This is a genomic window from Ureibacillus sp. GCM10028918 (assembly GCF_042666115.1).
Taxonomy (GTDB): Bacteria; Bacillota; Bacilli; order Bacillales_A; family Planococcaceae; genus Ureibacillus.
Genome location: NZ_JBHTFK010000039.1, coordinates 57,303 through 105,773 on the forward strand (window position 1 = coordinate 57,303; position 48,471 = coordinate 105,773).

The 48,471-nt window shown below is 38.1% G+C and carries 40 protein-coding genes and 1 riboswitch (1 of these 41 cut by a window edge); of the genes, 10 read left to right on the forward strand and 30 right to left on the reverse strand.

Features of this window, described 5'->3' with window-relative positions; translation table 11 throughout:
- From ACFQU5_RS18445 to cysC, 4 genes are all read left to right on the forward strand, one after another.
- Positions 1 to 684, forward strand: the 3' portion of a protein-coding gene (locus tag ACFQU5_RS18445) for a phosphoadenylyl-sulfate reductase (RefSeq protein ID WP_390291254.1). It extends 18 nt beyond the left edge of the window; the window shows 684 of its 702 coding nt (coding positions 19–702); the start codon falls outside the window, past its left edge; it ends in the stop codon at positions 682 to 684.
- Complete coding sequence (locus ACFQU5_RS18450; protein WP_390291257.1) at positions 666 to 893, forward strand: hypothetical protein; 228 nt, start codon at positions 666 to 668, stop codon at positions 891 to 893. The genes ACFQU5_RS18445 and ACFQU5_RS18450 overlap by 19 nt, the downstream gene beginning before the upstream one ends.
- Before the next feature lie 284 nt (positions 894 to 1,177).
- Positions 1,178 to 2,317 carry a sulfate adenylyltransferase gene (gene sat / locus ACFQU5_RS18455; protein ID WP_390291259.1) on the forward strand — a complete coding sequence of 380 codons (1,140 nt, stop codon included), beginning with the start codon at positions 1,178 to 1,180 and terminating at the stop codon, positions 2,315 to 2,317.
- 17 nt (positions 2,318 to 2,334) lie between these two features.
- Positions 2,335 to 2,931 (forward strand): adenylyl-sulfate kinase, encoded by a 597-nt coding sequence (gene cysC / locus ACFQU5_RS18460; RefSeq protein ID WP_390291261.1) that lies wholly within the window; start codon positions 2,335 to 2,337, stop codon positions 2,929 to 2,931.
- 65 nt (positions 2,932 to 2,996) lie between these two features.
- On the opposite strand, the gene ACFQU5_RS18465 is transcribed toward cysC, so the two are convergent.
- Positions 2,997 to 5,582 carry a polynucleotide kinase-phosphatase gene (locus tag ACFQU5_RS18465; protein WP_390291264.1) on the reverse strand — a complete coding sequence of 862 codons (2,586 nt, stop codon included), beginning with the start codon at positions 5,580 to 5,582 and terminating at the stop codon, positions 2,997 to 2,999.
- Positions 5,583 to 5,585: 3 nt separating this feature from the next.
- Positions 5,586 to 6,935, reverse strand: coding sequence for a 3' terminal RNA ribose 2'-O-methyltransferase Hen1 (locus ACFQU5_RS18470; RefSeq protein ID WP_390291267.1), 1,350 nt, complete (start codon positions 6,933 to 6,935; stop codon positions 5,586 to 5,588).
- 324 nt (positions 6,936 to 7,259) lie between these two features.
- Here ACFQU5_RS18470 and ACFQU5_RS18475 point away from each other — a divergent pair, with 324 nt between their 5' ends.
- The gene (locus tag ACFQU5_RS18475) at positions 7,260 to 7,649 is read left to right on the forward strand and encodes a hypothetical protein (protein WP_390291270.1); all 390 of its coding nucleotides are present in this window, start codon (positions 7,260 to 7,262) and stop codon (positions 7,647 to 7,649) included.
- A 186-nt stretch (positions 7,650 to 7,835) separates the two neighbouring features.
- Here the strand turns inward: ACFQU5_RS18475 and sufB are convergent, their stop codons facing one another.
- From sufB to gltB, 7 genes are all read right to left on the reverse strand, one after another.
- Entirely contained in the window at positions 7,836 to 9,233 is a 1,398-nt protein-coding gene (gene sufB / locus ACFQU5_RS18480; protein ID WP_390291273.1) for a Fe-S cluster assembly protein SufB, read from the reverse strand.
- A 24-nt stretch (positions 9,234 to 9,257) separates the two neighbouring features.
- Entirely contained in the window at positions 9,258 to 9,695 is a 438-nt protein-coding gene (gene sufU / locus ACFQU5_RS18485; RefSeq protein ID WP_390291276.1) for a Fe-S cluster assembly sulfur transfer protein SufU, read from the reverse strand.
- The gene (locus ACFQU5_RS18490; RefSeq protein ID WP_390291279.1) at positions 9,685 to 10,908 is read right to left on the reverse strand and encodes a cysteine desulfurase; all 1,224 of its coding nucleotides are present in this window, start codon (positions 10,906 to 10,908) and stop codon (positions 9,685 to 9,687) included. The genes sufU and ACFQU5_RS18490 overlap by 11 nt, the downstream gene beginning before the upstream one ends.
- Entirely contained in the window at positions 10,908 to 12,215 is a 1,308-nt protein-coding gene (sufD, locus tag ACFQU5_RS18495) for a Fe-S cluster assembly protein SufD (RefSeq protein ID WP_390291282.1), read from the reverse strand. Before sufD ends, ACFQU5_RS18490 begins: the two co-directional genes overlap by 1 nt.
- Before the next feature lie 18 nt (positions 12,216 to 12,233).
- Positions 12,234 to 13,016, reverse strand: a complete 783-nt coding sequence (gene sufC / locus ACFQU5_RS18500; protein WP_390291285.1) for a Fe-S cluster assembly ATPase SufC — start codon at positions 13,014 to 13,016, stop codon at positions 12,234 to 12,236.
- A 486-nt stretch (positions 13,017 to 13,502) separates the two neighbouring features.
- Complete coding sequence (locus tag ACFQU5_RS18505) at positions 13,503 to 14,981, reverse strand: glutamate synthase subunit beta (protein WP_390291288.1); 1,479 nt, start codon at positions 14,979 to 14,981, stop codon at positions 13,503 to 13,505.
- A 14-nt stretch (positions 14,982 to 14,995) separates the two neighbouring features.
- Positions 14,996 to 19,516 (reverse strand): glutamate synthase large subunit, encoded by a 4,521-nt coding sequence (gene gltB / locus ACFQU5_RS18510; RefSeq protein WP_390291290.1) that lies wholly within the window; start codon positions 19,514 to 19,516, stop codon positions 14,996 to 14,998.
- Positions 19,517 to 19,635: 119 nt separating this feature from the next.
- Here gltB and gltC point away from each other — a divergent pair, with 119 nt between their 5' ends.
- Complete coding sequence (gene gltC / locus ACFQU5_RS18515) at positions 19,636 to 20,538, forward strand: glutamate biosynthesis transcriptional regulator GltC (protein ID WP_390291293.1); 903 nt, start codon at positions 19,636 to 19,638, stop codon at positions 20,536 to 20,538.
- A gap of 736 nt (positions 20,539 to 21,274) precedes the next feature.
- Here gltC and ACFQU5_RS18520 read toward each other — a convergent pair.
- From ACFQU5_RS18520 to ACFQU5_RS18565, 10 genes are all read right to left on the reverse strand, one after another.
- Positions 21,275 to 22,144, reverse strand: coding sequence for a MetQ/NlpA family ABC transporter substrate-binding protein (locus tag ACFQU5_RS18520; RefSeq protein ID WP_390291296.1), 870 nt, complete (start codon positions 22,142 to 22,144; stop codon positions 21,275 to 21,277).
- An 87-nt stretch (positions 22,145 to 22,231) separates the two neighbouring features.
- Positions 22,232 to 22,900 carry a methionine ABC transporter permease gene (locus tag ACFQU5_RS18525; RefSeq protein WP_390291299.1) on the reverse strand — a complete coding sequence of 223 codons (669 nt, stop codon included), beginning with the start codon at positions 22,898 to 22,900 and terminating at the stop codon, positions 22,232 to 22,234.
- On the reverse strand, positions 22,893 to 23,918 hold the full coding sequence (locus ACFQU5_RS18530; RefSeq protein WP_390291302.1) for a methionine ABC transporter ATP-binding protein: 1,026 nt from the start codon (positions 23,916 to 23,918) through the stop codon (positions 22,893 to 22,895). The genes ACFQU5_RS18525 and ACFQU5_RS18530 overlap by 8 nt, the downstream gene beginning before the upstream one ends.
- A 186-nt stretch (positions 23,919 to 24,104) precedes the next feature.
- A riboswitch (SAM riboswitch) is annotated at positions 24,105 to 24,211 on the reverse strand.
- A gap of 61 nt (positions 24,212 to 24,272) precedes the next feature.
- Positions 24,273 to 24,572, reverse strand: coding sequence for a thioredoxin family protein (locus ACFQU5_RS18535; protein ID WP_390291305.1), 300 nt, complete (start codon positions 24,570 to 24,572; stop codon positions 24,273 to 24,275).
- Positions 24,573 to 24,612: 40 nt separating this feature from the next.
- Complete coding sequence (locus ACFQU5_RS18540; RefSeq protein WP_390291308.1) at positions 24,613 to 24,975, reverse strand: toprim domain-containing protein; 363 nt, start codon at positions 24,973 to 24,975, stop codon at positions 24,613 to 24,615.
- Between the two features lie 232 nt (positions 24,976 to 25,207).
- The gene (gcvH, locus tag ACFQU5_RS18545) at positions 25,208 to 25,588 is read right to left on the reverse strand and encodes a glycine cleavage system protein GcvH (RefSeq protein ID WP_390291311.1); all 381 of its coding nucleotides are present in this window, start codon (positions 25,586 to 25,588) and stop codon (positions 25,208 to 25,210) included.
- An 81-nt stretch (positions 25,589 to 25,669) separates the two neighbouring features.
- Positions 25,670 to 26,026 carry an arsenate reductase family protein gene (locus ACFQU5_RS18550; protein WP_390291314.1) on the reverse strand — a complete coding sequence of 119 codons (357 nt, stop codon included), beginning with the start codon at positions 26,024 to 26,026 and terminating at the stop codon, positions 25,670 to 25,672.
- A 321-nt stretch (positions 26,027 to 26,347) separates the two neighbouring features.
- The gene (locus ACFQU5_RS18555) at positions 26,348 to 28,129 is read right to left on the reverse strand and encodes an acyl-CoA dehydrogenase family protein (protein ID WP_390291317.1); all 1,782 of its coding nucleotides are present in this window, start codon (positions 28,127 to 28,129) and stop codon (positions 26,348 to 26,350) included.
- 161 nt (positions 28,130 to 28,290) lie between these two features.
- The gene (locus ACFQU5_RS18560) at positions 28,291 to 29,463 is read right to left on the reverse strand and encodes an acetyl-CoA C-acetyltransferase (protein ID WP_390291319.1); all 1,173 of its coding nucleotides are present in this window, start codon (positions 29,461 to 29,463) and stop codon (positions 28,291 to 28,293) included.
- A gap of 80 nt (positions 29,464 to 29,543) precedes the next feature.
- Positions 29,544 to 31,928: a 3-hydroxyacyl-CoA dehydrogenase/enoyl-CoA hydratase family protein gene (locus tag ACFQU5_RS18565; RefSeq protein ID WP_390291321.1), complete on the reverse strand. Its 2,385-nt coding sequence runs from the start codon at positions 31,926 to 31,928 to the stop codon at positions 29,544 to 29,546.
- Between the two features lie 280 nt (positions 31,929 to 32,208).
- On the opposite strand from ACFQU5_RS18565, the gene ACFQU5_RS18570 reads away from it, so the two are divergent.
- Together ACFQU5_RS18570 and ACFQU5_RS18575 are read left to right on the forward strand one after the other, a co-directional pair.
- Entirely contained in the window at positions 32,209 to 32,526 is a 318-nt protein-coding gene (locus ACFQU5_RS18570; protein WP_390291324.1) for a thioredoxin family protein, read from the forward strand.
- A gap of 114 nt (positions 32,527 to 32,640) precedes the next feature.
- Positions 32,641 to 32,844, forward strand: a complete 204-nt coding sequence (locus ACFQU5_RS18575) for a tautomerase family protein (RefSeq protein ID WP_390291327.1) — start codon at positions 32,641 to 32,643, stop codon at positions 32,842 to 32,844.
- A gap of 385 nt (positions 32,845 to 33,229) precedes the next feature.
- Here the strand turns inward: ACFQU5_RS18575 and ACFQU5_RS18580 are convergent, their stop codons facing one another.
- On the reverse strand, positions 33,230 to 33,940 hold the full coding sequence (locus tag ACFQU5_RS18580) for a YjjG family noncanonical pyrimidine nucleotidase (protein ID WP_390291330.1): 711 nt from the start codon (positions 33,938 to 33,940) through the stop codon (positions 33,230 to 33,232).
- A 122-nt stretch (positions 33,941 to 34,062) separates the two neighbouring features.
- Between ACFQU5_RS18580 and ACFQU5_RS18585 the strand changes: the two genes are divergently transcribed.
- Positions 34,063 to 34,575, forward strand: coding sequence for a C39 family peptidase (locus ACFQU5_RS18585; protein WP_390291333.1), 513 nt, complete (start codon positions 34,063 to 34,065; stop codon positions 34,573 to 34,575).
- Between the two features lie 27 nt (positions 34,576 to 34,602).
- Here the strand turns inward: ACFQU5_RS18585 and ACFQU5_RS18590 are convergent, their stop codons facing one another.
- From ACFQU5_RS18590 to ACFQU5_RS18610, 5 genes are all read right to left on the reverse strand, one after another.
- Complete coding sequence (locus tag ACFQU5_RS18590; RefSeq protein WP_390291336.1) at positions 34,603 to 35,490, reverse strand: 5'-3' exonuclease; 888 nt, start codon at positions 35,488 to 35,490, stop codon at positions 34,603 to 34,605.
- A 130-nt stretch (positions 35,491 to 35,620) separates the two neighbouring features.
- On the reverse strand, positions 35,621 to 36,364 hold the full coding sequence (locus tag ACFQU5_RS18595) for a hypothetical protein (protein WP_390291339.1): 744 nt from the start codon (positions 36,362 to 36,364) through the stop codon (positions 35,621 to 35,623).
- A 522-nt stretch (positions 36,365 to 36,886) separates the two neighbouring features.
- On the reverse strand, positions 36,887 to 38,875 hold the full coding sequence (locus tag ACFQU5_RS18600; protein WP_390291341.1) for an ABC1 kinase family protein: 1,989 nt from the start codon (positions 38,873 to 38,875) through the stop codon (positions 36,887 to 36,889).
- A gap of 31 nt (positions 38,876 to 38,906) precedes the next feature.
- Positions 38,907 to 39,353, reverse strand: coding sequence for an SACOL1771 family peroxiredoxin (locus ACFQU5_RS18605; RefSeq protein ID WP_390291344.1), 447 nt, complete (start codon positions 39,351 to 39,353; stop codon positions 38,907 to 38,909).
- Between the two features lie 162 nt (positions 39,354 to 39,515).
- A complete protein-coding gene (locus tag ACFQU5_RS18610; RefSeq protein ID WP_390291347.1) occupies positions 39,516 to 40,289 on the reverse strand; it encodes a metallophosphoesterase in 774 nt (257 codons plus the stop codon).
- A gap of 408 nt (positions 40,290 to 40,697) precedes the next feature.
- On the opposite strand from ACFQU5_RS18610, the gene ACFQU5_RS18615 reads away from it, so the two are divergent.
- On the forward strand, positions 40,698 to 40,898 hold the full coding sequence (locus tag ACFQU5_RS18615; RefSeq protein ID WP_036201146.1) for a cold-shock protein: 201 nt from the start codon (positions 40,698 to 40,700) through the stop codon (positions 40,896 to 40,898).
- A 44-nt stretch (positions 40,899 to 40,942) separates the two neighbouring features.
- Here ACFQU5_RS18615 and ACFQU5_RS18620 read toward each other — a convergent pair whose 3' ends face one another.
- The 5 genes from ACFQU5_RS18620 to ACFQU5_RS18640 all read right to left on the reverse strand — a co-directional run bounded on the left by ACFQU5_RS18620 (position 40,943) and on the right by ACFQU5_RS18640 (position 48,148).
- Positions 40,943 to 42,520 carry a putative bifunctional diguanylate cyclase/phosphodiesterase gene (locus tag ACFQU5_RS18620; RefSeq protein WP_390291351.1) on the reverse strand — a complete coding sequence of 526 codons (1,578 nt, stop codon included), beginning with the start codon at positions 42,518 to 42,520 and terminating at the stop codon, positions 40,943 to 40,945.
- Between the two features lie 139 nt (positions 42,521 to 42,659).
- Entirely contained in the window at positions 42,660 to 43,550 is an 891-nt protein-coding gene (locus tag ACFQU5_RS18625; protein WP_390291354.1) for a helix-turn-helix domain-containing protein, read from the reverse strand.
- Between the two features lie 996 nt (positions 43,551 to 44,546).
- On the reverse strand, positions 44,547 to 45,599 hold the full coding sequence (locus ACFQU5_RS18630; RefSeq protein WP_390291357.1) for an NAD(P)/FAD-dependent oxidoreductase: 1,053 nt from the start codon (positions 45,597 to 45,599) through the stop codon (positions 44,547 to 44,549).
- A 319-nt stretch (positions 45,600 to 45,918) separates the two neighbouring features.
- Complete coding sequence (locus ACFQU5_RS18635; RefSeq protein WP_390291360.1) at positions 45,919 to 46,317, reverse strand: acyl-CoA thioesterase; 399 nt, start codon at positions 46,315 to 46,317, stop codon at positions 45,919 to 45,921.
- Between the two features lie 214 nt (positions 46,318 to 46,531).
- Positions 46,532 to 48,148, reverse strand: coding sequence for a thiamine pyrophosphate-binding protein (locus ACFQU5_RS18640; RefSeq protein WP_390291363.1), 1,617 nt, complete (start codon positions 48,146 to 48,148; stop codon positions 46,532 to 46,534).
- Positions 48,149 to 48,471 lie beyond the last annotated feature (323 nt).

Sequence of the window (48,471 nt, forward strand, 5' to 3'; positions counted from 1 at the left end):
TGGAGCGATACATCGTTTCAATTTGAAGTAGATGATGTCTATAAGGGTGCTTTAAACGTTTTACAATGGGCTTACTCTCACTATGGTGATGAAGTAGTGTATGCATGCAGCTTTGGTATTGAAGGAATCGTGTTAATCGATTTAATCTCTAAAGTAAAACCAAACGCGAAAATAATCTTTTTAGATACAGATGTACATTTTAAAGAAACCTACGAAACAATTGAAAAAGTAAAACAAAACTATCCTGACCTTCAAATAGAACTAAAAAAACCTGTCCTTACTTTAGAGGAGCAAGCTCAGCAATTTGGCGAAGAGCTTTGGAAAACAAATCCAAACAAATGCTGTGACATTCGAAAACTGACACCACTTCGAGAAACTTTAAGTGGTTCGAAGGCCTGGATTTCCGGATTACGCCGTGATCAATCCGAAACTCGACAAAATACCGAGTTTATCAATAAAGATAATAAATTTGAATCAGTCAAAATTTGTCCTTTGATACATTGGACATGGAAAGATGTTTGGCGTTATGTTAGCAAACATAATTTAACGTACAACCCCCTTCACGACACAGGATATCCAAGTATTGGCTGCTTACATTGTACAAAACCTGCCTTTACAATGGATGATTTGCGTTCAGGGAGATGGTCAGGTTCAAATAAAACTGAATGTGGTTTACACGATTAAACAGAAAAGCGGAAGGTGCTCGCCAAGCTCCGACAACAACTGGAAGAATCGACAAAAGGACGCTTTTTGTCCTTGCAGGCGATTCTGAAGTTGTAGAGGAGCTAGCACCTGCAGCTAGACACAGAAAAGCGGAGGGTGCTCGCCAAGCTCCGACAACAATTGGAAGAATTGGCAAAAGGACGCTCTTTGTCCTTGCAGGCGATTCCTAATTGCGCGAGGAGCTAGCACCTGCAGCTAGACATAGAAAGCGGAAGGTGCTCGCCAAGCTCCGGGTCGACGAAAGCACAACACACGCGAGCATCGTCGACATGAATCACATCATGTGAGCCCCAACAATTGGAAGAATTGGCGAAAGGACGCTGTTTGTCTTGCAGGCGATTCCTAATTGCGCGAGGAGCTAGCACCTGCAGCTAGACATAGACCTACTTTCAAAAAAGTTAATATCATTTGTAATCTTATAATTTTTGAAAACTAGATTAGGAGGAAATAACAGATGAGCTTACAACCACACGGAGGAAAATTGGTACAAAGTTTCAATCCAAATGAATCATATGAAAACTTAACAAAGGAAATTCAGCTTGATGCGATTGCATTAAGTGACCTTGAACTAATCGGTATTGGTGCATATAGCCCAATCGATGGGTTTTTAGCAAAAGAAGATTATGAAAATGTTGTTAGAAATATGCGCCTAGCTTCTGGTACCGTATGGAGCATTCCAATTGCTCTTCCTGTTACCGAAGAAGTTTCAGCAACTTTAGTAATTGGTGAAAAAGTAAAGTTAACATACAATGGTGATGTATATGGACTGATTGAGGTTAACGATATTTACACACCTGACAAACAGGTTGAAGCTCGTTTAATTTATGGAACAGATGACTTAAACCACCCTGGTGTTAAAAAGCTATTTGAACGCCCATCTGTTTATGTTGGCGGGAAAACCACTTTAATCAAAAAATCAGAGAAGCAATTTCCTGCATACAGCTTTGAACCAAGTGAAACTAGAGCAATTTTTGCTGAAAAGGGCTGGAAAACAATCGTTGGTTTCCAAACAAGAAACCCCGTTCATCGCGCTCATGAATTCATCCAAAAAGTTGCATTGGAAACAGTGGACGGTCTATTTTTAAACCCTTTAGTTGGTGAAACAAAATCGGATGATATTTCAGCTGAAATCCGTATGGAAAGCTATGAAGTTCTACTTGATCAATACTATCCAAAAGAACGTGTTCATTTAGGTGTGTTCCTAGCTGCAATGCGCTATGCTGGTCCAAGGGAAGCTATTTTCCATGCACTTGTTCGTAAAAATTATGGATGCACACACTTTATCGTGGGTCGGGACCATGCAGGTGTTGGCGATTACTACGGCACATATGATGCGCAAGTTATCTTTGAAAACTTTACGCCTGATGAAATTGGCATTACACCATTAAAATTCGAGCATAGCTTCTATTGCACTAATTGCGAAGGCATGGCTACAACAAAAACATGCCCGCATGATGCTTCTTCCCGTATCATTTTATCGGGTACAAAGGTACGCGAAATGCTTAGAAATGGTGAAATCCCTCCAAGCACATTCAGCAGAAAAGAAGTGATCGAAGTTTTAATTCGTGGTCTACGAAAAGAAGTTCATTCATAATAAAAGAGGTGTAAAATTTGAGTTCAAATATTGTATGGCATGATGCCTCCATCAGTAAATCGGAAAGAAGAGAAAAAAATGACCATCATAGCTTCATCCTTTGGTTTACCGGCTTATCTGCTTCCGGAAAATCCTCTATCGCTAACGCATTAGCAAGAGAGCTATTTGAAAGAGGCAATCAAACCTTCGTATTAGACGGAGATAATATTCGGCACGGCTTAAACAAAGACTTAGGTTTTGATGAGGACTCCCGTAAAGAAAATATCCGCAGAATCGGTGAAGTTTCCAAGCTTTTCGTTGAGAGCGGTCAAATTGTCTTAACAGCCTTTATCTCACCTTATCAAGAAGATCGAGATACAGTTCGTGCATTAGTTGAGGATGGAGAGTTTATCGAAGTCTTCGTAAAATGCTCTGTTGAAGAATGTGAACGAAGAGATCCAAAAGGTCTTTACAAAAAAGCCCGCAATGAAGAAATTAAAAACTTCACCGGAATTAGTGCACCGTATGAAGCACCGGTAAATCCGGAAATTGTTGTAGATAGTGAGAATTTCTCTGTTGAAGAATGCGCACAACAACTGATTCAAATCTTAGTAGAAAAAGAATATATCAAATAAAAAATGAGCTGTTCAATCGTCCACCAAAGACAAATTGAACAGCTTTTTTTCCTGGTCATTTCACCCTATAACCTTGGATCAACCGGGTCCGACTCCATGGCAAGGGTGCCGAGTACACATTCATGAATCCTTTCGATGAACTCACCATTTACAAGCCTTTGAACGCCCTCAACACCTAATGAAAACTCTTTTAAGGCAAGCTTTTGTTTCTTGCCAATATTGCGATTTTTTAATCTAGACAGATTTTCTGGCTGTAAGTAATCCATACCATATATGATATTTAGATATTTTCTTCCTCTAACCTTTATAGCAGGTTGAATCAGCCTACCTTTTGACTTTGCAATATATGTCTCCGGCTTAATGACAATACCTTCATGTCCATCACTTGTCATCTCGTCCCACCATTTGATAACCTTTTCTTCACTTGCTGTATCATCAATCACCATGTATTCCGTTTCAACAAAGAGATTGTCCATTAGCGCGAATTCCTTGTTCATCTTCATATGCCAAGTATGTGGTTTATCAAAGAAGGTTTCATTACTATGAGCGAGTACGTGGAAAGGAGCAATTTGAATTTGATCAATCTCGTTGATTTCCCAGCAGTACTTTTGAAATACTTCCTTGAAAATATGAGCGTTTGAAAGCATTTCATCATATTCTTTGAGCCATTTAACTAAATTTTCATTGCTGCTTTCTGCACTTTCAATCTTATCCTTAAGTAAGCTTCGATCTAAGATGGCATTTTCAGATACATGTGCATACTGACTGCTAATAAGTTCTTTCGCTTTCAGATTCCATGGCATGATTTCCGCATCTACAAGAAGGAAATCTGTATCATATTTATTGAAATAATCACTATTGCTTAAGCTTTTATTGATTCTTGATAGTATTTTCCCTTCTGTTTCAATATCGAAGAACCTTCTGCCAGTACGTGTATAAATTACACCTAGGGTTTCACGGCCAACGTATTTTCGACCCGCCTCTTGATCTTTAAATAAATACAAGATTCCTCTACTACCCATATGCTTTTTCTCGGCAACCATCCGTTCAATTCCCATACTTCTGTAGTAACCAATCGCTTCTCTTGGATGTTCCAGATATGTTTCTAAAGGAGAAGGTTTTGGCGTAGGGCTCATCGTTGGTGGAATATAAACCAGCTCCTCAATCGGAACCGTATAGTGAGACACCGTATCGATTGAGGCAAGCGCATACTCTTTAGGGATTTTAATATCTCCCAGCGCATCTGTTAATACCGAAAACCCATTGATGAATTTAGCAATGTTCGGAGGATTCAACCGCTTCTTTTTCAACTCTATAAGAGGGTTATTTTTTCCTTCCGAGTAATCCTTGTTAGCTTGAACGGCCACAAACTCTTTCTCCGGATAACGGAAAGCTGTCAACTCTCCTCCGAAAACGACGCCTTGGTCGACATTAATTGTATTGTTGATAACAAGTGGTTTCGGCTTCGGGTCATGCCCCCAAACAATTAATGTACTTGTTTTATGATGAATCGTCCAATCCTTACGAATCGGTCTGCCCGTTTCATCAAGGCCTGCCTGATCACCATATCTGCAGAAATCGCTGATGTCATCAGATTGTTTGCCAATAAACTCATCTTTCATTCCAGCATGGGTACAAACCAATGTAGGAATCCCATGCTTTGTGAATATATAATGAGAAGGAGCTTTTAGAAGAAAATTCTTTAACTCTTGTTTTAATTGATCGATATTCTCTCTATCTTCATATTGCTCAAACTCCTGGGCAACAAGTTCGTCTCCGTGATTTAGGGTGACACTTTTGCCCTCTAACCAACGAGCAATTTTCCATCCATGGTTGCTGTCGATCATGAAAGCTAGATTCTCTTTCACATGACGCAAGAAGAATTTCATCGTTTTCAATGACTCTGGACCACGGCTCATAATATCCCCAAGCGATAAGAATTTTCTCCCCTTAGGATGAACGTAATAATCTTTCGCATTTTTCTCATAACCCAATTTTTCAAGAAGCTGAATCATTTCATCATAACAGCCATGGATATCACCGATAATATCGATACCATTCTCAACATCCAGATAAAGCGGATTACTATTTCTCCTAATCACTTCAACATCGGTTGTATCAGTGACAAAATAGGTGGCTAAATAACCTTCTTTCTTTATAAATCGTTTCTCTCTTTTAAATACCTGATACTGCTGCTTAATTCGTTTACTTCCTCGGGGATTTTCACGGTTTTTATCCCGCTCCAGTAAAACCTCTTGATCCACATCCAACACAAGAGACATTACAGGTACGTGATGTTTTTTACCAAGTTCTATATACCTTTTTCGGTCATCAGGATATAAATGAGTGGCGTCTATAAAAGTTATTTTATTAAGCCTGCATCTCGCCTCGATTGTTGCTTCCATTAAGGAAAAGGCTTCAGCGGATATTTTTTGATATTCATCATATAAACTTTCTGATACGTCTTTCCATCTATGAGCCCAATCTATAAACTCTACATCGCCAACTCGCACTCTATATTCATCTGAGCTAACAATTTCTGAAGGAAGTATTTGATCTTTTTCAATTAGTTGCTGCAGGAAGGTGGATTTTCCACTATTAGATGGTCCCACTAGCAAGACGATCCCAGCGTAAGGTAAGACAAACTCCATCTTTTAAACCTCCTTTCTCGTAAATAAAGCCATTTGTGTAGGAGTGCCATAAATTTCGTGTTCTTCACCAATTCCTTCAAACGTGATGTCGTAGTTACTGTGTTCATCTTGTCTCTGACACCATTTGTAAAATTCATCTCTACTCCATTCAAATCGATGATCCGGATGTCGGTATCCTTCATCCATTCCATATACTGCGTTATATTCTTGATTTGGCGTGGTCATTAGTAGCACCCTTGGCCGGTAATCCTGCAAGATTGTTCGCATGATTTTAGGTAGACGTTCTTCATCGATATGTTCGATGACCTCACAAAGAATAATAATATCCTTGTTTTTTAATCGTTCATCATAGTAAAAGAGTGAGCCCATTATTTGTTTCGGCATGTTGAAATGCTCACCCTTTTCTACCTTTTCAAAGCGTTTAAGAGCTTTAAGGGTTTCCGATTCTGAAGGTTCAACCGCTAGAATTTCTTTTACTCCACTTACAAAACCTAATTTTTCGGATAGCTTTCCTTCACCTGAACCAAAGTCCACTATACTCTCTTTAAAATTTAATTGATCAATTTTACTGATTATCTTTTCGTAGCGGAGGTCATTTAGTTTAACCTTGGGTATTGTTTCATTTTTAATGTCAGAGTCGGTTTGCTTTTCTACCATGTTGTAAAGCTCTTCAAATCGCAGAGCTTGTCGCAATATGAACTCTCTTTGGGGATGTTTGTCCAGCCAGCCCTCACCGTATCGCTCAATTTTCTCGACTTCTTTTTCGTCGATATAATAATGCTTATAATTGTCCAAGACCGGGATTAATACAAATAGCTGTCGAAGACCCATCTGAAGTGTCGTCATGCCTTTGATCGTGATGTATCTCGCCGTACTAACTGGTTTAAAATTCATGCGATAATCAATTTCACCGTAAGCGATATCTATCTCATAACCTAAAGGCTCAAATAACCCGTGGAGCTCTTGGTCGGATAGATGAGAAGCAACCGGTCCAAAGCTAAATTGGAGTGAAAACGGATGATCCACCCAGGATTCATACTCTTCCTTTGGCTTTCCGTTCAGTGCGGTTCCCAGCGCAGTTCTTAAAAATGTACAGAAGATACTACTCACGACAAATTCCCGGTCGTTTATATAGGAAGTAATATCATAAGTTTGAGAATTATTCCTCGAAAGCTCAATTGGGTCGGGTGTAACAAAAAAAGTAACTTCCACTTCCTCATCAGTAAACTCACTAAAAAACATTCTTACTAAGTGGCCACTTACACTTCTCTCGTAAAGGTTATTCGGATTTTTCGCCAATAAATATGAAAGTACTTTCACATCCTGGCCAGCCCCTCTTATCGTTAATTGCATAGCAAGTAATCCCTACTTTCAAATTGAATATTCCAATTTTCTCCAATATAACATAAGGTGTATATATAGTTCTATTATTTAGAGATGTACGGTTATTTCTGTTGTTGAACTAAAATAAACCTATTAGCATTTATCTGATATTTTTTGAAGTATTTGGACGTTCCTGAGGAAGCGTTTTGACTAGTGTAACCTTGACCCATTCTAAAATATGCTATTATTTTAAACTGGAAATTTTAGATTGTAGGTTAGCTCCATACTTTCGAGGGTAATCTATAAACAGTCCCTATTTATGGATTTCTTTAGAAGAAGGAGGAAAATATTATAATGTGGAAAAAATCTTTTTTTGCTCTAATCCTAGGAAGTGCATTCTTAGCAGGGTGTAATGCAGACAACGCCCAAAACGACGATAATGTAAACGAAAATGGTGAAGAAATCATTGACAACCAACAAGATGCCGCTGAAGATGAAAATGATTTGCAAGAAGGTGTAAATGGTCTTAAAGAAGGTGTAAATGATAATTTAGAGAACGACTCATATGATAACAATATAAATGGTAATGATACTAACAACGCAACTGATGGCTCAGGCGGTAAAGGCGAAGATGCCTATAATGATGCAAACCGTGGTACTGAGGGTCAAGAATTTAATAGTGAAAATGGCACAGATAATACAGAAGATGATTACGATGAAGAAAATGAAAACGGGACTAAGTAAAATAACCGTATTATTGAAAAGGATAATTAAAAATAGCTTTGTTCAAGATTTTTTGAAAAAGTTTGTATCGTATCACACTTGGGACATTTCAGTGTATCATTCCTGAAATGTCTCTTTATTATTTAAGTTAAAAAAACGAGCGCAAATGCACTCGTTTTTTTGTAACAGGAAACTATTCAATATTATTTAACCAATTGAACCTTCCATTTCAAACTTGATTAGGCGGTTCATTTCTACTGCGTATTCCATTGGTAATTCTTTTGTGAATGGTTCAATGAAGCCCATTACAATCATTTCTGTTGCTTCACCTTCAGAGATACCACGGCTCATTAAGTAGAATAATTGTTCCTCAGACACTTTAGATACTTTTGCTTCGTGCTCTAAAGATACGTTATCATTTAAGATTTCGTTGTAAGGAATTGTATCAGATGTTGATTCATTATCTAAGATTAAAGTATCACATTCGATGTTTGAACGAGCACCAGTTGCTTTTTTACCAAAGCGAACGATCCCACGGTAAGTTACTTTACCGCCTTGTTTAGAAATCGATTTAGATACGATTGTTGAAGATGTATTTGGTGCTAAGTGAATCATTTTGGCACCTGCATCTTGGTGTTGCCCTTTACCTGCGATTGCGATAGAAAGTGTCATACCACGAGCACCTTCACCTTTTAAAATACATGCAGGGTATTTCATTGTTAATTTCGAACCGATGTTGCCGTCAATCCATTCCATCGTACCGTTTTCTTCAACAACCGTACGTTTTGTAACTAGGTTATACACGTTGTTCGCCCAGTTTTGGATTGTTGTATAACGGCAGTATGCATCTTTTTTAACAATGATTTCTACTACTGCTGAGTGAAGTGAGTTTGTTGTATACACAGGAGCTGTACATCCTTCAACGTAGTGTACACTTGAACCTTCATCAACAATGATTAATGTACGCTCGAATTGACCCATGTTTTCAGAGTTAATACGGAAGTACGCTTGAAGTGGTGTGTCTAATTTGATGCCAGGTGGTACATAGATGAAAGATCCACCAGACCAAACAGCTGAGTTAAGTGCAGAAAATTTGTTGTCTGACGCTGGAATTACTGTACCCCAATATTGTTTGAAGATATCTTCGTTTTCACGTAATGCAGAATCTGTATCTTTGAACACAATCCCTAAATCTTCAAGATCTTTTTTCATGTTGTGGTAAACTACTTCCGATTCATACTGAGCAGATACACCCGCTAAGTATTTTTGTTCAGCTTCAGGAATACCTAATTTGTCAAATGTCGCCTTGATTTCTTCAGGTACTTCATCCCAAGATTTTTGAGTAGCTTCAGATGGTTTTACATAGTAAGTAATTTCATCGAAGTTTAAAGCTGAAAGGTCGCCACCCCATTGCGGCATTGGTTTTGAGTAGAAAATTTCCAACGCTTTTAAGCGATAGTTTAACATCCACTCTGGTTCGTCTTTCATTTTTGAAATTTCACGTACGATTTCTTCAGTTAATCCACGTTTTGAACGGAAAACTGATACGTCTTTATCATGGAAGCCGTATTTGTAATCGCCGATATCAGGCATTTTTTTTGCCATTTTATTCTCCTCCGTTCAAACTTGTTATCTTTGTTCGCTTACGCCTTTTTCCATTGCTTTCCAAGCCAATGTGGCGCATTTAATGCGGGCTGGGAATTTTGAAACACCTTGCAGTGCTTCAACATCACCTAAATCATATTTATCTGGATAGTCTTCCCCTAGCATCATATTGGAAAAAATTTGAGCTAGTTCAAGGGCTTCATCTAATTTCTTACCTTTAATGACCTCTGTCATCATGGATGCAGAAGACATTGAAATTGAACATCCTTCACCATCAAATTTAGCATCTTCTACAATACCATCATTCATCTTTAATGTTAAATGAATTCGGTCTCCACATGTAGGGTTATTCATATCGATTGTAACGCTGTCACCTTCGAGAGAACCTTTGTTGCGTGGTTTTTTATAATGATCCATAATGACTGAGCGATATAGCTGATCTAAATTATTATTAAAAGACATCGTTAAAATACTCCTTCGCTATGCGCAAACCTTCAACAAGTCGATCAACATCTTCTTTTGTATTATACATATAGAAGCTTGCTCGTGCTGTTGCCGTACATTGCAACCATTTCATTAACGGCTGGGCACAATGATGGCCTGCACGTACAGCAATACCGTTCATATCCAATACAGTTGCTAAATCATGAGGATGTACACCGTCAATGTTGAACGTTATAAGTCCGCATCGTTTTTGTGGGTCACGAGGTCCATAAATCGATACACCTTCAATTTTATCCATCTCATTTAAAGCATATTCTACTAGGCTATGTTCGTGTTCTGCAATCTTTTCCAATCCAATTTCATTTAGGAAATCAATGGCAGCTCCTAAACCGATAGCCCCTGCGATGTTCGGTGTACCGCCTTCAAATTTCCAAGGCAGTTCCTTCCAAGTAGAATCATATAAATCTACAAAATCTATCATTTCTCCACCAAATTCAATTGGTTCCATGTCTTCTAAAAGGGCCTGTTTGCCGTATAGTACACCAGTACCTGTTGGACCACACATTTTATGACCAGAGAAAGCTAAAAAATCACAATCTAAATCTTGAACATCGATTGGCATATGTGGTGCAGCTTGAGCAGCATCCACGACAATGATTGCTCCTGCTTCGTGTGCAATTTCAGTGATTTCTTTAATTGGGTTAATCGTTCCCAGTACGTTTGAAGCCATTGTAATAGCTACAATTTTTGTTTTATCTGTAATCGTATTACGAACGGTTTCAAGTGTGATCGTGCCATCTTGCTCAAGATCAAAATACTTTAAAACAGCACCTTTTTCTTTTGCAAGTTGTTGCCATGGGATTAGGTTGGAATGATGCTCCATATATGAAATGACAATTTCATCGCCTTCATTTACATTCATACGTCCGTAAGCACCCGCAACAGTATTGATAGAAGTCGTTGTCCCGCGTGTATAGATAATTTCTTTTGTAGATTTCGCATTAATGAACTTGCGAATTTTTTCGCGAGCTCCTTCATATGAATCAGTCGCACGATTTCCAAGTGTATGCACACCGCGATGTACGTTCGAATTATCTAACTCGTAGTAACTTTTTACAGCTTCTAATACTTGTATTGGCTTTTGGGATGTAGCCGCACTGTCAAGGTAAACGAGCGGATGCCCGTTTACTTCTTGATTAAGCACAGGAAATTGTTTGCGAATTTCATTCATTAGCGAACTTTCCCTTCAATAACTTTCGTTAATTGATTTTTAACGCTTTCGATAGGAAGACTAGTTACTACAGGTGCAAGGAAGCCGTGAATTACTAGACGTTCTGCCTCAGCTTTTGAAAGACCGCGGCTCATTAAGTAATAAAGTTGAATTGGATCCACACGACCAACAGAGGCTGCGTGTCCTGCCATTACATCATCTTCATCAATTAAAAGAATAGGGTTTGCATCCCCACGAGCACCTTCTGAAAGCATTAATACACGTGATTCTTGAACTGCGTTTGATTTGCTGGCACCATGTTCGATTTTGCCGATACCATTGAAAATAGTTTGAGCAGAATCTTTCATGACACCATGTTTTAAGATAAAGCCTTCTGAATTTTTACCCCAGTGGCGAATTTCAGTAGTGAAGTTTTGCTTTTGTTCCTCGCGTCCTACTACTACAATTTTCGTATTTGCAAGTGAACCATCACCCATTAAATGTGTGATACTTTCAGAAATTGTATCGGAATCATTCATTAAACCTAATGCCCAATCAACCTTTGCATCGCGTTTAATGTGGCCGCGACGGTTTACATAAGTAGTAAATCCTTTTGCAAGAACATCTACTGAACCGTAAGTAACTTGTGCATTGTCCAATGCAATTACTTCTTCGATTAAGTTAGCTTGTCCATTTGATTGTTCAACAGTTGATACGTAAGTTTGCACATATGTTACTGCTGAATTAGCATCTGCCACTACTAGTACGTGGTTGAATAATGAAGCATCCTCGTTGTCGTTCAGGAATACCACTTGCAATGGTTTTTCAACAACAACATTTTTTGGAACATATAAGAATACCCCACCGTTTACTAATGCGGCATGGTAAGCCGTTAATTTATGCTCATCAACTTTTACAGCTTCTGTCATAAAGTATTTTTGAACTAAATCACTATGTTCACGAACTGCCGTTAAAATATCCGTGAAAATAACACCTTGTTCTTTTAACTCATCAGAGATTTTGATAAAAGCCGGTGTGTTGTTACGTTGAATATAAAGGTTTTCTTGACCTTCAATGTCAATGATTTCTTTCACTTCTGCAGAAAGTTCATCCAGAGAGCTAAATGGTGCACTTTCTACTGTATGTTGAGGGAACTCAGTGAAGTTCCACTTTGTAATATTTGTTTTGTCTGGTGTTGGCATTGGAAGCTCAGTAGCTTTTTCAATTGCTTCTGCACGCAATGAACCGAACCAAGCTGGTTCATTATTGCTTTGTGAGAACGAGCGTACTTCTGTAGCTGACAACGCCAATTTAGTTTCAACTGTCATGTTTTTCGTCCTCTCTCTTTATGCTTCTTCTGTTACCGCGTCTGTATCTTCAATTCCTAATTCTTGTTTAATCCAGTCATAACCTTCTGCTTCTAGGCGTTGCGCTAATTCTGGACCACCTGATTTTACAACGCGACCTTGCATCATAACGTGTACATGGTCAGGCGTGATGTAGTTTAATAAACGTTGGTAGTGAGTGATTGCGATACAGCCAAATCCTTCACCGCGCATTTCGTTGATACCTTTAGCAACTACTTTTAAAGCATCGATATCTAAACCAGAGTCGATTTCATCTAAAATCGCAAACTTAGGTTTAATCATCATTAATTGCAGGATTTCATTACGTTTCTTTTCCCCACCAGAGAAGCCTTCGTTTAAGTAACGTTGAGCCATTTCTTGGTCCATTTCCAGGAAATCCATTGTTTTATCTAATTCACGGATGAATTTCATTAATGAAATCTCATCGCCTTCTTCGCGACGAGCATTAATAGCCGAGCGAATGAAATCTGCATTTGTAACACCTGAAATTTCAGATGGGTATTGCATAGCTAGGAATAGACCAGCTTGAGCACGCTCATCAACTTCCATTTCAAGTACATTTTCACCATCTATTTCAATTGTACCTTGAGTTACTTCATATTTAGGATGTCCCATAATAGCAGAAGCCAATGTAGATTTACCAGTACCGTTAGGACCCATGATTGCGTGAACTTCGTTTGTATTAATAGTAAGGTTTAAACCTTTTAAAATCTCTTTATCTTCGATTGAAACGTGAAGATCTTTTATTACTAAAGTTGACATTATATTACCTCCGTAGTTGTGCTTTGAATGGTAGGACCATTTCTAATTTATTATCATTCTAATCTTAACCGAAATCCTGAAACCATGCAAAACATTTATTTCACAAACAATAGATTTCAACCAAATCCATTAAAATATTGGGGTTTTACTCATTTTTATAATTTTTTAGGAAAGTAAGTGAGAGGAAAAGTTGGAGAATTCATTTTCAATAAATCTAATCTAATTGAGAAATCATTTCAATGATCATATTCGACAAGATCATTTCAAATTCGTGATTAACGTTCGCAAATAGTTTACCATTTTATATTCCCTTCTTATACATTACCAGAAAAAATAATAATTAAAAAACATTGTTCTTAGTATAGAAAAACTTGCCAATTGTTCCAGCCTCAGTTCCACTAATATAAAAGTAGAAATTTTATTTTTCTTGCCTTACAAATAAAAAGTGGTTCCCGAGTTTTTTTACAACTCGGAAACCACATTCATTTATGCATTCACTTTAACATTTAAAAATTCATCAACACTTGCTGCTACAGCGCGGCCCTCTTTAATTGCCCATACTACTAAACTTTGACCGCGTCTTGCATCCCCTGCTGTAAACACCCCAGGTACATTTGTTTCAAAGTCTTTAATAGATGCACGGATTTTATTGTTCGAGATTGTCACACCAAATTGTTCTGGCAGCGATTTTTCTACCCCTTCAAAACCGATGGCAACAAATACAGCTTGTGCCGGCCACACTTTTTCAGTGCCTGGAATCTCTTTAAAGAAGTAGAAACCATCGTCGCCTAAAATTTTCTCCATTTGGATTGTATGAAGTTCTTTTACGCGACCCATTTTATCTTTCACGATTTCCTTTGTTTGAATGCAATATTCACGAGGATCTCGACCTTTTGCTGCCGCCACTTCTTCATATGCATAATCAAGATTGAACACATTTGGATCTTGTGGCCATGGGCGATCTTCTTGTCTTGCTTTAGGAAGCTCCGGATGTTTGCCAAATTGATGTACCGAGCGAGCCTTTTGACGAATAGCTGTTGCTACACAGTCTGCTCCCGTATCTCCGCCACCAATGACAATAACATCTTTGCCCGCAACATCTAAAGCTTTTTTATCCTTGAAATTAGAATCCAACAAGCTTTGTGTTACGCCTGTTAAGTAATCCATTGCCAAGTGTACTCCATGAGCATCACTGCCTTCTAAATGTAGAACACGTTGCTTTTGAGCACCGATACATAGAATAACTGCATCATGTTGTGCTTGTAATTCTTGTGCAGTGATATCTTTACCGATTTCCGTACTTAAGACAAAATCGATTCCTTCTTGTCGAAGTATGTTTACACGTCGTTCAATCACTTCTTTTTCAAGCTTCATGTTCGGTATGCCGTACATTAATAGACCACCTGGACGATCAGCGCGTTCATATACAGTTACACTATGACCAAGCTGATTTAGTTCGTCAGCAGCAGCTAATCCAGCCGGACCTGAACCAATGACAGCAATCTTTTTACCTGTGCGAGTTTGTGGAATACGTGGAAGTATCCAGTTATTTTCAAAACCTTTATCAATAATAGAACGTTCAATTGATTTAATGGCTACTGCTGGATCTGTAATTCCTAATGTACAAGATCCCTCACAAGGCGCTGGACATACGCGCCCCGTGAATTCTGGGAAGTTATTCGTCATATGCAGACGATCTAATGCTTCCTTCCATTTTCCCTTGTAGACCAAGTCATTCCATTCTGGAATCACATTCTGAATTGGACAACCTGCAGCTGCACCACGAATTTCTACTCCCATATGGCAAAACGGTGTGCCACAATCCATACATCTTGCACCTTGCTCTTGTAATGATTCATCTGACAGCCTAGTAGCGTATTCATTCCAATTCGAAATACGCTCTAGTGGAGGCTGTTCTTTCGTCTTTGCTCGTTTATATTCCATAAATCCTGTTGGTTTCCCCATTCTAGAACCCCCTCTTATTTGGAAATCGCTAATTCTTTAGCGCCAGTTGCTTCTACAAATGCTTGCATTGCAGCCGTTTCTTCTGTTAAACCAAGGAATTTGTGATAACTGATTTTATCAATCATCGCTTTATAATCCGTTGGCACAACTTTCACAACTTTACGTACAAATTGATCCCATTTCGCCAGAACATCTAATGCAATTGTACTTTCAGTATGTTCTAGGTGTTTGATAATCATAGAGCGAACCGCTTCGATTTCGTTCTTGTCCTCTAATCGTTCAAACTCGATCATTTCTGTATTACATGTATCTTTGAATTTCGCTTCATTTGTTGGTAATACATAGGCAATACCGCCACTCATACCAGCTGCGAAGTTTTTCCCTACATCACCCAAAATCACTACACGTCCACCAGTCATATACTCACAACCATGGTCACCAATACCCTCAACAACAACATTGGCACCACTGTTACGTACCGCAAAGCGTTCACCTGCGCGACCATTGATATACGCTGTACCGCTTGTAGCTCCGTATAGACAAACGTTACCGGCTATTACGTTTTTCTCTTGCTCCCCTTTAATCGGTGCAATCGCTACTAATTTACCCCCGGATAAACCTTTACCAAAGTAGTCATTCACGTCACCCACGCATGATAGCGACATGCCTTTTGGTACGAATGCACCAAAGCTTTGACCTGCATGCCCTGTAAAGTTGAGCTTGATTGTTTCATCTTTTAATCCGTTTTCTCCGTACTTTTTCGAAATTTCACTTCCGATAATTGTACCGACAACTCGGTCTGTATTTTTGATTGAGTATTCGAGTTCAATTGATTCTTTTTCCTTGATGCTCTTTTCTACTTTCGGTAGAAGCTCACGAAGGTCAAACGTTTCTTCAATGCGAAGATCCTGGTTTGTTTGTTTCGTGCGAGCGCCTTGAACTTGGTAAAGCAGTGCCGATAAATCAAGCTGCCCTGCTTTCCAGTGCGACTCAGCACGTTGACTAATTTGCAGAACATCCGTGCGTCCTACCATTTCTTCAACAGTACGGAATCCTAATTTTGCCATGTACTCGCGCATTTCTTCTGCTACAAAGTGCATGTAGTTGACGATATGGTCCGCATTCCCCATAAATTTGGCGCGCAATTCCGGATTTTGTGTAGCTACCCCTACCGGACATGTATCTAAATGGCATGCACGCATCATGATACATCCAAGTACGATTAAAGGAGCAGTCGCAAATCCATATTCCTCTGCTCCAAGTAAAGCCGCCATCACAACATCTTTACCAGTCATTAACTTTCCATCTGTCTCTAATGTTACACGCTCTCGCAGACCATTCAGCATTAATGTTTGGTGTGCTTCAGCCAATCCAAGTTCCCATGGTAATCCAGTGTGCTTGATCGATGTTTTCGGTGATGCACCAGTTCCGCCATCATAACCAGAGATTACAATGACATCTGCGCCACCTTTTGCAACACCCGCTGCAATCGTTCCGACACCAGCTTTTGCTACTAATTTTACAGAAATGCGAGCATCACGGTTTGCATTTTTCAAATCGTAAATAAGCTCCGCCAAGTCTTCAATCGAGTAAATATCATGGTGCGGTGGTGGTGAAATTAGCCCAACACCTGGAGTAGAACCACGAACATCTGCAACCCATGGGTAAACTTTGTTACCTGGCAGCTGACCACCTTCACCCGGTTTTGCTCCTTGAGCCATCTTGATTTGCAGTTCTTTTGCATTTACTAAATAATGAGATTTCACACCAAAACGTCCAGATGCAATCTGCTTAATCGCACTACTTCGGTTATCTCCGTTTTCATCGACTTCAAAACGAGCTGGATCTTCTCCACCTTCACCAGAATTCGAACGTCCTCCGATACGGTTCATTGCAATTGCCAATGTCTCATGTGCTTCTTTAGAGATTGAACCGAACGACATTGCACCTGTCTTGAATCGTTTAACGATTGAATCAACGGATTCTACATCTTCAAGTGGTATTGATTGGTTAGTAGAATTGAATTCAAACATGTTGCGTAAGAACCCAATTTGTTCTTCGTTTGCCATTTCAGCATACATTCTATATAAACCATAGTCATTTCTTCTAGTAGCCGTTTGCAGCGTATGAATCGTCTTTGGATTGAATGCATGGTGCTCGCCATCTGCACGCCACTGGAAGTCACTTCCCGATTCCAATAGCTTATTCTTAGAATCTAGTGCAAGCTGGTGACGACGTTTTGCTTCTTCACCAATTGTTTCTAGGTCAATACCATCAATTTGAGAAGCTGTACCTGTAAAGTAGCGATCCACCACTTCTTTACTGATACCAACTGCCTCAAAAATCTGAGCACCGCGATAAGATTGAACAGTGGAAATACCCATTTTGGACATTACTTTTACAACACCATCAGCGATTCCCTTGCGATACTTTTTCACAGCATCTGGGTAGCTGATTGTTAAATGACCTGCATCGATTGCTTCTTGAATTGAAGCAAAAGCTAGATACGGATTGATAGCATCTGCACCAAATCCAACTAAAGCGGCAAAATGATGTACTTCGCGTGCTTCTCCACTATTGGCGATAATACTTACAAGAGTACGTTTACCAGTACGTACTAAATAATGATGTAAACTACTAACAGCAAGCAATACTGGGATAGTTGGTGTGTTTACACCATCTAATTCATCAGACAGCACTAATAGAGAAATTCCTTTATCGATCGCAGCATCCGCTTCATTGAATAGACGTTGCAATTCGTCTTCTAATGAATTCTTATATTGAAGCGTAAGTACTGCATGTTGGAAATGCTTATTGTCAAAACTTGTAATTTCCTTCAACTCTCCATCAGTTAAAATAGGAGTTTCCAAGAAAATACGGCGGGCATTATCAGCATTTGGATGCAATAAATTGCCTTCTGCGCCAAGCAAAGTCATCGTCGAAGTTACAATATGCTCACGAATTGAATCAATCGGAGGGTTTGTAACTTGGGCAAATAGTTGTTTAAAGTAATTGAATAAAGATTGTGGACGATCTGATAGCACTGCTAACGGTGTATCATTCCCCATTGAACCAATCGGGTCTTTTCCGCTTTCTGCAACTGGTACGATATACTTTTGAATGTCTTCAAATGTATAGCCAAAGGATTTTTGGCGTACGGCTAACTCGTCGACTTCTTTTGGCTTTTCTTCTTCGGCTTCAACTGTCAGTAAATTTTCTTCTAACCATTTTGCATATGGTTGAGCCTTTGCCATTTCGCTTTTCAACTCTTCATCAGAAACAATTTTCCCTTGTTCCAAATCGATCAATAGCATGCGGCCTGGGCTTAGACGCTCTTTATATAGAACATTTTCTTCCTCGATATCAACTACTCCTACTTCTGAAGAAAAGACGATCATATCATCCTTTGTTACATAATAGCGTGCCGGACGCAATCCATTACGGTCTAGAATAGATCCAATTTGCTTGCCATCTGTAAAGCAGATTGCTGTTGGTCCATCCCAAGGCTCCATCATGCTTGCATGGTAAGCATAAAATGCTTTTTTCTCCTCCGAGATATGCGGGTTCTCAGTCCAAGGTTCCGGAATCAACATCATAGCAGTATGTGCCGGTGTGCGGCCTGCTAAAACAAAGAATTCAAAAGCATTGTCCAGCATTGACGAGTCTGAGCCTGAGTTATCAATAATAGGTAATAATTTCTTCAAGTCATCACCAAATGCCTCAGATACAAAACGCTGTTCACGAGCAGTCATCCAGTTGATATTGCCGCGTAATGTGTTAATTTCGCCATTGTGAACAATATAGCGATTTGGATGAGCACGTTCCCAACTTGGGAATGTGTTTGTAGAGTATCTTGAGTGGACAATTGCAAATGCTGAGATAAAGCTTTCATCTTGTAAATCAATGTAGAATTCGCTAACCTCTTCAGGCGTTAATAATCCTTTAAACACCATTTTCTGGCTGGACATACTTGGACAATAAAATTTCAGTTCATTTTCATTTGCCCAAAATTCAGCTTGCTTACGAATTAAATATAATTTACGTTCAAATGCTAAAGAATCTTCAACATTTTCTCCCTTAATAAAAACTTGGCGAACAACAGGCGCTGTTGATTTCGCAGTATCACTTAATATCTCTTTATTTGTAGGAGCAGTTCTCCAGCCGATTAAAGTTTGGCCTTCTTGCTCGATTAATTCATTAATTTTATTTTCAATGGATTCTCTCTCTCTAGCATCCTCTGTGAAAAATAGTTGCCCTACTCCATAATCACCTTTTGCAGGCAAGTTGAACTCCGGACAATTTAATTTAAAAAATGCATCTGGAATCTGAACCATTAAACCGGCTCCATCCCCAGTTCTGCCATCACCACCGCGTCCTGCTCGGTGATCTAAGCGACATAACATTTCTAGACCGTTTTTTACAATTTCATGTGAAGCGAGTCCCTTAATATTTGCATAAAAACCGATTCCACAAGCGTCATGTTCAAAACTTGGTGAATAAAGCCCTTGTGCCTTCGGAAACTGATGAAAAGTCATGTAAATCCCCCCAAATCTTCGTGAATACCTTATTTACATTGTAAAGTTTTTAGAATAATATAAACAATATATACTTTGGATTGAATTAATCTAATATTTAGATAAGTGGGGTGAAAACGTTGGAATTACGCCAATTGCGATACTTTGTTGAAGTAGCTGAACGGGAGCATATCTCCGAAGCAGCGGAACATCTGCATGTTGCCCAGTCTGCAGTCAGTCGACAAATCGCAAACCTTGAGGATGAGCTTGGCACACCACTTTTCGAACGCGTCGGTCGAAATGTGAAGCTGACACCAATTGGTAAAATTTTTCTGGAGCACACAGTTACCGCATTGAAGGCAATTGATTTTGCTGTCAAACAAGTAGAGGAGTATCTTGATCCTGCAAAGGGGACCATTAAAATTGGCTTTCCTACAAGTCTTGCAAGTTACGTACTCCCAACTGTTATTTCCGCCTTTAAAAAAGAGTTTCCAAACGTACTCTTCCAACTGCGTCAAGGTTCCTACCGCTATTTAATCGATGCTGTAAAGAACCGGGAGCTCAACCTTGCCTTTTTAGGACCTGTACCACCTAGTGACGAAAGCATCCATTCTTCCATTCTTTTTAGCGAGAAAATTCATGCTTTGCTCCCTGCGAACCATCGATTAGCAAATGCTGAAAGAATCGTTCTGGGTGATCTCCGAAAAGAAAATTTTGTTCTGTTCCCTGAAGGATATATTTTAAATAAAGTTGCTGTAGATGCTTGTAAAGCTGCAGGTTTTGTTCCGAATATTACTACTGTAGGCGAGGATATGGATGCCTTGAAAGGTTTAGTGGCAGCAGGTATTGGGGTTACCTTGCTTCCTGAAAGCTCTCTCTATGATTCTACCCCACGCTTTACAGTGAAGATGGCTGTCGACAGCCCTGCAATCACTCGAACGGTCGGCGTCATTTATCCAACCAACCGTGAGCTTGGTCCTTCTGAACAAGTATTTTTAAAATTTATTGATACCTTCTTCTCGAGATTGAATCAATTTTTATAATGGCTTACGAAAAATACCCAGAGCATGGGGAAATTGTGCTCTGGGTATTTTTTGTGGATTCTAAAGAGGCATTATTAATATGAAGCCACATTCTTTGATAGTAGGGAGTTGGATGAAAGTCATTTCGGCGTGGTTGAGCTTGTAAACTGTCCTTCATTCCTTTGATGAAAGACATTTCGAGTTGGCTGAGCTTGTATACTGTCCTTCATTTCTTTGATGAAAGACATTTCGAGTGGGCTGAGCTTGTAAACTGTCCTTCATTCCCTTGATAAAGGACATTTCGAGTTGGCTGAGCTTGTATACTGTCCTTCATTCGCTTGATGAAAGACATTTTAAGAAGTCTGAGCTTGTATACTGTCCTTCATTCCTTTGATGAAAGACATTTCGAATTGGCTGAGCTTGTATACTGTCCTTCATTCCCTTGATGAAAGACATTTCGAGTGGGCAGAGCTTGTAAACTTTCCTTCATTCGCTTGATGAAAGACATTTTAAGAAGTCTGAGCTTGTATACTGTCCTTCATTCCTTTGATGAAAGACATTTCGAGTGGGCAGAGCTTGTATACTGTCCTTCATTCCCTTGACGAAAGACATTTCGAGTTGGCTAGCTTGTAAAATATTCTTCATCTCGTAGTCGTATATCATTTTGGATAGGATTTTGTTCTTAAATGCATTAAACGCACTCCATCTCGAAAATAAAAAATGGTGAGGAAAAGTTAATTTCCCTCACCATTTCAAATTATTCGTTTACTGGTACTACTGCGCCGCCCCACTCATCAATGATGAATTGTTGGATTGCATCTGAATGCAATACTTCTACTAAGCGTATAATTGCTTCGTTATCTTTATCTTCAGCTTTCACTGCGATTACGTTTACATAAGGAGATTCAGAACCTTCAATCGCGATTGAATCTTCTATAGGGTTTATGCCAGCATCGATTGCGAAGTTAGAGTTAATAACTACCGCGTCTCCTTCGCCTTCTTCATAATACGTTACTAACATTTCTGGCGCCGAGCTATTGTCGATTACCAAATTTTTTGGATTTTCAACGATATCATCGACAGTTGCTAACGTTTTATCGATTCCATCTGCTAATGTGATTAACCCTTTATTTTCAAGAAGAGATAAAATACGGCCTTGGTCGGATACTGAGTTAGAAATAATAATTGTTGCGCCATCCGGAAGTTCTTCTAATGATTTATATTTTTGTGAATAAATTCCGATTGGTTCAATGTGAATTCCACCTGCATTTACGAAATCATAGCCTTTTTCAGCAATTTCCGTTTCAAGGTATGGAATGTGCTGGAAATAGTTTGCATCAAGTTCACCAGAGTCCAAGTCTTGGTTAGGCATTACATAGTCTTGGTAAGGTTCGATTTTCAACTCGATTCCTTCTTCAGCTAAAATAGGTTTTGCTTGTTCTAAGATTAAATCATGTAAACCGTTAGATGCCCCAACTGTTATAGTAGTAGATTCTTTTTGATCCGTTGTTGCTTCACCAGCAGAATCGTTTGTAGAAGTATTGGTTTCTTCTTCCTTAGCACTGCCACATGCTGCTAAAGCAAGAACGACTACTGATAATAATAAAAATGATAAAATTTTCTTCATGTTGTCTTTCTCCTTTTCTTTTCATTTCTTCTATATGTGAACGGCTAAACCGTCAGCACCAATTACTAAATAAAACTAAAATCCTGATTAACGTTTATCAGTCTTTGTTGTTATAAAGTCTCCAATAAATTGAAGAATAAACACAATCAATAAAATAACAATCGTCGCCGTTAATGTTACATCTTCACGGCTGCGCTGGAAGCCATCAATAAAAGCAAGGTTTCCTAATCCGCCTGCCCCGATAATACCAGCCATTGCCGTATATCCGACTAATGCAACCGCAGTTACTGTAATACCGGAAAGTAATGCTGGCAAAGACTCAGGAATCAACACTTTCCAAATAATCGTTGAAGTTTTCGCGCCCATTGATCGAGCTGCTTCTATAACGCCTTTATCAATTTCTCGTAAAGCGATTAATACCAAGCGAGCATAAAACGGTGCAGCACCAATAATCAAAGCCGGTAAAGCCGCTTCAACTCCTCGAATTGTTCCAAGCAAGAACTTCGTAAACGGAATTAAAAGAATAATTAATACGATAAATGGAATAGAACGGAATATATTAACGAGAGAGCCAGTTAGAAGATTCACTATTTTATTTGCCCAGATTTGGTGCGGACTTGTCAAAAACAGCAGTATTCCAATTGCTAGCCCCAGTACAAAGGTTACTCCTGTAGAAATAACCGTCATATATAGTGTCTCGTATGTAGCTTCCCACATTTTTACCCAATCAACATTCGGAAATAATTGATTAAACATGGTCAATCACCTCCGCTTGAATTTCTCGAGACTCTAAAATCTTGAATGCTTTTTCAACTTGATCTGGTTTGCCATCAATCTGAACAATCAATGTTCCGTAAGGACCACTTGTAGTTTGTGTAATATTCCCGTGAACAATATTCACTTCTACATCAAATTCCTTAATAATTTGGGAAATTACCGGTTGTTCCGTTTTATTCCCTATAAATGTCAGCTTCACAATTTTCCCTGTAGGGTAATTCACTAGAATTTGCTCAATCGATTCTTTCGATTCCTTTGTTCCTGAAACTTGCATTACGAAGTTCTTTGTTATTTCGGCTTTGGGATTTTGGAACACTTCAAGAACGTCGCCAGATTCAACAACTTGTCCAGCTTCCATTACTGCTACACGTTTGCAAATTTTACGGATAACATGCATTTCATGTGTAATAAGAACAATCGTTAGCCCTAAACGCTTATTGATGTCCAGCAACAGTTCCAAAATGGCATCCGTTGTTTCTGGATCAAGGGCACTTGTTGCTTCATCACAAAGCAAGACTTCCGGGTTATTGGCTAACGCTCTTGCAATCCCGACACGTTGCTTTTGACCGCCTGATAATTGAGATGGATAAGCACTTTCTCTCCCTGTTAACCCAACCAAGTCGATCAATTCTTTCACACGTTGTGCCCGTTCCGACTTTGAGACACCTGCAATCTCTAATGGGAAGGCAATGTTATCCGCAACTGTCCTTGACCATAGTAGATTGAAATGCTGGAAGATCATACTGATTTTTTGTCTTGCTTGACGAAGCTGTGTACCAGAAATCGAAGAAATCTGTTGGCCATTTACTTCTACGGTACCTGTAGAAGGTTTTTCCAGACCGTTTAATAAGCGAATCATCGTACTTTTTCCGGCACCGCTATAGCCAATAATTCCGAAGATTTCACCTTTATTAATAGATAAATTAACATCTTTGACAGCTGTTAATTCTCCATTCTTTGTTTTATATATTTTCGATATATCTTTAAGTTTAATCATATGTGACTCCTTACTTTACGTTCGATCTCAAACCGTAATTATGTATTCTTTTATATAAACTTGAAGGTATTTTAAGTTTACCCATTTAGCTAAGTGAAATTTAGGAGAAAATTTTTTACAAACAAAAAGCCCCTTCTACCAAGACAAGTAGAAGGGGACGTAAATGTATTGTTTACGTTAACCGTTCTCTTATCTTCCAAAGTATCCACTTCGCGTGACTTGGCACCTTTTCACATAAATGTGATGGTTGCCGGGTTTCATAGGGCACTTCCCTCCACCGCTCTTTATAAGAGTTACGATATTAAGTTTTAGATTATGGAAGTTACTTTACCACGTCAGTTCTACCCTCGTCAACTACTTTTTTAACTTTTCATATAGGAATGGTACAGATTGGAAAGCATACACTTTTTCGACATTTCCATGTTCGCTAATCAGCAAACATGGGACACTTTCAACTTGATAATCCATCGCTAGCGTTTCTAAGTAATTAATATTGGCTTTCCCTAGCGGCAGATCTGGTAAAAGATTTTCTATAACTTCCAACATTTTCGATGCAACTGCACAAGTCCCACACATAGGCGTATATAGATAAAGGGCAACAAAGGCATTTTGCTCCTGTTGTTGCACCCAATTTTCAGTTGTCCATTCTTTCATAATCATCATCCTACTTCATTGGTTTAGGTAATATAAACAGCTAATTTAACGTTTCAATTGATGAAGATAGATATTGCTTATGCACAGAAAATTTGGCCTCGTTTAACAAATTTGCCAACACTTTTTTAGGTGCATTTGCCACTTCGATATATGTTCGGGGTATGAAAAGATGAACAGCTTCAGAATAAATTCTTTTTGTTAGCTTTCTCAACTTTTCTCCTGAATTATCCGCATCAAATAACGTATAGAGTTTACATTCTTCAAATGGCTCTAGAAGATCTAATAATGCATCCTCACTAATCGTACCATTTGTACAAATAATTTTAACATCCTCTGCAAATATTGGTGCAATGTTTAACTTATCCGATCGACCTTCAACAATTATACACTTATCAACTATCATTTGCTTCACCCCACGATTTGTAGTAACACAGCTAAATAACGTCTTCAAATATGCATAAGGATAATGATTGAAAAGCACGGTTTTCGTTAGCGAAAATCGAAGTCTTTTCCCACTGATTTTAGGTAGAAAGTCTTTCCCATTATCAGTGAAATAAAAGTGTGGTTACTTATTATATTTAGATTGTAAAAAAAACGCCAGTGATTTTCTGGCGTTTTAATATATCATATTCAGATTATGCCTCAATTAATTCATCATATTGCTCAGGAGTTAATAAAGCTTCCACTTCTGAAAGATCAGTTGGTTCAATCACTACCATCCAAGCCTGTTCGTAAGGCGACTCGTTTACAAATTCTGGGCTATCTTCAAGTTCACTATTGATTTCAACAACTTTACCTGAAATTGGTGCGTATAGTTCTGAAACTGTTTTAACAGATTCAACACTACCGAATGGTTGGTTTAATTGAATATCGTCGCCAACTTGTGGAAGTTCAACGAAAACAATATCGCCAAGTTCAGATTGTGCAAAGTGTGTAATTCCAATACGTACTTTTCCATCTTCAACTTTTACCCATTCGTGTTCTTTAGAGTAACGTAAATCTTTCGGTGTGCTCACTAAAAACCCCTCCAAATATATGTAATTCATACATGCTAAGTTTGACATATTTTATAACCAAAAACAAGATAGAGCAGAGCTTTATTTCCAAGATTCAGTGAAGTCAGTTTCTTTGAATCCCAGTGTTACTTTTTCACCGTCTGTTACAATTGGTCTTTTAATCAACATACCATCTGAAGCAAGTAATTCTAATTGTTCCTCCTCAGACATTGAACTTAACTTGTCCTTTAAGCCCAGTTCTTTATATTTCATGCCAGAAGTATTAAAAAATTTCTTTAGAGGAAGTTCACTTTTTTCCCAAATTTCCTTTAACTCTTCTTTTGAGGGTGTCTGTTCCACAATATGAATCGCTTCATATTCTATCTCATTGTCTTTTAACCATTTTTCCGCCTTCTTGCAAGTGGTGCAACGTGGATACTGAATCAATTTAACCGCCATAACATACTCCTTCACTACTACTAAAATTTATTTAACTAAAGTATAGCAGAGAACTAAATCTGAGTGCCAGGCACATATTTAATTCTGAATAATAGGAATTGTTTATAATTTTGATTTTGTCTACACGTTTTTTAAGTTATTTCTTAATAAAAGCAGGCCCAGACTGTCTTGAAAACGCTTGTCATCCAAGGCACGTAGTCGAGCGAAGACCCGAATAGAACAAAAGGTTCATGAGGGGACGAGAGAGACAAGTAACGCAGGATGCGAGCGTTTGTCAACAGTCTGGGGCATCCTGATTATAGGATGCCCCAGGGGGAAAGCTTATACGATATATTTTTCGGCTTCGATTAATCTTTGCGATGCTTCACGTTTTTTCAAGATGAGGTTATATGGGTTATTTCTAGTGAGTTTACGAAGTGCAGAAAGTGTCATTTTTCCAGCATCGCCTTCAACTGCTGCTAAAATCGTTTCTTTTGCTTCTTTTTCGATTTCCGCAAATGCTTCTTGGCAGAAGATTTCCGTATAAAGTATTTTTTGCTTCGACTTCTCTGCACCATCACGCTCAATAGCTTTTGCTGTACGAATGACAGCTGACTCCATTGCGTATAGCTGGTTAGCAATATTGGCGATGTTAACAAGTACTTCTTGTTCAGCTTCTAGTTTTGCACCAAACCTTTGTGCTGCTGCTCCAGCTGCTAGCACACCAATTTTCTTAGCATTTTTCACTAGATATTTCTCTTGTGCTAATGGCTCATTACCAATTTCTTCAGGCATTAGCATGATTAATTCTTCTTGCAGCTTTTGGGCAACTTGAAGTAAAGGCAGTTCACCTTTCAATGCTTTTTTCATGAATGTTCCAGGAACGATTAAGCGATTAATTTCATTTGTTCCTTCAAAAATACGATTAATGCGAGAATCACGGTAAATACGTTCTACCTCATATTCTGCCATGAAACCATATCCACCATGTAATTGAACTGCTTCGTCAGAGATATAATCCAATGTCTCTGAACCGAATACTTTTGCAATCGAACATTCAATCGCATATTCAGCAATCGCCCCAGCAATCGCTTTTCCATCTTTTTGTTCTTCTTTTGAAAGCTGGCTTAAACGATCTTCGAAGTAACCTACAGTACGATAGTTTAAGGATTCAGAAGCATAAAGATGCGACGCCATCGTTGCAATTTTTTCTTTTGTAAGATTAAAACTTGATAATGGTGTTTTAAATTGTTGACGTTGGTTTGTATAAGCAATAGCTAATTCTAAAGCACGTTTTGATGCACCTACAGTACCAACTCCTAATTTATAGCGCCCGATATTTAAAATGTTGAAGGCAATTACGTGACCGCGGCCAACTTCACCAAGCAGGTTTTCAACAGGAACCTCTGCATCTTGTAAAATTAGCGTACGTGTTGAAGATGATTTGATCCCCATTTTCTTTTCTTCTGCACCAACAGATACACCAGGGAATTTACGTTCGACGATAAACGCAGTGAATTGATCTCCATCGATTTTCGCGTAAACAACGAATACATCAGCGAAGCCAGCATTGGTAATCCATTGTTTTTCACCGTTTAATACATAGTGAGTACCCGCTTCATTTAGCTTAGCAACCGTTTTAGCGCCTAGGGCATCAGATCCCGATCCGGGTTCAGTTAAAGCGTAAGCTGCAATCAGCTCGCCTGAAGCAAGTTTCGGCAAGTATTTCGATTTTTGCTCGTGGTTACCAAATAATACGATTGGCAATGAACCGATCCCAACGTGTGCACCATGCGTGATGGAGAAACCACCTGCAGGAGACATTTTTTCCGCGATTAAAGCAGATGAAATTTTATCTAACTCCAAGCCCTCGTATTCTTCAGGGACATCTGCTGCCAATAAACCTAGTTCCCCAGCCTTTTTTAATAGACTAACAGAGTGCTCGAATTCATGATTCTCCAAGTTTTCAACTACTGGCTTTACTTCATTTTCTACATAATCAGTTGTAGTTTGAGCAATCATTTTTTGCTCGTCCGTAAAATCCTCAGGAGTAATGACACGTTCTAATTCCACATCTTCAATTAAAAAACTTCCACCCTTAATAATGTTTGTAGTTTGAACCATTTTTACTTCCTCCCCTTTATTCGATATTAAAAATCTATTTGTAAGCGATTCTTATAAATTCCCATTCATCTATAGAAAAGCTTTAGACATTCGGCTTCCGAAAGGCAGTAGGTATAGGACGATTGCCTAAAGCTAATCAACAAATTCATAAAACTCCTATATTATAAAACTTCAATAACTCCAGCAGCACCCATTCCGCCACCGATACACATTGTTATAGCACCATATTTTTTGCCTTGGCGTTTCAACTCATGAATTAGCTTTAAAGTTAAAATGGCACCTGTTGCACCAAGTGGATGCCCTAATGCAATTGCTCCACCATTCACATTGACTTTTTCCATATCAATTCCTAAATGGCGAACAACCTGAATCGATTGAGAAGCAAAGGCTTCATTCAATTCCCATAAATCGATATCATCTTGAGATAGACCTGCGATTTTTAAAGCTTTAGGAACTGCTTCAATTGGTCCAATACCCATTACTTCTGGTGGTACCCCTCCAACTGCGAACCCTAGAAATTTTGCCATCGGTTTTAATCCCTGTTTTTCAGCTTCTTCGCGATCCATGACCAGAACTGCTGCTGCACCATCAGATGTTTGAGAAGAATTCCCCGCTGTTACAGAGCCTTTTACGTTAAATGCCGGGCGCAATTTTGCAAGACCTTCCATAGAAGTACCTACTCGAACACCTTCATCCTTATCAAATGTAAACGTGCGTGACTGCAACTTATTGTTCACGTCAACATAATGCTGAACCACTTCAACAGGCACGATTTCATCTTTAAATTTACCTTCTTCAATCGCTTTTTGGGCTAATTCATGAGAACGTACCGCAAAAGCATCCTGGTCTTCCCTGCTTACTTCATAACGATTGGCCACTTCCTCAGCCGTATGACCCATACTCATATAATATTGAGGTGCTTCCTCTGCTAATTTCGGATTTAATCGAACGGTATTGCCTGTCATCGGAATCATGCTCATCGATTCCACTCCACCAGCCAAAACGGCCTTTGAGTGACCTAGCATGACACGTTCTGCTGCATAAGCAATCGCTTGAAGACCTGAAGAACAAAAGCGGTTAATTGTTATTGCTGGTGTTGAATCTGGTAGACCAGCCAATGCACCGATATTACGTGCAACGTTCATCCCTTGTTCCGCTTCAGGCATTGCACAGCCCATAATTAAATCATCTATGGGACCTTCATAACCCGCTCTTTTTAATGTTTCTTTTACTACTACTGCCCCAAAATCATCGGGACGTACGGTTGCAAGCGATCCTTTTTTCGCCTTGGCTATTGGCGTTCTTGCACCTGCTACAATTACGGCTTCACGCATATTGTGTATCCCCCTTATTCATTGCTTGAGTTAATTCAGATTCCGTCAAGTTATGCATCAATCTTTAATCCACAAGTTAATTAATTACGCAGCGGTTTTCCTTTGATGAGCATATTCTGCATTCTTGCTTGCGATTTAGGGTCGGCTACAAGCTGCAAAAATGCTTCGCGTTCTAAGTTTAGTAGATACTCTTCTGTTACCTCTGTTCCGTATGGCACTAGCCCACCTGCAATTACATACGCTAGCTTCTTCGCGATTTTTAAATCATGCTCACTAATAAAGCCTGATTGGAACATACCCTGTGATCCCAATAAAAGCGTTGCATACCCTGGTGCTCCAACTACCTTTACTTTTTTCGGAACCGGTGCAATATAACCCGCGTCTGAAAGTGCAAGTACAGCCTGTTTTGCTTCATAGATGAGATGATCTGGATTAACTGAAATGCCATCAGCAAAGTTTAGGAAGTTATTGTCGCGCGCTTCTTCACCTGAAGCAGAAACATTAGCCATTGCAACCGTTTCAAATACTTTATTGGCAATTGCTTGATAGTCAACCTCTACTCCGTTTGGAAGTCCTTTTAAGAACTTTTCGTATAGTGCCAGATTTCCTCCACCACCTGGAATTAAACCTACCCCTACTTCTACTAAGCCCATATAGGTTTCACTGGATGCTTGAATATGAGCAGCCGGCAAACAAACTTCCGCTCCTCCACCAAGCGTCATGCCAAATGGTGCAGCCACAACAGGTTTTTTGCTGTACTTTACTCGGCGCATCGCTTTCTGGAATGCACGTATTGTATAGTCCAGTTCAAAAATGTTATCATCTTGAGCTTCCATTAAAATCATGCCAAGGTTTGCACCGACACAGAAGTTTTTGCCTTGGTTCCCGATGACAAGTCCCTTATAGTTTGCTTCTACCTCATCAATAGCAAAATTCAGCATCTGGATAATATCAAGGCCTATTGCATTGGATTTCGAATGAAATTCCAGTAAAGCGACGCCATCACCTAAATCTATTAAACTAGCACCTGAATTCGATTTAAGAACCCCTTGTTTTTTCTTGTAGCGTTTTAAATCGATTACTTTTTCATTGACCGGCACTTTTACATATTCTGATCCATTGTAGTAAGCTAAATCACCATCTAATTCTGTATAGAAGGATTCAAAGCCTTGAGATAAAAATTCTTTAATGAAGCCTGGCACTTCCCTGCCTTCAGCTTCCATTTTTTCTACGGATTGTTTAACACCGATTGCATCCCACATTTCAAATGGACCTTGTGACCAGCCGAAGCCCCATTTCATGGCATTGTCGATTTCAACAATACTATCTGCTATAACACCAATCATTTCAGCAGAGTAAATTAATGTTGGAGCAAAAATATTCCATAATAATTCACCTGTACGATCGTTAGCATAAACCAGTGTCTTCACTTTATTTGGAAGTCCTTTTGTTTGTTTTGCCATTTCAATCGAAGGTGTCTGCAGCTTTTTCACTGGTACATATTCTAAAGTAGCAGGGTCAATCTCAAGAATCTCCTTGCCCTTTTTCAAGAAGAAGCCTTGACCGGACTTCGCCCCTAACCAACCATTTTCAACTAATTTTTTCATTAGCTCCGGCACTTGGAACACTTTTTGTTCATCGCCTGTAGTTTGATCATAAACCGTTTGAGCCACGTGCAGGAATGTATCTAACCCAACAACATCCAAAGTTCTAAAAGTAGCGGATTTTGCTCGCCCGATTAGTGTTCCAGTAACCGAATCAACTTCACCTACTGAATAACCACGGTTTAGCATTTCTCTCAAAGTAATTAATAATCCGTACGTACCGATACGGTTTGCAACAAAGTTAGGTGTATCTTTCCCGATCACAACACCTTTTCCTAACACGTCTTCAGCGAACGTTTTCATAAAGGAAACAACCTCTGGGGACGTTTGTTGTGTAGGAATGACTTCCAATAGCTTTAAATATCGTGGTGGGTTAAAGAAGTGCGTACCTAAAAAATGCTTTTGGAAATCCTCTGAAAGTCCCTCAGCCATTGCATTCACGCTAATACCGGATGTATTCGAGCTAATAATCGTTCCTGGTTTCCGCACAGAATCTACTCGCTCAAATAGATTCTTCTTAATGTCCAGGTTTTCAACAACCACTTCGATGACCCAGTCAACATCCTTAAGCTTTTCTAAATCATCCTCTAAATTCCCCGCAGTAATAAGTGCTAAATTTTTCTTGGAAGTGAGTGGTGCCGGTTTATGTTTTAACAGCTTTTGAACGGCACTAGTGGCAAAACGATTCCGAACAGCAGGGTGTTCTAATGTAAGTCCTTTTGCTTCTTCTTCTTTTGTTACCTCTCTTGGAACTATATCTAATAATAATGTTGGAATCCCGATATTCGCTAAATGTGCTGCAATTCCTGACCCCATTACCCCTGAACCGAGTACGGCTGCTTTTTGAATTTTGTAAGACATAAACATCCCCCTTAATCCTTTGAATGAATACTCATTCATTTTATGCCAAAAAAAAATAAATTCATAAAATTTAATTCTTTAAATCCCTTTTTCTGTTCTTAGTGTAGATGATTTCCTTAAATTTAGCAATAACTTTTAACTTAATTTTCTAAAAAATCCGGTTGAGTATTTATTAAATTACTAGAGTGTTTTATATGATATGAACAACTATTCATTGAGTCAAATTACTTTTCCCAATAATTTAAAATGTGTACACTATCTATAAGGAGAGTGAATGATAATGCAAAACATTACAACAAATGAACAATTTAACGAAATTATCGCATCTGAACAACCGGTGATTGTAAAATTCTACGCTGGTTGGTGCCCAGACTGCACACGCATGAACATGTTTATTGATCCAATTATTGAAGAATACAACCAATACACATGGTATGAAATTAACCGTGATGATTTTCCTGAACTAGCAGAAAAATATCAAGTACTGGGAATTCCAAGTTTATTAATCTTCAAAAACAGTGAAAAACTTGCTCACTTACACAGTGCAAACGCAAAATCGCCGGATGATGTAAAAGAATTTTTGAACGCGCAAAGCTAAAGAGTAGATTTTACGAGCTATGAATAGGTTTTTAAAAACTTTATTCATGGCTTTTTTATTAGTCTAGCTGTTACTTATATATAAAATATAAGAACATTTAAGGGGATGAACAAAATGCCTTATGTAAATATCAAAATTACAAATGAAGATGTCACACCTGAAAAAAAAGCTGCCCTTATTAAAGGGGCAACTCAATTACTGGTAGATGTACTCGGCAAAAGCCCTGCCACAACAGTGGTAGTCATTGATGAAGTGGACACGGACAATTGGGGTATTGGCGGAGAAACTGTAACGAACAGAAGAAAAGAAGGAAAATAATAGTATGGGAAGTGGAGAAGAACCATTCGTTTTTCCCACTTTTTTTGTTTGTGATTTTAAGTGATTTCTAGATGCTTGCTATGTCTTGCAGCTTTTTTAGACCGATTACAGCCTGGTTCGCGACATGTCCACTGCCCTTCCAACTAGTTTCGTCTCCTTACAGCCTGCCTCATGACACTTCCCCTGCTCTTCAAACTAGTTTTGTCACCTTACAGCCTGCTTCGTGACACTTTCACTGCTCTTCCGACTAGTTTTGTCACCTTACAGCCTGGTTCGTGACCTTTCCACTGCTCCTTCAACTAGATTAGTTCAATTACCTGCACTTTGAGACAGTTTTAATCCTCGCCCAATTCGCAAGTTACTTCCTTACTGCTCAATAGCATTTTTAGCCAAGCTTAGATTTCTCAATCCCCAATACTGCATAAATCTCCTCTAGTTTACGGATTTCGTATGTAGGAACAATTTCAGAATGTTGATTCTCCTGTCCTATTATATTTATCCAGCAAGTATCAATTCCCGCATTCCACCCGCCAGTTACATCGGCACTAAAGGAATCCCCAATGATTAAGGTTTCTTGCATATTAAGGTTTTCGATTTGAGAAAATACAAAGTCAAAGAACGCTTTCATTGGTTTTTGATATCCTGTGTCTTCCGAAACAAACACTTTTTTAAAATACGGGGCAAGACCTGAATCTTTCAATCGTTTTTGCTGTGTGTAAGACGCTCCATTGGACACGATATATAAATCAAATTCAGTATGCAGCGCTTGAATTAATTCCAAAGCTCCTTCTATTAAATGATGGCCTTGAGACAGATATTTTCGATAATTCATCTCAAGAGCGATTCCATCTACCTCCATTCCATATTGTTGAAATAGTAAAGCAAAACGCGTATTCACGACTTCATCACGGTCTATTTCATCTCTCTCATAAGCTTTCCATAACGATTCATTCAGTTTCTTGTAATTCGTTTTAATGTCAGGCGTTAATGTAAACTGTTGATCTTTAAATAAATTTTGTAAAGCCACTTCTTCAGATGCTCTAAAGTCTAGCAACGTATCATCTAAATCAAATAATAAAGTCTTATATTGTGCCATTTTGCTCCCCCTTTAATATGTAACCAATCTCTATTTAAATTTTCCCATAAAATTATATCATTCTTTTGTTCACAACCATTCCTATCCGATATGATAGTAAAAAGAAGGTAAGAGGTGAAAATATGAAAGTTCAGCTAAATGTTCTTGGTATGTCTCAATATAGTCAAAATATAAATCCACAATATCAAAACTCTGCTTGCGGTCCTACTACAGTATCTGTCATATTAAATTATCACTCGCATCAACAATCTACAGTCAAAGAAGTCAATGAACTTTATAAGCTGCTTGGCGGAACAAGAATTGGTTTATTTACATGGCGCCTTATAAAAAACTTGCGAAAACTATTAGGTCCGGGCTGGATTGTCTCACGCTGTACACTTTCCGAAAGCCTAAGGGAACTTGATGCCGGTAGACCAGTTGCGATGAAATTTGATAAGCACTTTACTTTCCAATGGTTCGCAAAACCAACCTTTAAATATCATTGGGTTCCCCTGATTGGTTATGAAATCATGGATAATGAACTGTACTTAATCCTTCACGATAATGGCGGGCGAAATCGAGATAGCCAAATAAGAAAGGTTCGCTATGCTGATAACCACAAGGTACTAAGTTTCGTAAAAATAAAGCCGAGGTGATTGAATACATCACCTCAGCACATTATTTTATACGAAAGAATATAAAGTTTTCGCGTGTTTTGCAATTAGACTGAATCCTTTATCCTGAAGACGATCAATAGTTTCTTGGGCATAATCCTTGATTACCAGCTCTTCTAAAGTAGCATCAATTTGCATGTCTCTCTGAATCTTGGCTAATTGATGAGAGAGCTTCAGCATTTCAAGATTGTCGCTAACTTTATTACGTTGTGCTGGTTTTAGCGCATCTAAATTCTCCAGTACGCCGTCAATGGAACCATAGTTTTGAATCCACTGAAGCGCGGTTTTTGGACCGATTCCCTTAACCCCGGGATATCCATCGCTTGTATCACCCATAAAGGCCTTCACATCAGCAAACTTGTATGGTTCGATTAAGTACTCTTCCTTAAAACGTTCTTCTGTATAGATATCGTACTCGGAGTAACCTTTTTTCGTGAAGGCGATTTGTGTAGATGGATTTAATAATTGAAGCAAATCCTTGTCACCGGAAATAACCGTAATAGAAGCTTCATCTTTCCATTTTTCAATCATGGAACCAATCATATCGTCCGCTTCCATTCCTACTACACCAAAGTTTTGCCACCCTATCATTTCTGATACTTCTTTTGCCATATCAAACTGAGGAAGCATTTCTTCAGGTGGGGCTGGACGGTTTGCTTTATAACCATCAAAAATCTCATTTCGAAACGTTTGTGCACCCATATCCCAACAAATCGCTAGATGTGTTGGTTGGTAAATCGATTGCGCCGTCAAGACGTGGCGAGCAAATCCTTGTACCCCGTTCGATGGTGTCCCATCAGCCAAACGAATAAAATGCCCCATCGCACTTGAGGCAAAAAAGGAACGGAATAAAAGCGCCATTCCATCGACTATTAAAAGATGTGGTTTATTTGTCATCGTTAAAAATCCTCTCTAAATCTATTGTTTCTATTATAACAAAACAAAGGCGATATTAGAGGACAATTGAATTGTTAATTAATTCGCATTCCACTTTAATTTAGGCATATATGGAATTGCTTGGTTCCCATTAATAACTTAGTCGTTTCTTCAGCCCTTTTAAGTTGAGCTGTAATAGCATTTGACTGAAAGGGGATTTTGTAATGTATCCCGAAAAGACTGTTACTAACTTTCCTCCAAAGTGCTCGTTTAGTTGCTCTAAAATCGTCAAATCTTTAATATCGCCAAAATCGTAAATTCGGTATCCTTGCTCACCAAAATACTTGATATTTTCCAAGCATAAAAAATAATTTACACTCTGTTCGAATTTGTCATTTATTAATCCTTGACCGTCATTATAAAGAGCCATTACCATTTCCTCACCAACGGCATAAATGCCATAAGATATGAATGCCTTCTGTTCATTTTCAATTTTCGTAATGAGGAGTCCACCTTGATCACGAAGAAGCTTCAATGTTTGCACATCATACTTGTCTAGTTTTCGAATGTCCTTTTGTTTGGCATTTAAGTTATAAAACTGCTGATACGCTTCAATATCCTTATCGGTTGGATGATCCCATCTCGAAATTTTCCAATCCTCATCCTGCATGTCATCCAACAAAGGAATTACTTTATCAGACATTTTATAATTTAGAGTTGTTTCATCTTGTCTTAAATCGATATGGAGGGTTTTTTGGCCTTGAAGCTTGCGACTCGGTTTCAAGACATGGGTATAACAAATAATTTTCGGGTCAAATCTGCTATCACACTTCGATTCTTTAAAATAAACCTGATTAATTGGCAGAGCAAATAGCTTTCTACTGATTTGCAGCATGAATGATACTCTCCTTTCACATTTTCAACTATTATTTTTATATTTCTACCGAAAGCAAAATATACGTATTTGATTGTTTTAATAGAATGGTTATTAACCATTATTTATAGTTTTTTAGTCAAATAAATTTTGCTGATATAATTCAACTTCCTGCTTTTCAAACGAAATATTTCCTAGGGAATAAACTTCGAATAGAAAAACACTAACAAAAATTGATTCATTTCAAGATATGAGTGGAAATTTCAATTTTGAGGATGTTTTTATAATATAATTTCTTCGCAATCATTCTAGACTTCCTGATTTTGAAATGTTCTATTTAATCCCTTATCAAAAACCTCCTTATTAGTTTGAAAGCTAGATAAATAATAGATTCGCTAACAATTCCTATTTAATTCATGATTGACAAGTTATTGCATTTATATCCCTATACAGGAAATAAATGTTTTAAAAAAATGGAACAAAAAAGCAGCAAATTCCTCAGCGAGAAATTTGCTGCTTTTTGATCTGACCCTGCCTCTTCATCTATTTTATCTGTTTCATATCACGAATTGCTTGTATGGATAGACGTACGAGTAAGACGGCACATAGAAACAGGCCAAAGTATGCAGCAGTATTTAAGTAGATTGCGTACGCCGTGTGAACGACTTGCGAGATGGCAAGGAGAGCAACTGAAATAATGCCGAATGTAATGCCTACGAATAATAATATAAACCTCGAAAATAACTGTGTGATGAAATTTTTATTGTTTTTATCGGAGAAGATATCGTGATGCAAAATCACCTTTCCATCCTCGACTTTTTTAAACAACTGATCTACCCTTCGAGGAATTTTCCGCAAATTCGGTAGGAGCATTGCCAGTTCCTCTTCTATTCTCTCTTTTGTTTCATGTGGTTCCTTGAAAGGCTTTTTCAATGTTTCTTTTAGGAAATTACTCGAAAAGATTTTGGCTTCCTCAAAGATGTTAAACTCACGGTCAATAATTCGTAAAGTCCCATCTAAAGTAACGATTACTCGTAAGGCAAGGCTTACAGACGGATATAATTGCAAACCGAAATCACGGATAACCGAGAAAATCGAGTAGACGATTTCATCTGAACGAATCCGTTCTACAAAAGAAATCCTTAACAAGATTTGGCTGATCGCTTGCTCTAATTCTACCCGATTCACATCATTTTGCTTCTTAACCAACAAGGATATTCCGTCATAAAGAATCGATGAATCACTTTGTTGAATACCTAAAAAGAATAGTTTTAACCCTTCTTGCTGAGAAGTTGATAATCGACAGACTGCACCAAAATCTAATATCGTAATCTCATTTGTCGCTGCATCATAATAGATATTCCCGGGATGAGGGTCGGCATGGAAAATTCCCGAAACTAAAGCTTGTTCTAAATAGGAGAAAAGAAGAGTTTCTGCAATGTCATGACGGCTCATCACTGTTTCATCTGGAAGATTGGCAACACTAACACCTTGTGCCAGTTCCATTACTAAAATATTCTCATTACTATATTCTTCATATATTTTTGGGATATTGACGCTTAAATCGCTTTTCTTCATAACATTACAAATTTGAGTCATATTGCGAGCTTCAATATGAAAATCAATTTCTTCCCTTAAGGAAGAAGCAAACCCTTCCGCCAAATCGAGAAAGCCCAAACTTTCTGCCCATTGAGATCTACTTGTGATCCAATTAGCGAATTCCACTAAAATGCTTAGATCTTCCCGCATAATTTCTTTAATATCCGGTCGCAACAATTTGACGACTACTGGTTCATTTGTTTTTCGCAAAACCGCTTTATGTACTTGGCCAATTGAGGCAGCTGCAATAGGTGTTCTATTAAAATATGAAAATACGTCATCTACCCCACCACGTAAGTTTTGCTTTAGAATGACATGTACTTGATCTTCGGAAAGCGAAGTCACATTTTGCTGCAATTTCTCTAGCTCTTCTATAAAAATAGGCGAAAATAGTTCCTTGCGAGTTGACAGAACTTGCCCAAATTTAATAAAAATCCCTCCGCATTGCTCGAGTGTCTCACGCAATGCGATGGCTAATTCTCGATCGGAGTCACGATTTCTTGCGTACTTTACCGTTCTGGTAATGCCATTTGTTACAGCGATTTTTACTACATTCCGCAACCTCTTTTGATGTCTCCAGTAGCCTACCATTTTTTTTGTCAATGATTTTTTGCCATGATGTCTGCCTGATTTCTCATCGAATGCAATCGGGTCAAATAGTTCAAAAAACAAATAAATCAGCATGGAAATAAGTAACATACTCCCAATCCAAAGTACTGTCGTAACATTTACTACACTGTTGACCGTATCAAAAGAATATTCCTTCCCCTTTAAATACGTATACCAATAGATAAAAGTCGTGAAAGCAACACTTATCACGACCGACAGTACTCTTTTAAAAAGATTGACATTCGCCCCTATTAATCGACCACTTATAAAAAAGGTAAAAGCGGCTACAAGTACGATCAGAAGGATTGGCTTAAGAATTGTCATCCCTTACACTCGCTTTCTCTTTTGTGAATTTCTATTCTGCTATTTTACAATCTACTATAATTTCTACATTCCCTCTCAACGCTTTACTAATCATGCAGCTCTCTTCTGCTTTAACAGCTAGTCGTTTTGCGATTCGCTTCTTTGAATCGCATGGTTCTTGTAATACAATTTCAATATGGTGAATGATTTGTTTGTATGTAAAAATATTATTTTCTACTTGGACAATAGCATCAGATTGAAGGTATAGACGTGCTTTTACATCTGAACGTTCCAGCATCGCCGCCAAAGAGATAATATAACAACTAGCTGCAGCACTTAAAAGCAACTCATCGGGATTCGTCCCAATTCCGGGACCATTCATTTCACGCGGGATTGATATAGTGGTTTTTAAATTTCCACTGTAAATTTCACCCGTATCATTTCTTCCACCATCCCAGCTCGTTTGAAGCTTAAAAATATGTTCAATTTTATTAGACATTTCCTTCCACCTCACTAACCATACTATACCACTCTTGCACAAGGTTGATAAATAAAAGCCACAGTACAATTCAAAACACTCCAATAATAAAAAAAGACCCACCAACTAAGGCGAATCCTCGAAAGTTTACACTGAAACAATTACCAGTTTAAGTGGCGTATTTTATAAATCTAACTCTAGAGTATTTGTAGTTAAATCAGAACTTAAACCAACAGAATGAATGGTAATCTCTCTAGAGTCCTTTGTAAAGACAACCCCATGAAGCTGACCTCGCTCAAAGATGGCCCCTCCTCCATCTATTCCCAACTTCTTTTGACAAGGCGATAACCATACATTACTAGATTTGTCTTCATTTAATAAAACTGTTGGTGTGTGTCCAAATACAATAATTTCTTTTGCTTTATGCGGAACATTATAAAATTCTTCTCTAATCCAATAGAAGTCCTCTTCTTTTGTATCTCGGAAATTCTCCACAAGTGAAGAAATCCCAGCATGAACAAATAGGAATGGTCCCCATAGATAAAAACGTCGCAACCCCTTCACAAATTCAACGATTTTTCCCTGTTCTTTTTGGATTTTTGCTGTCAGCTCTTTGACTGAAAAGTTATTTAAGGCAATATTCCAATTCGGATCATTGTAAAAGCTCTGTATAGTAGCTGCTCCCCCAACCTTTGGATTAAAATAATACTCTGATAGTTCTTCTGGTTTCTCTAGCCAACCTAAGAATAGCCGCTCATGATTCCCGCTTAATGTAACTACATCGTAATCCTGGCATAGTTCCATGACTTTTTGTATTACCTTTAAACTATCCGGTCCACGATCAAGATAGTCCCCCAGAAAGACGAGTTGTTCTTCAATTGGATTCCATTTAGTTAAGATGGCTTCCAGCAAACTATAACAACCATGTATATCCCCTATTACGAAAACTTTATCCAATTACACACACCCCATTTACATAAACAAGCTTCTTATAAGTGTACGATGCACTTAAAAATTGCCATATAATCTCATAATTCATTCTATTCTTACTATATCATATTCAGCTGGAAAATATTTTATATCTATATGAAAAGCAGTTTTGAGGGAAATTAATTAAATAAACTCCCTTCTGCATTAGAATATAGGGATTTGCAAAACAATTTTTCTTTTTTTTATTTATCTCTAGACAATTCTGGAATTCCCTAGTATAATAAAGCTTATAATAATTATATTGCTTCATATCTAATGAATTCACATGTTACAAAAAGTAATCGTGAACGTTCGGTACTTTTTGTAATGTGTGAATTTTTTTATAGTATTTTGAAGTAATTAGTTATTGATTAAATTTTTTGGAGGTCTATTAATATGACACAAGGTACAGTAAAATGGTTTAACTCAGAAAAAGGTTTTGGATTTATCGAAGTTGAAGGTGGAAACGATGTATTCGTACACTTCTCTGCAATCCAAGGCGACGGTTTCAAAACTTTAGAAGAAGGTCAAAAAGTTGAATTCTCAGTTGAAGAAGGAAACCGTGGACCACAAGCTTCTAACGTAACTAAACTTTAATTTGAAGCTCAAAGGGCAATCTCTTAACAGAGATTGCCCTTTTTTTAATTAAATATTTGTTTAATCAAACAATAATACTCCGACTGCGTTTGACAATAAAAATCGTATTTCTTCAAACCTTTGCTATTCTTAATAATCGTCTCATATGAGCTCGGTTTGCTGATTAAGTACCCTTGTACCGCATCACATTCACTATTAACTAAATAATTGAATTGCTCCATTGTTTCTACTCCCTCTGCTACCACATTTAGTTTTAAATGCTTCGCCATGGAGATAATTAGGTCCACTAATGGCTCATGTTCGTCTTCACTCATGTTTTTCACAAAATCACGATCAATTTTCAAACAGTCAATTGGCAAATCCTTTAAATAAGAAAGTGACGAATACCCTTTTCCAAAATCGTCTAAAGCAATTGTGATTCCTATGGCTTTTAGTTCATTTAAGATCGGCATCAAAAATTGTTTATCCATTGTCATCGTTTCCGTGATTTCCAGCTGCAAGCTTTCAGGGGAAAGTTTTGTTTCTTTTAAAATCGAGCTTACAACTTGAACAAAATTTTCGTGAAAAAGCTGGCCAAGTGATAAATTGACCGCAACCGTAATCGGATGACCTAAAGTTTCTTGCAATTGTTTGGTTTGTCTACAAGCTGTTTCGAGTACCCATTTTCCTATTGGTACAATTAAACCAGATTCTTCTGCAATTGGAATAAAGTCTGATGGTGGAATGAGTCCTTTTTTAGGATGTTTCCATCGCACAAGAGCTTCCATTGAAATATCATGCTTTGTTTTCAATTTTAACTGAGGTTGATATTGAAGGAATAATTCATTGTTTTGAATGGCTTTGTATAAATCATTTTCCAGCATCAGCTGTTCTTCACGAACAAGAGACATTGCTGGCTCATAAAAAGTCCAATGTTCCGGTACGTTTCTTGCTTCATATAGAGCAAATTGAGCACATTTTATAAGATCCTCTGCTGTACGGGCATCCTCAGGATAATAGGCAATTCCCATATTTACTGTAATATTCAGGGAAAAATGCTGGATGCAAAACGGTTTTTCCATCAATTCAATAAGCTGTTTACACAGAGTAAGATACGCTTTTTTTTCTTTTTTACTATCGACTAAGATAAGAAATTGATCTTCTTGAAATTTCCCGATTGTAAAATTCGGAAAAGTATCTTGTAATCTTTCTGCAATTAATTCCAGCATGCGATTTGTATAAAATGAACCCAACGAGCTTTTAATCGTTGCGAATCGTTCCACTTCAAAAACGAATAGTCCTTTACGAGATGGATCATGATTCACAATGGTATTTATCTTTTCCAATATATAACGTTCATTGGGAAGCTTTGTAACCTCATCATAATAGGACATAAAATGCTTCTGTTTTTCAGAATTCGATAACTTTCTTTCCGTATCACGCAATGTTTTAACGGCATTTTCGTAAATCGATTTTACATAAATAGCGAAATAAAGCAGCAATATAATGAGAATAGAAGAAATGATACTATTAGAAATCAAATTTTCTTTAGAAAAGACAGGAAAACTAACAAGAGCAAGGACAACAAACCCACTTACAACGTATATGATATTTTTTTTGTCCAAATACGGATAACTATTCATCATTGACCCCCCTTTTTTAAATCAAAATAACTAACCACTTCAAAAACTTATTAGGTAATTTGGAATGATGAAATTTTCTTTGAGTAGTTACTTTTATTTAATCGTATTTAAGGGGGGATTTAATTTTTTGTACACTATTTTATACTTCTTCAGATACCGAATCTTTGCTTGCTACTTTTTTCAACAATTCATCTAAATCTTCTTTGTACTTTTTATAGATACTTTCGTGACCTAAAGTTTGGAAAATTGTAAATGCACGGTTACATTTTTCAATTCCTTGATCGATAGAATTCTCAACAATATCTAGTAATCCTTCATAATAGATTATGAGTGTTTGCTCAAAGAAATCCGAAACTTTCCTATAGTATTTTTGTGTTGCATCCAAGATAATCTTCGAATATTGATAGCCTTCGTACTTAAAGCTAAACTCTAATAAGTTGAAGAATAAATAGCTCAACATATTCTTGTCTAAATTTAAGCCTTTGTACTTATCAGCGCGATATAATAAGTTTTTTGTCATTAGGAATGCTGTTTCCGGAGGGAATAAGAAAATAAAGTTATTTAAAATCACCAGTTCATGATAACACCATTCCTCCATACTTAATAAGTAATCTGTGATTTCTTTAATATATTCTTTTTTAACTTTATTTGGATCTAGATTATTCTCCATACAATGACACAGAATGTAAAACTGTCTTAAAAAGATGTCCCCGTTTTCCTTGTATAGCTCGTTAACTCTATTTTTTATTTTTGATATTTCCTCTATATTATTCGCATAATATAATTCAATTACTCTATTAAATTCATTCATTTTAGATGATTTTGTATAATCATTTTTTATGTAGAAAAATTCATTATATGTAACATTACAGTATTCTAAAATATCTGTAAGTTTATCAGAGGAGATACTATTCTTACCTGATTCAATTCTTGCTATATATGGCCGCGTCATTCCTATAGCATTCGCTAGTTCCTGTTGTGTAATTTTTTTATTTGTACGGATATATTTTATAACCTGACCTATTTCCATAACACACTTCCTCTCTAACTTTTTGTATAATATAGTATACACATTCACCATATTTTAACTTTCTCTAGTACAATTTCATTATATTAAAACTTCCAAAGAAAGGAATGAAAGACTATGAAAAAGATTTTTAATATCATTAAATTAGCTGTGTTTGCTACCGCAATCGCTTTGACTACTACTCCTGAAATTAGACCTATGATGTGGTTTATTGGATACGATTAATAATTAGATAATTAGTTTACTTTGCGTTTGTTTTCTACCTTTTAACTACCAGTCTGTAATTGTTTTCCTCCTTTTTTAGGGGGATTTTTTTTACTATATTTTCCTCAGTCTCATTATATATCTAACATAAAAACCACGCTATGTATATGCATGACGTGGTTCAAATTGTTCTTCATCTGCGCTGCTAACTTATTAGGACTTCTGCATTCTCGTAGCTAACTTGTTAAGTTCGTGAATATCCTTGACGAAGTGGGCAACTGTTGATAGATGCCGCCTGCTCGTATGCAACCCCAGACATTTGTATAATGGCTTGTCCACTTGTTTAGCGATATCTTGTATCTGTACTAATGTATGGCGGATTTGCTGAGTTGACTCGACCATTTTGTCCCACCTTAATATTTAGATTAATATTATCCCCAGGAAAATAAGCAATAGATTTTTCTAAATCACAAACTGCAAATCACAAACTACAATGGATAAATCTTATTGGAACCGCCAATTTGAAAGCTGGTAATGAAGTTATGAATTGCTCTAAAGATTCGATTTTATTTAACACGGGTATTCCCTTCTAAATGCACAATAAAAATTATTATACAATGATAACATTTCACCTTCGAACATCGTAAAGCAATTCTACCTAAAGTAGACTTTTGATTTTTATAATTCGTATTATACAATAGGAAAAAGGATACTGTTCAAAGCTTTCACTTTAACAATATCCCCTTCCAACTGCTTATTAGTTCACCCTTTTAAGGCAACAATAGGTTTTAAAAACTATAGACTAGGAGCTTCAGTTTTACAAAATAACTCTTCTAAAAGCTCTTTATTTTTCTCTGCAAATTTTTCATTATGTGACGAAACCATTCCATATTGATCTGCTTTTGGATCTATATACTTCTTAGCATTATTAACCGCAAGCACTGCATCTTGGAAAGTGCCAATTAGTAAGTTTACTTTATCATCATAAGTAATAATATCCCCGGCACCAAAAATCCCTGGTACTGATGTTTTACATTGTCCTAAGCTAATTAGGTAGTAATCATCTTTGCGTATTGGTTTGATATCATCTGCAAACGTTAATGACACTTCACGATTATAGCCATGGCTTATTAGAACATCATCAACCTCTAGTTCATGAGTTTTCCCATTTTGAGAGATGACAACTTTTTCAATTGCTGTTTTACTGTTATTCGATACTACTGATTTTATTTCCGAGTTAAGCATAATTTCCACACCATGCTCTTTTAGTTTTTCTACCTGTGACTCATGGGCTGTTAATTGATCCTTGCGGTATATGACAACAACTTCTTTCGCCACGAATAAAAGCTCTACAGCCCAGTCAATTGCGCCATTTCCGCCCCCTGATACAAGAACTTTTTTATTGCGGAAACGTTCCAAACCTAAAATCGTATAATGCAAGTTCGACATTTCATATTTTTCTGCGCCTTCAATTTCAAGCTTAATTGGGCTTAGAATACCTCCACCCACAGCAACAATAATTGTTTTTGAATAATGTACTTCTCCCGAATTCGTTGAAATGACAAAAATATCGCCTTGTTTCTCAATCTGTTCTACTTTCGTATTCAGACAGATTGTTGGTGAGAATGTGTTCGCTTGATTGACTAAATTTTGAACAAACAGCTGTGCTTGCATTGGCGGCTGTCCGCCAACATCCCACAATACCTTCTCAGGATAGATATTGACCTTACCGCCTAAGACAGGCTGTACCTCGATAATTTTCGTTTTCATATTCCGTAAACCACTATAAAAAGCACTATATAAACCAGCAGGACCGCCACCGATAATTGTTACATCAAAAAGTTCCATGTGAGCCTCCTAAAATTTTTATCCCTCACGCTCTGATAATAATTCTCAATAAGTTAATAATATAGATAATGATAATCAATTTCAATAACAAATATACAAATAAATCAATTTGTAAAATATTCGTTGTTTCGCCAAATAAAAATGCTCCCAATAGATAAACAGAAATACTCTGCTTACCTATTGGGAGCGCTAATATTGATATTCTATATAAAGTCCTTTGGATTATGTGAAGCACCTAATTTCTGATAAGAACAAGCCCTCTTTTTTCATATCCAAGAATGTATCTGACTACGAATACAGTAACAGCCTTTTCCACTGCCTATTCCTTTTGGAAACCACGGATAATTTCTTCGACTACAGGTCTTGACTTTCTCGTGATCAAATCAAACATAACCTCCGTTACTGTTGCTTCAGTAATGACTTCATTTCTCTCATTTAGTATCTTTTGCTCAAAGACAAAGCTGGTATTCCCCAAACGCAAAGGTTGAGTTTTAACGATTAACCGTTCATCTACCTTGGCTTCCTGTCTGTAAAGAATTTCTAATTTCAACACAACGGACTCTATATTCCTTTTGTTTAATTTCTCGAAAGATAACCCTGTCTCCCTAAACCAATCTGTCCTGCCAGCCTGTAGATAGTGAAGATAAACCATGTGGTTCACATGCCCTAAACTATCAATATCCTCTTCTTTTACTTGGATTCCTGTTATTGAGTTCATTTTACGAAATCTCTCCCCTTTGCACATTATAGTCTAAGATATTATCCAAAAAGGTTGGAGATTACTTCTTGCCAATACATTCCATTCACATACTTCTAGCTATTCACATCTTACCTGATTCAGTTTAATGTTACCTATTTTAACTACCGTAATAGAACTGTCCGCAGCCTCATCATAAAAAAAGTGGTGATCGACTCTTCGATCACCACTTTTTTTATTGTGTTTCCGGGAAGAATACCTGTGCCGTGCTGATGTCCACCAGCGTAGGAGCATTCGTATTGAGTGCTTCTTCCAGCACCGATTCCAGCTCGGTATCTGAGGCGGCGCGTAATGCTTTCCATCCGCAAGCTTCTGCCAATTTAATAAAATCAGGATTGGTTAAATCTACCCCAACTTCTTTCTTATTTGCAGCTTTGATTTTGTCTCTCTCCATTTGCAGGCTCTCATTATTTAAGACTACGACCGTAATATTGAGTTCATAGCGGGTAGCTGTCAGTAAATCAGCAAGCACCATTTGAAGTCCTCCGTCCCCCACTACGGCCACTACTTGTTTTTCAGGCTTTATAAGCTTGGCGGCCATCGCTGCTGGAAGACCAAAGCCCATTGTCCGCCAGTAGCCGGAGAACAAAACAGATTGTTCTTTTTGCCGGAAGTTGCGATTGGTCCATACTGTATTATCTCCTGTATCCAGCGCAAGAATAGCATCCGGTGCCACTGTTTTGTCAAGGGCGCGGATAATCCGTGCAGGATGGGCAGGATAACCCTCGGTACTCCCTTCCTGCTCATTTTGCTTGGACCATTTCTCTTTTATTTCCTGGCAACGTGCCACCCAATCTTCAGAGCGCGAGAACCCTTGCAGGCTCTCCCTTAGTAATGGAAGGACTTCTTCTGTTTTGCCGATGATTCCCAGTTCTGTTGGAATTCCTTTTACAAATTTATCGAAATGGCGGTCAATCTGGATAACACGTGCATCAGTTGGGACATACCCCTCCGGCCACCATTTCGTGCCCGCAAGAAGTACCACATCTGCCTCCTTAAATAAATCAGCGGCATAAGGGTTGCCGCCTTCGCCTATCCCTTGCAAAATATGCGGGGAAGATTCTCCAAACAATCCTTTTCCGCCCAAGCTTGCAAGAATGCCGGCTCCCCACAAGTCAGCAAGTTTCTCTAACTCTTCTGTAGCTTGAGTCGCTCCGTAGCCCGCAAGGATCATTGGTCGCTTGGCAGTTTTCATAATTTCCGTTGCCTGTTCCAAGCTTTCTTTCGTGAAGATGGAAGCGCCCTCTATCACATCCGGCAATGCACGCGGTTCCCCTTTAGCCGGCATCATGAAAAAGTCCTTTGGAACGGATAAATGTGTGACAACCCTTTGACCGAGTGATGTTCGGGCTGCTTTTTGAAGAACTTCTATTGTCGCATCCGGGCTGGCTAGATTAGCAGAATAAGCAGCAAAAGGCTTCATGAGCTCCTGCTGGTCAATATACTGGGGATATTCCGTGCCAATTTTATTGCTTGGTGCCTGCCCAGTGATTGCGAGTACAGGCGCTTTGTCTGCATAAGCATCACCTAGCCCGTTTAGCAGATTAGTTGCACCTGGCCCCATCGTCGCGGTGCACACTCCAAGCCCGCCTGTCAGTTTTGCTTCCGCAGATGCCATAAAAGCAGCTGTCGACTCATGCTTGACCGCAATGTATTTAATTTTATCCTGCTTTGCCAATGCGTCGATGAGTCCGATGGTAGCATCACCCACAACCCCATATATCCGTTTTACGCCGAACAAAGACAATTGTTCGAGCATCAAATCAGCAACCGTTCGCTCTGTTTTTGCCATTTCATATGAACCTCCTTGATAGATCTTTGAACCTGCCAGGCATAAAGCATCTATTTATTTTTTGTTCATATTATTTTTTCCCGAAAGAGCGCCGGTTAATCCTCATTTTTCCAAACGCATAGCAAAATGAAGATTAAGTTCTTTTCATAAAACTATATTAAAGATTCTGGAAGCAAAAGCTTTCTACTAAAAGAAAACATATCTATGAATTGAAAACTAATCGAGTAGGAGGGAGTGATGAACTCCCGACCTCTCACACCACCGTACGTACGGTTCCGTATACGGCGGTTCAATTAAGATGGACAACGCAAAGTTTCGTAACG

What these genes read in the sequence shown, in the direction of transcription:
- ACFQU5_RS18635 (WP_390291360.1), bottom strand. Translation starts at nt 46,317, where the DNA reads ATGAACTCAATAACAGGAATCCAAGTAAAAGAAGAGGATATTGATAGT.
- sufC (WP_390291285.1), bottom strand. Translation starts at nt 13,016, where the DNA reads ATGTCAACTTTAGTAATAAAAGATCTTCACGTTTCAATCGAAGATAAA.
- ACFQU5_RS18525 (WP_390291299.1), bottom strand. Translation starts at nt 22,900, where the DNA reads ATGTTTAATCAATTATTTCCGAATGTTGATTGGGTAAAAATGTGGGAA.
- ACFQU5_RS18550 (WP_390291314.1), bottom strand. Translation starts at nt 26,026, where the DNA reads ATGGCGGTTAAATTGATTCAGTATCCACGTTGCACCACTTGCAAGAAG.
- ACFQU5_RS18465 (WP_390291264.1), bottom strand. Translation starts at nt 5,582, where the DNA reads ATGGAGTTTGTCTTACCTTACGCTGGGATCGTCTTGCTAGTGGGACCA.
- ACFQU5_RS18595 (WP_390291339.1), bottom strand. Translation starts at nt 36,364, where the DNA reads ATGCTGCAAATCAGTAGAAAGCTATTTGCTCTGCCAATTAATCAGGTT.
- ACFQU5_RS18630 (WP_390291357.1), bottom strand. Translation starts at nt 45,599, where the DNA reads ATGGAACTTTTTGATGTAACAATTATCGGTGGCGGTCCTGCTGGTTTA.
- sufU (WP_390291276.1), bottom strand. Translation starts at nt 9,695, where the DNA reads ATGTCTTTTAATAATAATTTAGATCAGCTATATCGCTCAGTCATTATG.
- ACFQU5_RS18570 (WP_390291324.1), top strand. Translation starts at nt 32,209, where the DNA reads ATGCAAAACATTACAACAAATGAACAATTTAACGAAATTATCGCATCT.
- ACFQU5_RS18560 (WP_390291319.1), bottom strand. Translation starts at nt 29,463, where the DNA reads ATGCGTGAAGCCGTAATTGTAGCAGGTGCAAGAACGCCAATAGCCAAG.
- ACFQU5_RS18615 (WP_036201146.1), top strand. Translation starts at nt 40,698, where the DNA reads ATGACACAAGGTACAGTAAAATGGTTTAACTCAGAAAAAGGTTTTGGA.
- ACFQU5_RS18580 (WP_390291330.1), bottom strand. Translation starts at nt 33,940, where the DNA reads ATGGCACAATATAAGACTTTATTATTTGATTTAGATGATACGTTGCTA.
- sufD (WP_390291282.1), bottom strand. Translation starts at nt 12,215, where the DNA reads ATGACAGTTGAAACTAAATTGGCGTTGTCAGCTACAGAAGTACGCTCG.
- sat (WP_390291259.1), top strand. Translation starts at nt 1,178, where the DNA reads ATGAGCTTACAACCACACGGAGGAAAATTGGTACAAAGTTTCAATCCA.
- ACFQU5_RS18605 (WP_390291344.1), bottom strand. Translation starts at nt 39,353, where the DNA reads ATGTCTAATAAAATTGAACATATTTTTAAGCTTCAAACGAGCTGGGAT.
- ACFQU5_RS18600 (WP_390291341.1), bottom strand. Translation starts at nt 38,875, where the DNA reads ATGACAATTCTTAAGCCAATCCTTCTGATCGTACTTGTAGCCGCTTTT.
- ACFQU5_RS18575 (WP_390291327.1), top strand. Translation starts at nt 32,641, where the DNA reads ATGCCTTATGTAAATATCAAAATTACAAATGAAGATGTCACACCTGAA.
- ACFQU5_RS18565 (WP_390291321.1), bottom strand. Translation starts at nt 31,928, where the DNA reads ATGTCTTACAAAATTCAAAAAGCAGCCGTACTCGGTTCAGGGGTAATG.
- ACFQU5_RS18540 (WP_390291308.1), bottom strand. Translation starts at nt 24,975, where the DNA reads ATGATAGTTGATAAGTGTATAATTGTTGAAGGTCGATCGGATAAGTTA.
- ACFQU5_RS18505 (WP_390291288.1), bottom strand. Translation starts at nt 14,981, where the DNA reads ATGGGGAAACCAACAGGATTTATGGAATATAAACGAGCAAAGACGAAA.
- ACFQU5_RS18520 (WP_390291296.1), bottom strand. Translation starts at nt 22,144, where the DNA reads ATGAAGAAAATTTTATCATTTTTATTATTATCAGTAGTCGTTCTTGCT.
- ACFQU5_RS18475 (WP_390291270.1), top strand. Translation starts at nt 7,260, where the DNA reads ATGTGGAAAAAATCTTTTTTTGCTCTAATCCTAGGAAGTGCATTCTTA.
- ACFQU5_RS18625 (WP_390291354.1), bottom strand. Translation starts at nt 43,550, where the DNA reads ATGGAAATAGGTCAGGTTATAAAATATATCCGTACAAATAAAAAAATT.
- sufB (WP_390291273.1), bottom strand. Translation starts at nt 9,233, where the DNA reads ATGGCAAAAAAAATGCCTGATATCGGCGATTACAAATACGGCTTCCAT.
- ACFQU5_RS18590 (WP_390291336.1), bottom strand. Translation starts at nt 35,490, where the DNA reads ATGACAAATAAACCACATCTTTTAATAGTCGATGGAATGGCGCTTTTA.
- ACFQU5_RS18470 (WP_390291267.1), bottom strand. Translation starts at nt 6,935, where the DNA reads ATGCAATTAACGATAAGAGGGGCTGGCCAGGATGTGAAAGTACTTTCA.
- ACFQU5_RS18490 (WP_390291279.1), bottom strand. Translation starts at nt 10,908, where the DNA reads ATGAATGAAATTCGCAAACAATTTCCTGTGCTTAATCAAGAAGTAAAC.
- ACFQU5_RS18640 (WP_390291363.1), bottom strand. Translation starts at nt 48,148, where the DNA reads ATGGCAAAAACAGAGCGAACGGTTGCTGATTTGATGCTCGAACAATTG.
- gltB (WP_390291290.1), bottom strand. Translation starts at nt 19,516, where the DNA reads ATGACTTTTCATCAGTTTCCGAAGGCACAAGGGCTTTATTCACCAAGT.
- ACFQU5_RS18530 (WP_390291302.1), bottom strand. Translation starts at nt 23,918, where the DNA reads ATGATTAAACTTAAAGATATATCGAAAATATATAAAACAAAGAATGGA.
- ACFQU5_RS18555 (WP_390291317.1), bottom strand. Translation starts at nt 28,129, where the DNA reads ATGGTTCAAACTACAAACATTATTAAGGGTGGAAGTTTTTTAATTGAA.
- ACFQU5_RS18450 (WP_390291257.1), top strand. Translation starts at nt 666, where the DNA reads ATGTGGTTTACACGATTAAACAGAAAAGCGGAAGGTGCTCGCCAAGCT.
- ACFQU5_RS18620 (WP_390291351.1), bottom strand. Translation starts at nt 42,520, where the DNA reads ATGAATAGTTATCCGTATTTGGACAAAAAAAATATCATATACGTTGTA.
- ACFQU5_RS18535 (WP_390291305.1), bottom strand. Translation starts at nt 24,572, where the DNA reads ATGAAAGAATGGACAACTGAAAATTGGGTGCAACAACAGGAGCAAAAT.
- ACFQU5_RS18585 (WP_390291333.1), top strand. Translation starts at nt 34,063, where the DNA reads ATGAAAGTTCAGCTAAATGTTCTTGGTATGTCTCAATATAGTCAAAAT.